The sequence below is a fragment of the Myceligenerans cantabricum genome, from assembly GCF_054777735.1.
The window spans coordinates 1-56,919 of sequence record NZ_BAAHAJ010000014.1 but is presented as its reverse complement, the minus strand read 5'-3'; the positions used below and the strand labels follow the sequence as shown (position 1 = coordinate 56,919).

Sequence of the window (56,919 nt, the reverse complement as noted above, 5' to 3'; positions counted from 1 at the left end):
TCAGATGGTCCACGAGCGGCGCGACGGCGGAGCGGTACCGGCCGTCGAGCGGGCCGAGGGCGATCGGGGGAGTCACCTCGGCAAGGCTGACCCGGGCCGGCACGGACGTGTTCACGGTGGTCTCTGGCACGTGCCCCAGTTTCCCACGGAGCGGCTCCCCGCGGCCCGCGGGTCCCACCCTGACGCCGTTCCGCGGCTGCGACGCCGACCACAGCCGTCCGTCCCGCGCAGTTGTCGACAGGGTCTCTCTCCCCGTCCGACGACGGCGGAGGCCGCGTGCCTAACGTCGAACCGGCGCGGAGACCCGCGAGAGGGACGACGGAAGGAGGCGCCATGGACGGAGCCGCTCCGGTGGTGGCGCTCGCGGCCGCCCGCCGGCTCGTGGAGTCGGCCGTGGACGAGGTGGGTGCGGCCCAGCATGTCGCCTGGGAGTCGACGGCGGCGGGCCTGTTCCGCGAGGAGACGGCACGGCTGACGCGCCGGCTGGTGGGGGAGCTGGACGTGCTGGACCAGGCGATGCGACAGGTCGGAGGACTGTCGTGAGCCCGCCTCCCGAGGGGTCGGCCCTGCTCGGGCCGTCCGCGCCGGCCGGCCGGTCCGTGCGGGTGCGGGAGCCAGGACCTGGACTGCGTGATCCGGCAGACACGATCGTCGTCATCGGCGGAACCGGCACGGCGGCGGTCGACGCCGCCGAGGTGCGGCTCGCGGCGGCGCGGATCGCGGGCGCCGCGGACGGTCTGCGGCGCGCGGCGGCGCTGTCCGGGGCGGCGTGGGCAGACGTCGCCACCGGTCCTGCGGTGCTGCGAGGCGTGGACATCGGTTCCGGGGCCGTCGGCCCGCCGGCTCCGGGAACCCTCGGGCCGGCGACCGCGCCCGCCGTACTCGGTGCGGAGGGGCCGGCCGCGCTCGGCGTCCGGACGGGTCCGGAGGCCGCCGCCCGGCGGTCTGCGTCCGGGGCGGTCGAGGGTGTGACGGCCGGCCTGCGCGCGAGTGCCGAGGTCGCCGACCTGCTCGGGTGGCGGCTGCTGCGGGCGGCGGGGCTCTACGACGAGGCGGAGGGCCTGACCGAGCGCTTGATCGGCGCGCTGCTCACGGCCGAGGGCTTTGCCGTCGGCGCGGCCCTCGGGATGCCACCGGTGCTCCAGCTCCTCGGCGGCGCCTACCGGGCCGGGGGAGGTACGGGGGCCGGGCGCCGGCTGGCCGAGGTCGTCGGTCTGGCCGAGCCGCGCGGCCCGGGAGCCGCGCGGGGCGGGGCCGGGGAGCCGGCTGGGGACCTGAGACGGCCACCCGGTGACGGCGACGGCCGGACCGCAGGGGGGTCCGGCGGTGTCGTCCGGGGCATCGCGCCGTGGACCGATGAGCTGGCATACGGCTTCGGGCACGGGATCGCCTGGTCCACGGGATCGGGTCGGGGCGTCCCCGGTGCCGCGGGGGAGCTCGTCGACGCGGTGCGCGCCGCGCCGGTGGGCGCCCTGGGGGAGCGCGCCGAGCTGGAGCGTCTGGGGCCGGGCGACTTCTCCGGTGGCCCACCCGCCTGGCGGGGCAGCGGGGCACGGACCCTCGACGAGGCGCTGCTGCGGGTCGACGACCTCTACCCACGGAACGGGGCACCGGAGGCCACGGTCGCGGTCCAACGGCTGTCGGGTCCCGGCGACGTGACCTCCTGGGTGGTCCTGGTGCCCGGGACCCAGGCGGCGCTGCCGGCCGGGCACCCGTGGGACGGGCTCACCGACCTGGAGCTCGTGGCGGAGCACCCGGACCAGGCGACCGAGGCGGTGGAGGAAGCGATGTCGGACGCCGGGATCGGCCCCGGCGAGCCGGTGGTCCTCGTGGGGCACAGTCTCGGCGGGATCGCGGTCACCGCCCTGGCGAGCCGGCCCGCCTTCGCGGAGCGGTACCGGGTCGGCGGAGTGGTGACGGCCGGGGCACCGGTCGCCACGTTCCGGACGCCGCCGGGCGTGCCGGCGCTGCACCTGGAGACGGCCGAGGAGGTCGTGTCCGCCATGGACGGCCGGTCGAGTGCGGAGAACCCGCGGTCGGCTGACCGGGTCACGGCCGGCCGCACCCTGGGTGCGTCGTCGGCTGCGGCGGACCGGGCGGCATCGGGCGAGGTCTCCGGTGCGCACTCGATCGGTACCCATGCCCGCACGCTCACGCTGGCGCGGGAAGCGGGTGACGTGCGGGTGGCCGCCGTCGTCGACCGGATCGAGCCGTACCTGCGCGGGGATCGTGCCGACACGACGTTCTACCGCGCGGCACGCGCCCCGCGCGCGGACCCGGCCCCCTCACCGGGTCCGTCGCCGTGAGGATGCCGCACCCGCCCGATGCGGCCGGGGCGCCGCACCGGCCTGATGCGGCCGGGGCGCCGCACCGGCCCGGGGCTGCCCGGACGTCGTGCGGCGCTCAGTCCCGCCGGCGTGCCGGGTCCGGCAGGATCGCCATGACGATCATCTGGGCCACCACGATGACGAGCGCCGCGATCACGTACCACCAGAACCCGCCGGTGACCTCGAGCCCGTAGTTGTCGAAGACGCCCGTGACGAGCGTGGTGAGCCACAGCATCAGGGCGTTGATGAGCAGGGAGATCAAACCGAGCGTGAGCAGGTACAGGGGGAGCGCCAGGAGGTTGACGAGCGGCTTGATGATCGCGTGGACCAGGCCGTAGATGACGGAGATGACGATGAGCGAGAGCAGGTACGGGCCGGTGCCGTCGGGCGAGACGACTTCGACGTGGTCGCCGAAGAGCACCGTCGTCAGCCAGATCGCGAACGCGGTGACCAGGATGCGTAGCAGAAGCCTCATGGGTCGAAACTACCCGCGATCGCCGGGAGTCGGCGGACATCGCACCGCCGGGTCGGCCCACCGGCGCCACGGTGCGTGGCATCCTGAATCGCGTGAACACCACCCCCGAGAACACCACGGTCCCGCTGCGCGCCGCTGTCGCCGCGCTGCCCGCGTACGTCCCGGGTGCCCGCGTGGCGCCCGGCTCCGGCGCGTGGAAGCTGTCCTCCAACGAGAACCCGTACCCGCCGCTGGAGTCCGTGCGCGAGGTGATCGCCCGCGCCGCGGCGGAGATCAACCGCTACCCGGACATGTTCGCCACCGAGCTGGTCGGGGCGATCGCCGAGCACGTCGGCCTGACACCGGCGAACGTCGTGGTCGGTACCGGGTCGGTCTCGGTGCTGGGGCACGTGCTGCAGTCCGTCGTCGAGCCGGGCGACGAGGTCGTGTACGCGTGGCGTTCCTTCGAGGCCTACCCGATCTACGCGGCGGTCGCCGGCGCGACGTCGGTCACCGTGTCCGTGGCGCCCGACGGCCGGTACGACCTGCCTGCCATGGCCGCCGCGATCACGCCCCGCACCAAGGCCGTGCTGGTGTGCACACCCAACAACCCGACGGGCCCGGCGGTCCATGCCGACGAGCTGTCCGCCTTCCTCGCAGCGGTGCCGCGCGAGGTGCTGGTCGTGATCGACGAGGCGTACGTCGAGTTCGTGCGCGACCCCGACGCTCCCGACGCCGTGGCGCTCCTCCGCGAGCACCCGAACGTCGCCGTGCTCCGCACGTTCTCCAAGGCCTACGGGCTCGCGGGCCTGCGGGTCGGCTACGCGCTGGCGCCGACCGCGCTGGCGACCGGCATCCGCTCGGCGTCGACCCCGTTCGGCGTGTCCGGGATCGCCCAGCAAGCCGCGCTGGCCTCTCTCGCCCCGAGCGCACAGGCCGAGCTCATGGAGCGGGTCGACGCGCTGGTAGGGGAGCGGACCCGCGTCGCGGCAGCGCTGCGCGACCAGGGTTGGGACCTTCCGGACACCCAGGCGAACTTCGTCTGGTTCGGGCTGGGCGACGCGACCCTGGACCGTGCCGGGGAGGCGACGGGGGCCGGCATCCTCGTGCGCCCGTTCGCCGGCGACGGCATCCGGGTCTCGATCGGCGAGCCGGAGGCCAACGACGCCTTCCTCAAGCTGGCCGCCACCTGGCGCTGAGACCGTTCCGCCACCTGGCACTGCCACCAGGAGTTCTTCCGACCGAGGCTCCTTCGCTTTCCTTTCTGCGCGCTCGGTGACAGGCTGAACGGGAAAGATGCCATCTCCCGGCGACACCGTCGTCGTAACCGGGGCGGAGTCGTTTGGGGGAACCCTCCAAACGTGCGACTCAAGCCTTGGCTGACGCGGCGGCTGCCGGACACGGTGGGCTCTAACCTACGCTTGCGTAGGCTACGTGAACGTAGGTTACGGCCCGCAGCGAAGGAGAGATCGTGAACAGCGACATTGGCGAGGACAAGGTCCCGCTCTTGCAGCTCCTCACACCCGAGGGCGCACGAGTCACCGGCCGCGGCAACTCCGCGTACCGGAAGCGGATCGCAGGCCTCAAGCCCGAGCAGCTGCGTGGGATGTACCGCGACATGGTGCTGACCCGCCGGTTCGACGACGAAGCGACGTCCCTGCAGCGGCAGGGCGAGCTGGGCCTCTACGCCCCCTCCCGGGGCCAGGAAGCCGCACAGGTCGGTAACGCGTACGCGCTGGCCCCGCAGGACTACGTGTTCCCGTCCTACAGGGAGCACGGAGTCCTGCAGGTCCGCGGGGTGGATCCCGTGGACCGGCTCGAGTTCTACCGGGGCACCGACCACGGCGGCTGGAACCCGCGCGAGTTCAACGCGCAGGTGTACACGGTCGTCATCGGCTCGCAGGCACTGCACGCCGCCGGCTACGCGATGGGCATCCAGCGCGACGGCCTCGTCGGCACCGGGGACCCGGCCAAGGACACCGCCGTCGTCACCTACTTCGGCGACGGCGCCACCTCGCAGGGGGACGTCAGCGAGGGCCTGGTCTTCGCGGCAGTGAACCAGGCGCCCGTGGTGTTCTACTGCCAGAACAACCAGTGGGCCATCTCCGAGCCCACCACCAAGCAGACGCGCACCCCGCTCTACAAGCGCGGCGAGGGCTTCGGCATCCCGAGCCTGCGCGTCGACGGAAACGACGTGCTCGCCTGCTACGCCGCCACCCAGGAAGCCCTCGAACGAGCCCGCTCCGGCGGCGGACCCACCTTCATCGAGGCGTTCACCTACCGCATGGGCGCGCACACCACGTCGGACGACCCCACCCGCTACCGCACCACGGAGCAGGAGGAGATCTGGCGCCGGCGCGACCCGATCGACCGTCTCCGCATCCTCCTGGAGAACGAGGACGCGATCGACGGCGCCTTCGAGGCCCAGGTCCAGGCCGAGGCCGAAGCCCTCGGCGAGCGGCTGCGGACGAGCGTCCGCCGGCTGGAGCCGTCCACCAAGACCCAGATGTTCGACACCGTCTACGCCACCGAGCACTCGATCGTCTCCGAGGACCGCGCATGGTTCGAGGCCTACGAGGCGGGCGAACCGTCCGACGCCACGTACGCGACCGCGCCGCAGGGAGGGACCCGATGACCGCCACGATGGAGCGCGCCATGACCGACAGCACGACGTCGGCCCAGGAGGCCAGTACCAAGACCCTGACCCTGGCCAAAGCCATCAACGAGGGCCTGCGCGCCGCGATGAAGGGCGACGAGAAGGTCGTGCTCATGGGGGAGGACATCGGCCCTCTCGGCGGCGTCTTCCGCGTGACCGACGGCCTGCAGCACGAGTTCGGCGAGGACCGGGTCGTCGACACCCCGCTCGCGGAGTCCGGCATCCTCGGCACCGCCGTCGGCATGTCGATGCGCGGCTACCGGCCCGTCTGCGAGATCCAGTTCGACGGATTCGTCTTCCCCGCCTACGACCAGATCACCACGCAGCTCGCCAAGATGCACAACCGCACCCGCGGCCAGGTCCAGACGCCTGTCGTCGTCCGGATCCCCTACGGCGGCGGCATCGGCGCGGTCGAGCACCACAGCGAGAGCCCCGAGGCGCTGTTCGCGCACACGGCCGGCCTCCGCGTGGCGACCCCGTCCACCCCGCAGGACGCCTACACGATGATCCAGGAGGCGATCGCCTGCCCGGACCCCGTGCTGTTCTTCGAGCCCAAGGGCCGCTACTGGTCCAAGGGCGAGGTCGACCTCACGGCGCCCGTCGGGACGGACACGCTCAACAAGGCGCGCATCGCACGGCCCGGCACCGACGTCACCCTCGTCGCCTACGGGCCCACCGTCGCCACGGCGCTGAAGTCCGCCGAGGCGCTCGCGGGCGAGGGCCGTTCCGCCGAGGTCGTCGACCTGCGCGCACTGTCGCCGCTCGACACCACGACGCTCGTGGAGAGCGTCCGCAGGACCGGCCGCTGCATCGTGATCCACGAGGCCCCGACCTTCTACGGCGTGGGTGCGGAGATCGCGGCGCGCGTCACCGAGGAGTGCTTCTACGCGCTCGAGGCGCCGGTGCTGCGCGTGGGCGGGTTCCACATGCAGTACCCGATCGCCAAGCTCGAGCACGACTACCTGCCGAGCGTGGACCGCATCCTCGATGCCGTCGACCGCGCCTTCGCGCACTGAACCGGAGGGAACGTGGCAAACCAGAGCTTCCCCCTGCCCGATGTCGGGGAGGGGCTGACCGAGGCCGAGATCGTCGAGTGGCGGGTCAAACCCGGCGATCCCGTGCAGGTGAATCAGACCATCGTGGAGATCGAGACGGCGAAGTCGCTGGTCGAGCTCCCTTCCCCGTGGAGCGGCACGGTCGCCGGCCTCCTCGTGGAGCCCGGCACCACGGTCGAGGTCGGCACGCCGATCATCGAGATCGCCGTCGGTGGCAGTGCCGCGTCCGACGGCGGTCCGGGGCAGGGCGTCGCGGCTGACGGAGCGTCGGCGGGTGGTGCCTCCGCGCCGGGCGGTACGACGCCGCCGGCGGCGTCTGCCACGGCCGACTCGGCCGACTCGGCCGACTCGGCAGACTCGGAGGCATCCGGGTCCGTGCTCGTCGGATATGGGACCAAGGAGGCGCAGGCGAGCGGTCGGCGCCGGCGTTACCAGGGTTCCGGGGCTCCGGCGGCCGCCCCGGGCGCCGCCACGCAGGCCCCGACGTCTGCGGCTCCGGCGCCTGCGGCTCCGGCGGCGCAGGCCCCGACGGCCACCGCGGTCCGGCAGGCTCCTCCGGCGCCTGCCCCGGTGGCGCCTGCCCCGGTTCCGGTCCCGGCAGCTCCCGCCCCGGCCCCCGTCGCCCCGCAGACCGGCGTGGTGAGCGTGCCGACGTCGGGCGCGCGGGCGCGGGTCCTGGCCAAGCCTCCCGTCCGGAAGCTGGCCAAGGACCTGGGCATCGATCTCGCGGGCGTGCAGGCCTCCGGGCCGGGCGGGATCGTCACCCGGGAGGACGTGCTCGCGCACCAGGCGGCGGCGCAGCCGAGGTCGCTCGCGACGTACGCGGGCGACACGGAGCCGTGGCTCGAGTCCGGCGCGGTGAGCGTGGACGGGCGCGAGACGCGGGTCCCCGTGAGGTCGGTGCGCAAGCGGACCGCCGAGGCGATGGTGGCGAGTGCGTTCACCGCGCCGCACGTGACCGTGTTCCACACGGTGGACGTCACCCGGACGATGGAGCTGGTCGAGAACCTCAAGAAGGACCGCGACTTCGCTGACGTCAAGGTGACACCCCTGCTCATCGCCGCGAAGGCGGTGCTGCTGGCGATCCGGCGGCACCCGCAGATCAACGCGAGCTGGGACGAGGGCGCGCAGGAGATCGTCTACAAGCACTACGCGAACCTGGGGATCGCCGCGGCGACGCCTCGGGGCCTCGTGGTGCCGAACATCAAGGACGCGCACCGGCTGGACCTGCTGGGGCTCGCCAAGGCGGTCGTGGACCTGACCAGCACGGCCCGCCAGGGTCGTACGCAGCCGTCGGACATGACGGGCGGGACGTTCACGATCACGAACGTGGGCGTGTTCGGCATCGACTCGGGGACACCGATACTGAACCCGGGTGAGGCGGGGATCCTCGCGTTCGGCGCGATCCGGCAGCAGCCGTGGGTGCACGACGGCGAGCTCGCCGTGCGCTGGGTGACGCAGCTCGCGCTGAGCATCGATCACCGGCTGGTCGACGGCGAGCTCGGGGCGAAGTACCTGGCCGACGTCGCCGCCGTGCTGGAGGACCCGTCCCGCGGCCTGGTCTGGGGTCGCTAGGAGACCGGCGGGAGACACGCCACCGGCCGGAGACACACCACTCTGCCGGGGCGGTAGGGCGCGACCGCGTCCTACCGCCCCGGCAGCGGTCTGTCCGGGTCGGTCAGGGCCGCCGGGGCAGTGTCTGGGCACCGACCCGGCGGCGGATCATGAGGACGTCAGGCCGCGAAGCTCTGCAGGCGCGGGCGGCCGCGACGGTTCTTGCGTCGGCGGATGATGCCGTCGACGACGATCTGTCCGCCCCAGACGCCCCAGGGCTCCCGGCGGGAGATGGCTCCTTCGAGGCACTGCTGAGCGAGCGGACACGTCAGGCACTGCCGCTTGGCGGACTCGAGCTCGGTGGGGTGCTCGGAGAACCACAGGTCGGGTTCGTCCGCGCACGGCACGTCAGTGCCGGCGAACTCCAGAACATCAGCGGCGCTGGGGGTGGTCGCGATCATGTTCACACTAGGTAGAACGTGCTTCGCTGAGAAAAGGATGGGGGTCTGCCGAGAAATTCTGAAAGAAGTCTCCGTCGGCAGCGTTCCCGCTGGTGGGAGTAGGCCGACCGACATGCCGGCGGAGGTGGTCACCTGCTGTACCGGCCGGAGGCGGTCAGCCGGCGCGAACGGCTCCCACGACACGCACGCGCACCGAGACGTCGCTGATCTCCTCGGGGATCTTGTCCACCACCGCCGGGTCGACCACGTTGACCTGGAGCACCCAGCCACCGTCCGAGCTGGGGAGGTCGTCGACCGCCACCTGCTGCGCGAGAACGTTGACGCGTCCCCGTCCCGGGGTCTGTACCCGCTGGAGCGAGACGCCGCCGGGGGCGGGACGCTCCGACTCGATCGGGCTGCTGAACTCTGGGGCGATGCCGATGCCGACCACGCCGCCGATCCCCGAGACCGCGGCGCGTAGCCCCTTCTTCGCCTCGCGTGCCTCATCCAGGGTTGTCATCGACGTCCACCTCCAGACCGGTCTTCCTGACCCACCATTGTGCGCCAGTTGCTCAGGCAAGGCCAGGGCACTTCGCCGCTTCGTCCAAGTGGCGAAGATCACATCCTGCCCGTGCCGGCGCCGGGCCGGGGCTACCTCTCGGTCGCGGCGAGCTCGACCTCCATCGCCTCGAGAACGACGTCGATGGGGTTCGCGTAGGTCAGCCCCTTGCCGGCCTGGCCGCCGCTCTCCGAGCCCGCGAAGAGCAGGCCGATCGCCGTGCCGTCCTCCCGGTACACGAGCGCTCCCGAGTCGCCTCCACGGGAGAACGGCCCCCCGCTCCCCTCGATCTCCACCTGGTCGTCGAAGCTCAGCGCGCCGAGGTCCTCATAGCCGACGATGACGTCGTCCAGCTCGATCGCGGTCACCCGGCCGCGGGTCACCGCCGTCGTCCGCCCGACCTTCTCGACCGTCTCGCCGCCGTACGGCCGTGCCGTCCGGGCCACCGGTCCCACCGGGTAGGCATGGTCCACCTCGGAGCTGTCGAGCCGCGCGATCGCCGCGTCGGTGGCGCACACCTCACCCGTGACGAGCCTGGCGACCTTCGTCAGCTCGCCGACGCGGTCGCCCGGGATGAGGCCGCCGTCTGCCGGGCCGGGCTGGAGCACCACGTCACCCGGGCGGGCCTGCGGGCTCCCGGCGAGGACGTGGTAGTTCGACAGCGCATAGAGCGCGCCCGGCTCGTCCGGCCGCCGGACGAAGGCGCCGAGGGTCCCCGCGGTGACGCCCACGTGCCCGATCGAGACCCCGGGCCGCAGCGGGCGGGTGTGGCTGGTCTCACCCTTGGCCTGCGACGTCGGAGCCAGCCGGCGCGGCCCCAGCTCGCTCAGCGGGCGGATGCGACCCGTGCGCCGCACGTCGGCGCCGGGGCCGGCCTCGTCGGCGATCCGGCGGACGACCGCCCGGGCCCGGGGGACGCCGAGCCGGTAGCGCACGGCGATTCCGTAGCCGCCGTCAGGCTGCGGGACGAGTCCCAGGGCGAGCGTGGGTGCGCGGACGGCGTCGTCGGCGGTCCGTGTCACCGGCTCCGGAACGGTGTCCGTGGACTCGGCGGCGCGCCCGCCGACACGCCGGCCGGGCGGCTCGGCGGTCTGTGGCCGTGGCCGTGCGCTCCCCCGCGGAAGCACCATCGGTCCATACCGTTCCCCCAGTTCACGTGCGAAGTCTGCAAGCTGCTCCTTCATCTTGCGGGCCGCGTAGCGCTCCATGGGGCGATCCTTACCGAACTGACCGACACTCCGGTGGACAAGGCGATGCGACACGCCGGATGGTGGGAAAAGTCATCCGAAAGATGGATAACAGCAACCAGGAGGTCGCGATATGGTCGTCTGCCCGAACAACCTGCTTATCAACGCATATCCCTAGGGACGACGTGCTACGAATCTGAACGACCGGGGCTCCCGATTCGTTCCTTTCAAGGCAGTCTGTATCGGCGGGTCCCGCCGCCGCACATCACATACACCTGAGCGAGCAACACCGTGATCGGAACCATGAGCGAGACGCGTAGCACGCGGTTCAGCCGCGCCGACGTGCTCGAGGCCCTGATGTGGGCGCTCGAGCACGACGTTGCTGCGTTCGACGAGCACCGCGCCGCCAGTCGCGCGGCGACCGACGACCTGGCGCGCGCCCGCGCGAACAAGCGCCTCGTGGAGCGCTACCGCACCGGCGTCTCGCACCGCTAGGAAGCCGCCCCGCGAGAAGCCCGCACCGCCAGGACGGCCCGCCGGCGTTCTCGGGTCAGACGTCTTTCTCGTCGAGGCCCAGGGACTCCACCAGGATGCTGAGGTCGACGTAGTCGATCTCGTCCACCCCGACCATCCGGCCGCCGGCGGCGACACCCGACTGAGCGCCGACATCCGCGACCGCCTCCGGTGGAAGACTCAGCAGAGCTTCCTGGACGGTTTCCGCGAATTCCTCGGAGACTTCTGGTGAGACCACGATCGGGTCGTCCGGGATCACCCCCGACTCCCAGATGCGGCGATGAGCCTCCCTGTCGAACGACCCGTCGGCGACGGCGGCCGTGAGCGTCCGGGAATCGATCTCGGCGGCGTCGACCGTCCCGTCCCGCAGCGCGGCCAGCGCGGCGGGATGCCCACCCGTGTACCTGATCCGCACCTCGCCCGCGTCGACGTTCGCGTCGGCGAGAGCCTTGCGGGGCAGGGTGTCGCCCGACGTCGAACCCTCGGCGCCGAGCGCGAGCGTGCGGCCCGCGAGCTGGCCGGCGCCCGTGATGCCGGAGTCGGCGGCCACCCAGATCCCGGCGGTGTAGGTCGACATGTTGCCGTTCGGCATCCCGAACGTCGCGACGGGCCGCACCTGCGTGCGGGGGACGGCGACGGCGTAGCCGATGGACGAGAAGCGGGCCAGCTCGAGCCCGCCGCTCTCCATCGCCTCGACCTCGGCGGCGTAGCTGTCGAAGACCTGGACGTCGACCGAGCAGTCGAGCTCCTGCGAGAGAGCGTCGGCGAGGGGTGCGTACGCGGTCTCGAGTGCGGCGGGATCCGAGGTGGGCTGCACCCCGAGCCGGATGCCGCTCTCGGGGCAGCCGCTGCCCGCCGCCTGGGAGACGAGCGTGCACCCACCGAGGGACGCTGCCGTGACGGCGCAGGCCATCAGCAGGCCGGCGATCCGGTGGACGGGCTTGCGGGGGACGCGGGTTGCCTTCATGGGTGTGCTCCTCGCCGAGGTGCTGGCCGGGCTCACCCCGGCCGGTGGCAGGGCCGGACGGCCCTGAGGGAGTCGTCGTGCGGGGTCATCTGGTCAGGCGACCTCCTCGACGACCTTGGCGGCCAGTCCGAAGGCACAGGTCATGCCGATCCCTGAAGTCACGGACACCGCTGTGACGCCCGGTATCGGCTCGGCGACGAGAAAGGGCTGCGGCGCGGACGCGTACGTGGCGTCCCAGCGCTCGGTCGCCCGCAGCGGCACACCGAGCAGGGCGGCGCCCTCCCCGAGCAGGAGGTCGTCGAGCGCCTCAGGGCGGAACGGGTCATGGGTGAAGCCGTAGGCGTGCGTCTCGCCGAGGGTGACGGAGCCGTCAGGTAGCTGGGTGACCATGAGATTGAGGCCGGCGTCGAGCAGCTCGGGCCGGGTCTCGGCGAGGCGCTCGCGGACGCTGTCCACCGACGGGCTCCAGGCGAACCCCTCGTAGCGGAGCATGGACGTCCCGGTGAGCAGGGCCGGGCCGATCTCGCCGATGCCGCGCCGGGCGGAGCGGGCCGGCTCGGCCCGGAGCATCTGCTGGCGGCAGTGCTGGATCCCGGCGTCGTGGGCGGCGGCGGGGAAGAGGCGTGCGACGTCGTGCCCGACGGCGCAGACCACGCGCCGCGCGACGACGTCGCCACGCGACGTCCGGACGAGGGTGACGCCGCTGCCCGGCTCCATCCCGACCACCGACGTCGACCACTCGACCCGGCACTCCCGCCGGGTGTTCAGCCACGCGGCGACGGCGGCCGCCGCCGTCCGCTGGTCGACGCGCAGGTCCAGGGGAAGGAAGGCACCACCGGTCACGCCGCGCGGCGAGACGGGTGCCCGTTCGAGCACGCCCTTCCTGGTGAGGATCTGGGCGTCGCCGTCGCGGCGGGCGACGAAGTCGTCGAGGACGGCGAGCTCGTCGTCGGCCCGGGCCACGACGAGGGTCCCTGTCTCCCGGACGGCGAACCCCGCCTCCTTGCCGAGCCGCAGCCAGCGCTCGCGCGCGGCGAGAGCGTACGAGAGGGCGATCCCGTCCTGCACCGTCACGCCGACGTGGCCGAAGTTGCGGACCGAGGACCCGACCGCGCGGGCGTCGCGCTCGACGACGAGCACGGACCAGCCGCGAGACACGGCCTCCACGGCGTGGGCAAGGCCGACGATCCCGGCACCCACGACCACGAGGTCGACGCGTGAGGGCAGCAGGGATCCACCGGGACGATCGGAACGACGGCGCACAACGAGAGATTGCAGGACGCGCATCGTACGGCTCAAGACCCCTGCTGTCCTGCGGAAACACTTTCGCGCACTATTCATCGCGAGTTCCGCGGACGCCACGTCGCGACCACCTGCCGTTCACCGGGAAGCCACCTCCGCTCGGCGTCCGGCGCCGGACGCCGTGCGCCGCCGGGTCTGCTCCTGCTCCGCTCCGGGCGCGTGCCCCGCTCCCCGGCGTCCACCCCGCGCTCGTCGTCGATCGCAGTTTCTCGCCTGACGATCACGGCCATAACCTTGGCGGGTGACCACCCGGCAGGACGCACGGACCAGCAGCCAGACCGCATCGCTTCTCGCGCGCCCGCGGTGGCTGCTCGCCGCCGTGGTGGCAGGCGCGGTCGCAGCGCTCGGTGCGCTCGTCGCGGCCGGTGAGTTCTCGGGCGCGTTCGCCGCCTTCCAGCAGTTCGCCGACCCGGGAGTGCTGCCCCGGTGGGGCACCCCGGTGGCCCGCACCGGCGCGAACCTGGCCGCCGCCGTCACCCTGGGGTCCCTGGTGCTGACCGCCTTCGTGCTGCCCGCCGGGCAGGACGGCAGGCGGGCGCTGGCCGTCGCCGGGCTGGCCGCCGTGGTGTGGACGGTCGCCGCCCTGACCGCATTGGTGCTCGGCACCGCCTGGTCCACGTTCCTCCCGTTGGACGACCCCGCGTTCGGCACGGCCCTGTGGTCGTACCTGACCGACAGCGAGGTGGGCCGGGCCCTGCTCGGGGCGGCCCTGCTCGCGGCCCTGACGTCGACGACGGCGCTCCTGGTGCGCGGCCCCAGCGGTGCCGCCGTCGCCATCGTGCTCGTGCTCGGCGCGCTCGGCCTCCAGGCCTCCACCGGGCACGCCTCGGGGGCAGCGAGTCACGACCTCGCGGTGTCCGCGATGTTCCTGCACCTCGTCGGGGCGGCGATCTGGGTGGGCGGGCTCGCCGGGATCGCGCTCCTCGGGCGCCGCGCCACGACCCGGGCCGCGACCGTGCGACGGTACTCCGCCATCGCGGGCTGGTGCTTCGTCGCGGTGGCCGTGAGCGGCGTCGTCAGCGCCTGGATCCGGCTCGGCTCGACGAGCGCGCTCGACACCGACTACGGCGCTCTCCTGGTCACCAAGACCCTGCTGCTCGCGGCCCTGGGGACGGCCGGCTGGCTGCACCGCAGCAACGTGGTGCGCCACCTGGAGGGCGTGCAGCGGCTCGACGGCGCGTCGCGGCGAGCCGCCGGTCTCTTCTGGCGGCTGGCCGCCGTGGAGCTCGTCGTGATGGGCGCCGTGTCCGGCGTCGCCGTCGCCCTCGGCTCGACGGCGCCGCCCGTGCCCGACGAGCCCATCACCGACCCCACCCCGGCCGAGCTCGTCACCGGGCACCCGCTGCCGCCCGAGCCGACCACCCTCCGCTGGATCACCGAGTTCCAGTGGGACCTGCTGCTCGCGTTCGGCTGCGCGGCCGGCCTCGTCGTCTACCTGACGTGGTTCCGGCGGCTGCGCAGGCGCGGCGACCGCTGGCCGGTGCTGCGCACGGTCTCGTGGTGCTGCGGCATGGTCGCGCTGTTCTGGGTGACGAGCGGGGGCGCGGCCGCTTACGGCCACGTGCTGTTCAGCGCCCACATGGTGCAGCACATGGTGCTCGCCATGGTGGTGCCGCTGTTCCTCGTGCTGTCCGCGCCGGTCACTCTGCTGCTGCGGGCCGTGCCCGCGCGCAAGGACGGGTCGCGCGGGCCGCGCGAGTGGGTGCTGTACCTGGTGCACTCGCGGTACGGCACGCTCCTCGCACACCCGATCGTGGCGGCCGTGCTGTTCGCGGGCGGGATGATCCTGTTCTACTTCACCCCGCTGTTCGAGTGGGCCCTGACCACGTACGTGGGACACGTGTGGATGTTCGTCCACTTCACGCTCGTGGGGTACCTCTTCGCCAACGCGCTGGTCGGGATCGACCCGGGCCCGAACCGCCCCTCCTACCCGATGCGCCTCGTGCTGCTGTTCGCGACGATGGCGTTCCACGCGTTCTTCGGCGTCGCCCTGACGACCGGCACGGCGCTGCTGGTGCCCGAGTGGTTCGGGCTGATGGGGCGCGAGTGGGGGCCGCCCGCGATCGAGGACCAGCAGCGTGGCGGCGCCGTGGCCTGGGGGGTCGGAGAGCTCCCCACGCTGTTGCTCGCGATCGGCGTGGCCGTGCAGTGGTCGCGGTCCGACGCCCGGGAGGCGCGCCGCAGCGACCGGGCCGCGGAGCGCGACGGTGACGCGGAGCTCGAGGCCTACAACGCGATGCTGGCACGCCGGGCAGAACGGTCGAAGGGGTCGAGCTGACTTCCGAGCCGGTCTCGCCCGGTCGACGGCGTCCGTACTGACCTCGGCGTTCCCGCTCACCCGCCCCGGTGTCGCACAATGACCGGGTGCCTGCTGCGACCCGCCTGCCCCGAGTCCGCGCCTCCGAACTGGTCGGGCGCTCCTGGTTGAACACGGGAGGTACCTCGCTCACCCTCGCCGACCTGCGCGGGAAGATCGTCGTCCTCGACTTCTGGACGTTCTGCTGCATCAACTGCCTGCACGTCCTCGACGAGCTGCGCGACCTCGAGGCCGCGCACCGCGACGAGCTCGTGATCGTGGGCGTGCACTCGCCCAAGTTCGAGCACGAGGCCGATCCGGACGCGCTCGCGGCCGCCGTCGAACGCTACGAGGTGCACCACCCCGTGCTCGACGACCCGGACCTCGTCACGTGGCGGGCCTACGCCGCGCGGGCCTGGCCGACGCTCGTCGTCGTCGACCCGGAGGGCTACGTCGTCGCGCAGATGGCGGGGGAGGGGCACGCGTCGGCGGTCGCCGCCCTGGTGGCCGAGCTCATCGAGGAGCACGGGGCCCGGGGCACCCTGCACCGCGGCGACGGGCCGTACGTCCCGCCGGAGCCGACGTCGGGCACGCTGCGCTTCCCCGCGACGGCGATCGCGCTGCCGTCGGGCAACCTCCTCGTGGCCGACGCCGGCCATCACTCCCTGGCCGAGCTCGCGCCCGACGGCGAGACGCTCGTGCGCCGCGTCGGCTCGGGCGAGCGCGGCCTCGCCGACGGCGCTCCGGACGAGGCGCGCTTCAGCGAGCCCAACGGGCTGGCCCTGGTGCCGGCGGGCATGCGCGAGACGCTCGGGTACGACGTCGTCGTGGCGGACACGGTCAACCACGCCCTGCGGGGCGTGCGGCTCGGCACCGGCGAGGTGCGCACCCTGGCCGGGACCGGCGAGCAGTTCATGGTGGGCGGGCTCGAGAACCTCGCGGGCCGGACGGGGGAGCTCGACCTTGCCACCGCGCACGACGCGCACTCGATCCGGCTCTCCTCGCCGTGGGACGTGGCGTGGTCCGGCGAGCTGGGCGCGTTCGTCGTCGCGATGGCCGGGAACCACACGCTGTGGGCGTTCGACCCGTCCGCCCACGACGGGGCGGGTGAGGTGCGCCTGCTCGCCGGGACGATGAACGAGGGTCTCGAGGACGGTCCGGGGAGGTCGGCGTGGTTCGCGCAGCCGTCCGGCATCGCGCCCACCGGGGACGACGACGGCGGCCTGTGGCTGGCCGACGCCGAGACGTCGGCCCTGCGCCGCGTCGTCCGGGCCGGCACCGACCCGTCGGCGCGCGAGGAGCCGTCGCGGCCCGGCGTCGCCGTGGTCACCGCCGTCGGGCAGGGACTGTTCGACTTCGGGCACCGGGACGGTACCGCCGGCGAGGCGTTGTTCCAGCACCCGCTGGGCGTGGCCGGCCTGCCGGACGGGTCCGCCGTCGTCGCCGACACCTACAACGGGGCGCTGCGGCGCTACGACCCCCGCACCGACACGGTGACCACGCTCGCGACCGGTCTCGCGGAGCCGTCCGGCGTCGTCGTCCCCACGGGCGGCGACACCGCGGGAGCGGACGACCGGTCCGGCGCCGGCGCACGGTTCGGGGAGGACGCGCGGTCCGGGCTGGACGCGCCGTCCGAGCTGGACGCGCGGCCCGGTGGCGACGCGCCGTACCTGATCGTGGTGGAGTCGGCAGCGCACCGGCTCACGCGGGTCGCCCTCCCGGCCGCCCTGGCCGGCGAGGTGCTGGACCGCGGGGCGCGACGTACGCAGCGCCCGGCGACCGACGTCGTCGCCGGGCCGTTGCGTCTCGAGGTCCCCTTCGAGCCCGCGCCCGGCCAGAAGCTCGACGACCGCTGGGGCCCGGCCACGGAGCTGCAGGTCAGCGCCACACCGCCCGAGCTGCTGCGTGCCGGGGCCGGGGGCGGTACCGACCTGTTCCGGGACCTGGAGATCGACCCGGGCGTGCCCGAGGGCGTGCTGCACGTGACCGCCAAGGCGGCCTCGTGCGACGTCGTCCCGGTGGGGCCGGACGGCACGCCCGACCCGGACGTCTTCCCCGCGTGCCACCTCGCGAGCCAGGACTGGGGAGTCCCGGTGCGGGTGCTGCCGACGGGCGACGCCGGAGCGGGATCGCTCACGCTCCCGCTACGCGGCTGACCGGCCGGGCGTCCATGCCCCCCAGCGTCGGCGTCGCACCGCCCGCCCGCTTCTCGCCCGCCCGGGAGGCGGCGTGGTGACGTGACTCTCGAATGGTTTCGATTCTGGCCGTCGGCGGGCTAGACTGTCGCCCGCAGGAATTCCCGCGTGCCGGTCCCGTCCGAGCGACCCGCGCATCATGGCGGCCGGAGCGCCGCACGGACCTGGAGGGGGTGGCGCTCATGACCCGCAGCGAGCCCCCCAGTAGTCCGAGCCGCGGCTGACGGCTCGGCCCTCAGGTCCCACCACACACCGCAACGCACCGACGCGTGGACCGCCTCGGTGTGCGTGCCGTTTTCCCGAGCCCACCAGCCGCGGCTGCTCCGTCGCCCCGTTCGCGTCGACCGGTCAACGACCTCGGAGTACTCCCATGGCTACCTTCCTGCCCGCACGCCCTGTCCGCTCGCGCCCCCTCCTGGAGGCGCTCCGCCCGCGACCCCGCCGTCGTCCCGCAGCGCCGTTCATCGCGCCGGACCCCGGCGCACTGCTGCCCAGCACCCCCCGCCGGTCGCCCGTCGTCGCCGCCGCGATCTACGACGACGGCGAGCGCACCGCGTCCTTCGCCAAGCTCTCCGACGCCTTCCGCGCGCTGCGCAGCCGGCCCGGAGGCATGGCGTGGATCGGCCTCGAACGGCCGGACGAGATCGAGATGGACACGCTCGCCAAGGAGTTCGACCTGCACCCGCTCGCGGTCGAGGACGCCATCCAGGCGCACCAGCGGCCCAAGATCGAGCGCTACGGCGACACCCTCTTCGTGGTGCTGCACGCCGCGCGGTACGACGACGCCGCCGAGCGGGTCGAGTTCGGTGAGCTGCACGTGTTCATCGGACCCGACTTCGTCGTCACGGTCCGGCACGGCGCCTCGCCGGACCTGAGCGCCGTGCGCGCCCGCCTCGAGGCGGACCGCGACATGCTCGCCCGCGGGCCGGAGGCCGTGCTGTACGCGATCCTGGACGACGTCGTGGACGGCTACGCGCCCGTCGTCGCGGGCCTGGAGAACGACATCGACGAGATCGAGTCCGAGGTGTTCGGCGGCGACCCCGAGGTCTCGCGGCGCACCTACGAGCTGTCCCGCGAGGTCGTGGACTTCCAGCGCGCGGTGCGGCCCGCGCAGAAGGTCTGCGCGTCGCTGGCCAAGGGCGCCGAGAAGTACGACGTCCACGAGGAGATGCAGGCCTACCTGCGCGACGTCGCCGACCACCTCACCGAGGCCGCCGACCGCATCGACTCCTACCGGGCGGCGCTGCGCGACATCCTCACCGTGAACTCCACCCTCGTCGCGCAGCGGCAGAACGAGGAGATGAAGCACCTGTCGGAGGTCAGCCTCCGGCAGGGCGAGGAGGTCAAGAAGATCTCCGGGTGGGCGGCGATCCTGTTCGCCCCCACGCTGGTGGGCACCGTCTACGGCATGAACTTCGACGTCATGCCGGAGCTCGACTGGGCCTGGGGCTACCCGGCGGCGCTGGTGGCGATGGCCGCGGTGAGCGTGGGGCTGTTCGGGGTGTTCCGCGGGAAGCGCTGGATCTGACCGCCGGCCGGCGTCACCGCGTGGTGACGCCGGCTCCGGCGCCCAGGTGGGTGCGCGCGTAGGCGAGGCCCTCGACGAGGTCCGCCTTCCGCTCGTCGGCGCTGCGGCCCCGCGTCGAGATCTCCAGGCAGACGTCGCCCTGCCAGCCACGCCGGCCCAGCTCGGCGAGGACCTTGTCGCACTGCATGATGCCCCGGCCCGGGACGAGATGTTCGTCGCGGGCGCTGCCGCTGCCGTCGGCGAGGTGCAGGTGCGCCAGGCGGCCCTCGAAGATCTCGAGCAGCTCCATGCCGTCCTGCTGGGCGACGCTCGCGTGCGAGAGGTCGAGCGTGACGGCGTCGTACCCGTGGTCCGCGGGGTCCCACCCGGGCAGGTAGGCCTGCATCTCGCGGCCTCCGCCGCGCCACGGGTACATGTTCTCGACGGCGATCGTCACCCCGGTCGTCTCCGTGAGCGCCGCTACCTGTTCCTCGAACTGCCGCGCGTACTTGAACTGCCAGCGGAACGGTGGGTGCACCACCACGGTGGCGGCGCCGAGCTCGAGCGCCATCTCCACGGTCCGGTCCAGCTTGGGGCCCGGCGCTCGGCCCCATACGCGCTGGCTGACCAGCAGCGTCGGTGCGTGGAGCGAGCGGACCGGTACGCCGGTCTCGGCGGCGTACCGCGCGAGCGAGAGCGGGTTGCGCGTCGTCTCCTCCGACCAGATCATCACCTCGATGCCGTCGTAGCCGGCCTCCGCAGCGGCCTCGAAGGCGTACGGGACCCGCCGCGGGAACACTGACGCGGTCGACAGCGTCACGTGCGCCCCCGAGGCTCCGGCATCGGGCTCGGTCCCGTCTGATCCGATCGGTTCCAGCATGTCTTCCACCTTACGAGGGGTTCGTAACGGAAACGTGACCTCAGGGTTCACAGGTCATGGCGAGCTGCACAGAGATCACGGACTGCTCTTCGCGGAGTCGCGGACGGCCTCGCGTGCCTCGCGTGCCGTCGGCCGGTCGAGGGCCGTCGCCGCCAGCTCGCGGCACTGTTCCAGCGTGACCTGGCGCAGCGCGCCGGACACACCGGCGAGTGCCCGCGGCGTCATCGACAGCGAGGCGACGCCGAGCCCGACCAGCACCGGCGCGAGCAGCGGGTCGGCGGCCGCCTCACCGCACACGCCCACCGGACGACCATGCACCGCCCCACCCTGGCACGCCACCCGGACGAGGTCGAGCACGGCGGGCTGCCACGGTGTGGACAGGGCAGCCACCCCGGCCAGGTCACGGTCGGCAGCCATCGTGTACTGCGTGAGGTCGTTCGTGCCGAGGCTCGCGAACGCGGCGTCCGCGAGCAGGTGGCGCGCCTGGATGGCGGCCGCCGGGGTCTCGATCATGATGCCGGCCGTGCTGAGGTCGTGCGCCGCGCAGGCCGCGACGAAGTCTCGCGTCTCGTCGGCCGTGGCCACCATCGGCGCCATGACCCAGACCTCGGCACTCTCCGCGCGCGTCGCCCGCGTGATCGCCTCGAGCTGCCGGTCAAGCACGTCCGGGTGGTCGACGGCGGTCCGGATGCCCCGGACCCCGAGCGCGGGGTTGTCCTCGTGGTCGGGCGTGAGGAAGCGCAGCGGCTTGTCCGCCCCGGCGTCGAGCGTGCGCACGACGACGCGCCGCCCGCCGAACCGCGCGAGCACCGCCCGGTACGCGGTGACCTGCTCGTCGACGGTCGGCTCCTCGCCCCGCCCCAGGAAGCAGAACTCCGTGCGGAACAGCCCCACGCCACGCGCACCCGCGGTCGCGGCGGCCACTGCCTCGTTCGGGTCGGCCACGTTGGCCACGAGGTCGACGGCGTGCCCGTCGCGCGTGGCGCCCGTCCCGTCGAAAGCGGTGTGCGCCGAGGGCCGACGGCGCACGACGCCCCCCGGCCCCGTCGGCTCTCCCGCCCCGACGGTCTCGGCCTCGAGGCCCGCCGCGGCCAGGTCGGCGGCCTCGGGGGCGACGACGACCTCGCCGTCCGTGCCGTCCACCAGCACGGTCTGGCCGGCGGTGAGGTCGGCGGCCTCGCCCAGCGCGACGACCGCGGGGATGCCCAGCGACCGCGCGATGATCGCGGTGTGCGAGGTGGGGCCGCCGCGCGAGGTGACCACGGCGAGGACCGTCACGGGATCCAGGGTCGCCGTGTCGGCGGGCGCCAGGTCGGTCGCCACCAGGACGAAGGGGTGGCCCGGGTCGGGGACGCCGGGGAGCGGGGCACCGGTCAGCACGGCCACGATGCGGTCCCGCACGTCCCGCACGTCGCGTGCCCGCTCCGCCATCGGGCTGCCGAGCGACTCCAGCTGCGACGCCACGGTGCCGGCCGCGTCCCACACGGCGCGCTCCGGGGTGAGGTGGTCGGTGCGGACCCGGTCCGCGGCGTCGGCCGCGAGGGTCGGGTCCGCGGCCATGGCGGCGGTGACCGACAGGATGTCCGCCGCGGTGCCCGCGGCGCGTCCCGCGCGCTCCGCGAGATCCTGCTCGACCTGGAGCGCCGCCTCCCGGACCGCCTCGGCCGCCGTGTCCACGGCGCCCGGCTCGATCCGGTTCGTAGCGGGTTCGGGCACGCGCGGCGGCATGTGCATCACCGGCCCGGCCGACCGGCCGGGACTCGCGGGGACGCCGGTTCGCTTCTCGCCGGGCATACCGCTCCCGTCTCTGCGTGAGATGGCTGTCTCGAGTGCGCGAGGCACGTTACAGGGTGACACGCCGGTTGCCGAAGCCTGGCGGTCGTAGATGCTCGCGCGGGCGCGCGGTGTCCCGCGGCGGCGCGGCCGGTGGATCTGCCAGGATGGCGTCATGACGCAGGCGTTCACCGTGCGGTCCCCCGTCGCCGGGACCGTCGTCGCGATGGCCGACGTCCCCGATCCGGTCTTCGCCGAGGGCATGGTCGGGCCGGGCGTCGCCGTCGACCCGGTCGCGGGGGCGCCGTCGGACGTCCTGGCACCGTGCGACGGGATCATCGTCAAGCTGCACCCGCACGCCTTCGTCCTCGCCGGCCCCGCGGGCCGTGGCATCCTCGTCCACCTCGGGATCGACACGGTCCAGCTCGCGGGGCAGGGCTTCACCCTGCACACGGCCGAGGGCGAGACCGTCATCGCCGGTCAGCGCCTCGTCTCGTGGTCGCCGTCCGACGTGGCGGCCGGTGGCCGCTCGCCCCTGGTCCTCGTGGTCGCCCTGGACCTCGTCGCGGACGGGCTCGAGGTGCTCGCCGCTCCGGGAACGCCGGTCACCCCCGCGAGCCCGATCTTCGTCGTCCCTTGACCTCCCCCGTGCGGCCCGGCCGCCGAGCACACGGCGCGGGTGGGGTCTTGTCCGGCCTGCGTCACCGGGCCCAGGCCCTCGCGGTGGGCGGGCCCTGGCGGGCGGGTACGTCAGGCAGGGACGCGTTCCAGGACGCGGGCGCCGACCGCGCGAAGGACGAACGTCTCCGTGGCACGGATCGTGCGCTCGCGGGCCGCGGGCTCGTCCGGGATCAGCCGGCCCGACAGGCAGGCGTTGACGAGGTGCACGGTGGGTTCGACGTCCTGTGGCGGGAAGGCCCCGGTGTCGATGCCGCGCGTGATGATGCGACGCAGGATCGACTCGACGATCTCCGCGTGCTCACGCAGCCGGGCCTGGGTCGCCCGGGACAGGACCGAGCGCAGGTCGGGTCCGGGAGCGAGGTGGAAGACGCGGGTGAGCTGAGCCTGCTGGCGGATGTACGTGCGGAGCTGTTCCACCGGGTGGTCGACACCGTCGAGCGCACGTTCCAGCGTGTGCGCGTACTGCTCGGTCTCGTGCGTGATGAAGCCGAGCAGCAGCGCTTCCTTGTCGTGGAAGTGGTTGTAGACGGCTGTCCGGCCGACGTGCGCCGCGGCGGCGATGTCCGCGAGGGTGATGGTGTCGAACCCGCGCTCCGCCATGAGGGTCGAGAGCGCGGTGAACAGCTTCTGCCTCGTCATCTGGCGGTGCTCGTGCAGGCTCTTGCCGATGATCTTGGGCATGCTGACAGCATAGGTGCAACACGTCAGGAACCGTGAACCGACCGGTCGTGCCGCGGTCGACCCGGGCAGGCACGACGAGGTCCGGCGCCGTTCGGCGGCACCGACGGAACGGCTGTCACACCGGGGCGCCAGGGCGCCAGATTTCGGTGTGTTCGTCACGAGCATGTTTCATGTCTGTAACATCCCTGATGCCGCTATCAATGCCCGCGGCAGTAGTGTTCCCGCATGACGCTTCTTGCTGGGACCATCCCCGCAGAACATGCGGCGGGGCACGTCCTCGTTCTGCCGTGTCCCGACGGACCCGTCGTCGTCAGCCCGATGGCGTCAGCATGGTTCTCCGACGTCGCCTGGTTGCGTGAACCCGCGCGCGCCTCGGGGGCTCGCAAGATGACCGGGGCGCGCTTCCGCGGGATCCAGCAGTCGGTGTCGGTCACCCCCGGCGTCCTGCGCCTCGGTGAGGAGCACATCGCCACGGGCCCGTTCGTCGTGGAGGGAGAGGCGCTGGCCGAGATCGCGATGACCGCCTCGAAGGCGGAGGCGTACGTGCTCTCGCGCAGCGACGGCCTGCGCGACGTGCGTGGCGCGGCGTCGACGTCGTACGACGACCGGGACGGTATCGCCCGGTCCTTCCCCCACGCGCTCCCGCAGGGCGAGGAGCTGCGCGTGCTCCAGTGGGCCGTCGCCGCGGCCCGCAAGACGGGCGGCGTGGTGCTGGGCGACGGGCTCCGGCCCATGATCCCGGACCCGTTCGGCTCGGTGAACGTCGGGCTCTACAGCGCGCACCCGCTCGCGGCAGGCGACGTGCTGCCGCTGCTGCGCGCGTTCATCGCCACGGCCGAGGTGAGCGGGGACCAGCTGACGCCGGACGGCTCGCCGCGCTACCAGCTCGTGGGGCCCACCGCCTACGACGGGACGATCGTGATCGACGTCGAACGGGTCGACCGGGTGCCGCGGGCGCTCGGCGAGCTCGACTGGCGCGCCTACGGGCCGTTCGCGTACCGGCTGAGCTGGGTCCCGGCCGACCCGTACGAGCTCGACCTGGAGCAGCCGTCGGGCCTGCACATCATCGCGCGCGCCCGGATGCGGTCGTCGATCGCGCGGCTCGCGGTGACGCTCCAGAGCCGCATCGCGGGCGTCGTCGTGGACGACGGCGGGTTCGTGGCCGACGCCGCGGAGCTGGAGGCGCGCAGCGATCCACAGGCCAACACGGGCAACGCGCGCGCCTGGGTCTGACATCCCGGAAGGCCGCACGCGTGGGTCGCCGGCACGACCCGTGACCGTTCCGGCATGCCGCTCGCGGCGGCACTCGTGCACGTATATGCACATTCATTATCCACAGATGTTTTCCACAGGGCTGTGCATATCCTGCGAACTCCCAGGTGGTCCTGTGGACAGACCTGTGGGTAACGGATCCGAGCAAATAACAACGTTGGACCGGTTGCCGCGAGGCCGAACCGGAACTAGAAACGTGGCTATCGGTTCGGTGAGTGACGGCCTGATCGGTGCGCTGCAGCAGCACCGAAAGGCCGGCCGCCGGACGCAGGTCGACCGGAGAACGACAGGACGCCCCGTGCCATGGTGCGGGCTGTGGGTGACGACACAGGTGCCTGAACGGAGCCGGAAGACCACCCGCGTCCGACATGCCCTGCACCAGTTCTGCCCGGCGCTCCGGGCCAGAAGGGCGTGAACCGGAGTCGTGACGTCGACGCGGCGCCTCTGGTCCCCAGGTAGGTCGACCGGAGGTACGCGGTATCGCCAGGGCTCCCGGCCTGCCCCGGGAGCTCTGGCCCGTCTCACGAGCGGTCCGGCGCCCGTCCGGCCGGCGTGCGCTCTGCCGACGCCTGTCCGGTGTCCGGCCGACGCCCGCCGTCGGCACCTGTTCGCCGGACCGCACCTCACCGGTCGAGCGTCGTCAGGTGGAGCGAGACGGGCAGGTCCCATCCCGCAGGCGGGAGCCAGCCGCTCCAGCACCGCCACGCGATGCCGCAGTCGCGCGAGGGGTGGTGCCCCGCGCGCTCCAGGAGCCGGAGCTGCGTGGCGAGGCGTTCGGCGGACGCCGTCCGGGCGACGAGCACGTCGACCGAGATCGTGCCGAGGAGGTCGTCGCCGAGATCGAGGTGGTCGACGCCCGCCCGCACCTCGAGCGGCTCCGCGCCGGCCACGTGCGCGACGAGCGCCGTGACGGCGACGAGGCCGGCCGGGCCGGATCCCGTGGCGGCGGGCCGGGTCATCGGGGCCAGACCCGGACGGTCCGCTGGCGGGGCCGCTCGTCGAGGTCGGCGTAGAGCGACACGTCGATGCCCTCCCACCGCCCTGTCCACAGCGTGAACCCGGGCGTGACGCCGGGAAAGTCCTGCCGCGTGACCAGCCCGAGGAGCTCGGCGAGCTCCCTTCCCTCGCTCCGCCTCGCCGGGTGGAGGGACAGGTGGCCCTGGTACATCTCCACGCAGCGCAGGCGGTAGTCGCCGATGCGGAGGAGGATCCCGGCCGCGGCCCCGGCGGATTCGGTCAAAGTTGCCATTCCAGTCCTTTCAGCGCTTCACCCGAGGAGGTCTCTCTAGGCACATAGTCCACAATGGGTACGATGACTAGAGGGCGCAACTCGAGGGCTGAAAAGTTGCGCATCCGCAACAGCAGATAGTTAGGTGGATCCCGTGTCTAGAGAGGGCCGAGTGACAGCTTCCAGCATTGCCAAGGACCTGCGCGCCGAGATTCGCGCCGGTACGTACAAGCCTGGCGACCGACTTCCGAGCGAAGCGGCGCTGATGGCGACCTACGGGGTCGCCCGCATGACAGCCCGCCACGGGCTGTCCATGCTCAAGGACGAGGGCCTCACGGTCACCCGCCACGGGTCGGGCGTCTTCGTACGGTCCTTCGACCCGATCGTCTTCGACAGCACCGGGTCGGCGTCCGACGACGGCACCATCACCCCGGTCATGGACGAGACCGACGCCGGGCTGACCGTCCGCACGCTCGCGGTGACTCCCGAGGAGGATCCGACCGAGGAGGCGCGCAGGGCGCTGGGGCTCGAGCCAGGTGTCCAGGTGACGACACGCGAGCGGTTGCACGTGCGGGGGCGCAAGCCGCTGCTGCACGGGGTGTCGTACGTGCCCGCGTCGATCGCCACCGGGACGCCCATCGCCGCGGACGAGATCGGCCAGGGCGGCACCTACGCGCGCCTCAAGGAGCTCGGCCACGAGCCGGTGAAGTTCCACGAGGACGTCGTGGCACGGATGCCCAGCATCGAGGAGATCGAGGCGCTGCGCATCGAGCCCGGCACCGCCGTGCTCCAGGTGATGCGCACCGCGCTCGATGCCGAAGGACTCGCGGTCGAGTACAGCCGCATCGTGCTCGACGGTGGCGAGTTCATGCTCCGCTACGACTTCGACGCCTGACGGGCCCGGCGCCCGGGCGACCGCCCCGGGGACGACGGGCCCCCGACGACTGGTCCCGGGACGGTCTGGCCAGGCGGAGCCTGCGGTCGGCGAGACCGATCCGTACGGCTTGGCCCCAGCCCGCCTCCAGCCGGTCGGCCTCCACGCCGTCGCCGAACACGACGAGCCGGTCGGACCGGACGGTGAGGGAGACCTCGTCGTCCGGCCCGAGGACCCCGTCGGTCAGCGACGCCCCCGTCACCGGGGACGGCCAGGCCTCACGGACGAACCACGCGAGCGCCGGAGCGTCCGGCACGGGGAGCCGGCGGCCCCCGCGATCGTGGGCCAGCGACGCGCACCAGCCCGTCGCCCCCGTCCCTGTGCCCACGACGAGGCCGGACGAGAGCTGGTCCTCACCGCGGCCCGCCACATCGAGCCGGTATCGGGCCGACTGGTGGCTCGCGTGCCCCACGAACACCTCGTTGAGGGCGTGCAGCTCCTGGCCGTCGTCGAGCCGCACGTGCGCCATCGCCAGCTCGTCGACCGGCAGGGCGGACGCTTCCCTCCGGCGGCCGGGAGCCGCCCCGCCGTCGTCGGACCAGGCGGTCAGCAGGGCCGCCACGTCCCGTGGACGGTGCCGGACCAGGACGCCGGCGTTGCGCCCCGGCTCGGGGTCCACGCCCACGACGGTCTGGCCGCCGAGATACTTCGCGGCATTCGCGACCAGCCCGTCCTGCCCGACCACCAGCACCAGATCTTCCGGAGCGAAGAGGAACCGGTCCAGGTCGGCCCGCTCGACGTCGGCCAGCGCCCAGTCGCCCGGCACCGACGCCGTCACCGTGCTCCGCGCGGCAGTCACGGCATCGTGCCGCTCCTGGACCTCGGCGAGCGAGCGACCGCGCGTGCGCAGGAAGAACTCTGCCTGGCCGCGCGTCGCGTGCCGGTCCAGGAGCTCGTCGAGCTCGGTCCGGCGATGGACGAGGACGGCTCGCCTGCGAAGGGTCATGCCTCGCCCCTCACGTGCCGGAAGGGGCGGGGGGCGTCGCGTCAGGACTCCCGGACGAGCCGCCACCGCGCCCCGCGAGCGAGCCCAGCAGGCCCGACAGCAGGTCCGGCGTCACCGTCAGGTTGTCCACCCTGGGCAGCGTCGCGGCCGCGTCACGCGCCGCGAGAGCGAGCAAGACGTCGCGCCCCACCTGCGCATACACCTGCATCAGCGCGGCCTCCCGGTCCGCCTCCGCCGCGCCGAGGACCCGGGTCTCGGCCGCGCGAGCACCGGAGCTGATCTCGCGCCGCTCGGCGTCCGACCTCGTGCGGATCAGCGCGGCCGCTCCCGCCTCCTCCGCCTCGCGCCTCTTGTTGGCGCCCTCCTGCGTCACCAGCTGCTCCCGGCGGGTCGCCAGCTCGATCTGGCTGGACAGCTCGTTCTCCGAGATCGTGCGCTCGCGCTCCACCGCGAGAGCACGCCGCTCGTAGGTGGCCCGGTCCGCCTCGGTCTGGAGGCGCTCGCGGACGGGTGTGCGCAGCGCCTTCTCGACGTCGGCCTCCGGCCTGAGGGCGAGCACGCGCACGCCGAGCACCTCGATGCCGGTGGCGGTCAGCCGGGCGTCGTCGCCGAGCCCGGAGAGGGCGTCCCGGACGCTCGCGACACCGGTCGCGAGCGCCTCGGCGAGATCGAGCAGGGCGATGTGGTCGACGGCGGCCGACTGGGCGAGCTGTCCGACGACGGCGCCCACCTGCTGCCTGCCGGTCGCGGTGTCGCCGTCCCGGGGCGGGAAGATCCCGAAGTCCAGCCTTCGCGAGGCGAGGACCGGGTCGCCGAACCGGTACGTGACCGTGGCCTGCACGGTCACGTCCTGCTGGTCGCGCGTGATCGCGTGGAACAGGACGGGCAGCTCCTGGTCGGTGGCGGGGACCTCACTGAGCACCGAGACGTCAGGGCGGAACCAGAACGCCTGGCCGACGCCGTCGTGCACCACCTTTCCGCGACGCAGGTGCACGACGTGCTCGGCTGCTGAGCCGAGGAATCGCCGCAGGTAGGGGAATTTCTTGATCGTCGCCACTGGGGGCCCTCCGGGGTCGGGTCGGTCGGAGAGACGATATCCAGTCCGGGGCGGACCGCCGGCACTTCTGGACAGGGCTCGGTGGGTGGGGCGGGTCCAGGTCAGCCCGGCGGTCGGGTTCCGGCCGGTCGGGTGCGGGGCTTGAGGCGGGCGTCGGGCAGCACGGGCGCGCGCAGCGGGCCGGACGCGTAGCCGTCGACCTGACCGAAGCGCCGCGTGCGGGCGCCGTCGGCGTAGGCGGTGGCGCCGTCGGGCAGGTCGGCCACCTGGGCCGTCCAGTCGGCGCGGGCGCGGGCGACGTCGTCATGGGTGCGTCCCACGAAGTTCCACCACATGACGATGTCCTCGGCGAACGGTGCGCCGCCGATCAGCACCGCGCGCAGCGGGCGGTCGGCACCGGCCGCCACCACGAGCCGTCGTCGTCCCGGACCGGTGTAGCCCAGGGCGGACCTCGCCACGTGCGTCCCCGCCAGCCGGGCGTCCCCGGAGTCCACGACGAGCCCGTGCTCGAAGCCGGGGTCGACGTCGAGGTGCAGCTCGGCGCCGGCCTCCAGGTCGAGCTGGGCGCCCACGAGGGGGGAGTAGGTGGTCGCGGGCGACACGAGGCCCTGTCCGGCGACGCGCAGGCTGCCCACGAACACCTGGACGCGGGCGCCGTCGGACTCTGCGACCGGGAGGTCGCCGTGGTGCTCGAAGTGCGGGTCGATGCCGAGGGCGCTGCCCGGGAGCGCCGTCCACAGCTGGACCCCGTGCAGGAGGGCCGGCCGCCCGGCGGCGGGGGACTCCTCGGAGTGCGAGATGCCCGTGCCTGCCGTCATGAGGTTGAGCTCCCCGGGCCGGACCGTCTCCAGCGAACCCACCGAGTCGCGGTGCAGGATCTCGCCCTCGAACAGCCAGGAGACGGTCTGCAGCCCGGTGTGCGGGTGCGGTGGGACCTGCATGCCGGCGGAGGCGGAGACGTCGTCGGGCCCGTAGTGGTCGCTGAAGCACCACGCGCCGACGAGCGAACGGGCCCGCTGCGGGATCGTGCGCCGCACCGTCATGGCTCGAGGCCCGCCGAGCGGCACCTCACGAGGTCCGAGGATCTCGACCCCGTCGCCCCCCGCCCCCGCGGAGCACACCTGCTCGTCCGGCCGTGTCTCCAGGTTGCTCATGCCCCGAGCGTAGAACGTCAGCCCCGCAAGGCGGCAACGCACGCGGGCCCGAGAAGCAGGCTCGGCACTGAGGACCAGGCTCACCCAGAAGGGGCCCGGGGGCGTGTCCCCCGGGGCGGGGAGCGGGGGCTCCGCCCCCACGAGAAATGACGAGACGACGCGGCCCTTTCCTGGGCACACGCCGCCTGTCGTCGAGAGCGGGTGACGGGAATCGAACCCGCGCTATCAGCTTGGGAAGCTGAAGTTCTACCATTGAACTACACCCGCATCGTCCTGGTTCAGTCCGGTTTAGCCACCCTACGATGGCTACCGGCGGGGGTCCAGGGGATCTCCACCGGCACCTGCTGAACTGGTGCGTTGCGATCATAACCGACGTCGCCGGAAAGACGAACCTGGCGGCCACTTCCCGTGACTGGAGACGCCGTGAACAGGCACCACCCGAATGACGAGCCCACCGAGGCGATCGACTACGACCAGACCGTACAGGTCCCGGGCGGGCGGCCGCTCGACGCGACCATGCCGCTGCCGGGCGGCAAGCGTGTCGAGTCGGGCTACACCCGCCCCCTGAATTTCCCGGGCAGCACTCCGCAGCCCCCGAAGCGCCCCGACTCGAAGGTGAAGGGCAAGTCGCGCGTGGTCGCGGGCCTGCTCGGCATCTTCCTGGGCGCGCTCGGCGCGCACCGCTTCTATCTGGGCTACCGGGCGCTGGGCCTCGTCATGCTGGCCATCACCGTGATCGGTGCGATCGCCGGTTTCGGTTTCATCTCGGCGATCTGGGGCGGGATCGAGGGCATCCTGTACCTCGCGCTCCGCAAGGGCTACTGGGCGGTGGACGCCAAGCAGCGCCCGCTCCGCGACTGATCCCGGGCAAGGATCAAGGATCCCTGGACAGGATGCCGCCGAAGCTCACCGGCCGTGCCTCACGCTCCGACCGGCAACTCCATGAGTGATCGGCAGAAGAATCTGCCGATCACTCATCCGAGGACCGATCGAGCCGCCACCGGACGAGCCGCCACCGGACGCCCGGCCGCACCACGACCGCCGTCGTGGCACCGCTGCCGACCGGGGCCGCGCCGAGTACCGTGTCCGGGTGCTGCTCTCCGACCGTGACATCCGTGCCGAGCTGGACGCCGGGCGCGTCGCCCTGGACCCGTACGACGCGGAGATGATCCAGCCGTCGAGCATCGACGTCCGGCTCGACAGGTTCTTCCGGCTCTTCGACAACCACAAGTACCCCTTCATCGACCCGCGCCAGGAGCAGCCGGAGCTGACCCGGCTGGTCGAGGTCGAGCAGGGCGAGCCGATGGTGCTCCACCCGGGCGAGTTCGTGCTCGGTTCCACCTACGAGGCGGTCACGCTGCCCGACGACGTCGCCGCCCGCCTGGAGGGCAAGTCGTCCCTCGGACGTCTCGGACTGCTCACGCACAGCACCGCCGGCTTCATCGACCCGGGGTTCAGCGGCCACGTCACGCTGGAGCTCAGCAACGTCGCCACACTGCCGATCACGCTCTGGCCGGGCATGAAGATCGGCCAGCTCTGCTTCTTCCGGCTGTCCTCGCCCGCCGAGCACCCCTACGGCTCGCAGCGGTACGGCTCCCGCTACCAGGGCCAGCGCGGCCCGACGGCGTCGCGCTCGTGGAAGTCCTTCCACCACACCGAGGTCTGAGTGCGGGAACGCGAACGTCCTGGTCAGGTGACAGGACTACGCTCACGCTCCATGACGTACCCGTCACTGCCGCCCAGCGCGGCCCAGGCCCACCAGGCGCGACACCTGCTCGCCGTCCCCGAAGACGTGACGGTGGACGAGATCGAGGTGCTGGCCATGTCCCGGTTCACCGCGACGCGCTGGGACGTCACTCCCGCCGGGATCCTCCCCGGCGACGTGACGAGCGCCCCCCAGGGGCCGCGTGCCAAGGGCGGCGCGCCCGGCGTCCTGCGCGTCTCCCGGCACGCGACCCTGACCGGGCCGTACGCGCCGCAGGCCGACGGGTTCGACCTCGGCCTGCCGCCCGGCAGCGCGATGGTGTTCGACGTCGTCTGCCACCGTGAGCGCGGCGAGCCGCCGTTCAGCGTCGGCGACCGGGACGGCGTCGGGCGCGCCTTCGCGCAAGGGCTGCCCGAACGTGAGGAAGGACGGCTCGTGGCCTGGCTCGTCGCCGTCGCGCGGCGGCTCGGGGGAACGCTCCGGGTCGACGTGGGGGGCCTGTGGGGTGGCGGGACGACGGGGTCCGGCGCGTCCGTGTCCCGTCCCGGCACCGGCGTCGTGCTCGCTCCCGACGCCGACGCAGCGATCGACATGTCCGTGTTCGCGAGCGTCTGGCTCGAACCCGAGGCGGCACTCGCGACCGTGCGCCCCCTGCACCAGCACACCCGGCTGGCGACCGGGGGCAAGGAGTGGGGCGGTCCGCCGGACGGCATCGCCGACCGCCCCTTGTACCCCGGCGAGAAGATGGATCCGGCACGCCGCAAGAAGATCCATGCCGCCGCGGAGGAGTTCGACATCGCGGCCCTCAAGGGTCCTCAGCTCCTGCACGGCTACGGGCTGCTGATCGACCTCGGTGTCGACGGCATCGTCGTCGTCGAGGTCGCCGGCGAGGAGCACCTCCCGCCGGTGCTGCGCGGACTCCCGTGGACCGCTGACGGCGCCGTCTGCTACCGCGTGCACTGGGAACCGCCGGACCAGATCGAGGCCAACCGGGAACAGCCGGGTATGGAGCACCGCATCGCGCGCAAGCGGGCCGCGGAGCTCGTCGCGCGGATCGCCGGACGTCTCCAGGACGCGGTCGGCGGCGAGATCGCCGACGAGGACGGCTTCCTCGTCGACCCGGCGGACCTGTAGAGAGTTCACCCGCCGTGCGAGTTAGGCTCCGGCAGTGTCCGCCAACCCGCTCGAGCGCGTCCCCGCACCGGCCGTCTTCGTCGTCTCGGGGCTGACGCAGTACGTCGGGGCAGCGGTCGCCGTCGGGCTCTTCGTGCGGCTCGGGGCACCGGAGGTCGGCTGGTGGCGCATCGCGCTGGCCGCGCTGGTGCTCGTCGTATGGCGGCGGCCGTGGCGTCGCTCCTGGTCGCGGCATGATCTCGGCTGGTCGGTCGCCTTCGGCGTCGTGCTCGCCGCGATGAACCTCGCCTTCTACGTCGCCATCGGGCACCTGCCCCTGGGCAGCGTGGTCGCGATCGAGTTCTGCGGCCCCGTCGTGGTGGCGGCCCTGACGGGGCGCGGCTGGCGCTCGCGGGCGGCGATCGCCGCGGCGGCCGTCGGCGTGGTGCTGCTCGCGGGCGTGGTGCTCGACTCCGGCCTGCCCCGCGCCGAGGCGGCCCTCGGGCTCGGCGCCGCGCTCGCCGCGGCAGTCTGCTGGGGCCTCTACATCTTGCTGGGGCGGCGGGTCGCGCGCGTCGGGGCGGGGGTGGACGGCCTCGCCGTCGGCATGGCGGTGGGTTCGCTCTGCTTCGCGCCGCTCTTCGTGCACAGCGTGCCGGACGTGCTGTCCGACGGCGGTCTCCTCGTCCTGCTCACGGTCGTCGCCGTCTGCTCGTCGGTGGTTCCGTACGGACTGGAGCAGGTGGTGCTGCGGCGCGTGCCGCCGGCCACGTTCGCCGTCCTGCTCGCGCTGCTGCCGGCGACGGCGGCGGTGGTGGGCGCGGTCATGCTGCAACAGCTGCCCGGGGTGGCGCAGGTGGCGGGCCTGCTGTGCGTGTCGGCGGCGATCGCCGTGTCGCCACCCCGGGCGGACTGAGCCCTCAGAGGTACTGGCCGGGGCCCCGCTCCGTGTGCTGTCCGTCCTGGGGCTCGCCGTGGCGGGGCGGGAACGGGCTCGCCTGGGCGCCGGGCGGCAGGGCGCGCCGCATGCCGGTGAGCTGGGCCTGCGCCGCCATCTGCTGGGCGACGAGCGCGGTCTGGATGCCGTGGAAGAGACCTTCCAGCCAGCCCACGAGCTGGGCGTGCGCCACCCGGAGCTCGGCGTCGGACGGCGCTGCCTGCTCGCTGAACGGCAGGGTGATGCGGTGCAGCTCGTCGACGAGGTCGGGGGAGAGCCCGTCCTCCAGCTCCTTGATCGAGCGCTCGTGGACCTCGGCGAGGCGGGTGCGTGCGGCCTCGTCCAGCGGTGCGTCGCGGACCTCGTCGAGGAGGCGCTTGATCATGCCGCCGATGCGCATCACCTTGGCCGGCTCCTCGACCTGGCCGACCACGTCCTCGGCGGCGGTGTCCTCCGTGCTCTCCGGTGGTTCTTGGTCGTGCCCGGCCGGGACGGTGCGGCCGTCGGGCGTCACGACGTGCGGGCGGGCCTCGCGGGCGGCGGCCGTGCTGTCGTCGTCCCTCCCGGTCGGTGGGGTCGGTTCGTCGGCGTGGGTCATGGCACCAGTCTTCCGTGCGGGGGGCGGCGGCCGGCGGGCCGAAGCGTGTATCACGATACGGATACGGCGGGATCTTTTTGTTATTGCTCAGGGCACCCCTGCTGCGCCCCGGGGCTTGGTCAGGGCACCAGCAGCACTTTGCCGAAAGCCTCGCCCGACTCGAGGAGGTCGTGCGCCCGCTGGGCGTCCGCGAACGGGAGCACGGCGTGCACGACCGGCCGCACCCGCTCGTCGTCGACCATCGGCCACACGTGCTCCCGGACGGCGGAGACGACGGCGGCCTTCTCCTCGGCGGGACGCGACCTGAGCGTGGTCCCGGTGACCGTGGCGCGCTTGGCCATGAGTGCCCCGAGGTCCAGCTCGCCGCGCCGTCCCTTCTGCAGCCCGATGACGACGAGGCGCCCGCCCCGGGCGAGCGCCCGCACGTTGTCGGCGAGGTTCGCGGCGCCGACGACGTCGAGGACGACGTCGGCCCCGGCGCCCTCCGACGCCTCGCGGACGAGGGTGGCGAAGTCCTGTTCGCGGTGGTCGACAGCGAGGTCCGCGCCCAGGTCAGCGCAGCGCTCGACCCTCTCCAGGCCGCCGGCGGTCGTCGCCACGCGGGCACCGAGGGCCTTGGCGATCTGGATGGCGGCGGTGCCCACGCCGCCCGACCCGCCGTGCACGAGGGCCCACTCGCCGGCGCGCAGCCCGCCGACCGTGACGAGGTTGTCCCACGCGGTGCACACAGCCTCCGGAAGCGCGGCGGCACGGATCAGGTCTACGCTGCGTGGAGCCGGAAGAACTTGTGTCGCACGCACGGTGACCTGCTCCGCGTAGCCGCCGCCGTCCAGGAGCGCTACCACCCGATCTCCGGCGTGCCACGACGACACGCCGGGGCCGACACGCGTGATCTCGCCTGAGATCTCCAGGCCCGGCCAGTCCGGCGCACCCGCCGGCGGCGGATAGTGTCCGGCTCGTTGCAGCAGGTCAGCACGGTTCACGCCTGCGGCAGCAACGTTGACCAGTACTTCGCCTTCTACGGGAACCGGGTCAGATACGCTCGAAAGGGAGAGTTTCCCTGAGCGCCCGGTTGCGGATATCGTGACGGCTCGCACACCGATGGAGCCTAGCTGGACGTCGGTCACTTGTACGCACTCCGCGAGAGTGTCGAGGCTCGCGAGAGCGAGTTCACGATGTTTCGCGGACAGTGATGGAGAGAGGTACGCATGTTCCGCAGGTTGGGAGTTCGCGGGAAAGTTCTTGCGACCCTTGTCGTGCCTGCCCTCGTCATGATCATCGCGGCGGCGTACATCACCTGGACGTCCATCGAGTCGGCGCTTCGTGCGCAACAGACCGCCGAACTGGTTGCGGCACTCGAGGAGCAGGACGACGCGGGTACGGCGTTCGCACAGGAGCGTGCGCTCACCATCGCGGCGTCTGCTCCATGTCTCCCCAACCAGGACCCTTGCACCGCCGACGAGGCGAAGGAAGTCCTCCTGAAGGGGTTGCCCGAGCAGAAGGAGGGCAAGGTCGTCAAGAAGGACGGCGAGACCGTCTATGCGCTCCCGTCGGCACAGGAGCAGACGAACCAGGCCCTTGACGAGCGCGACGAGAAGTTCAAGACGCTCGACACGAGCTTCCTCGACCCGCGCGTCCGGACCGCCATCGAGCAGACCATGTACGACCGCAGCGAGGTCTACGAGGTCCAGCGCAAGGTCCAGGACGAAGTGATCGCCGAGCAGCAGGTCACCAGGGCGTACAACATCTTCATCGAAGACTCCGTCGACGTGATGACGCAGCTCGCGGACACCACCGAGAACCGCGACCTCGGTGAGCGGATCCGGGCGCACCAGCTGATGGACCAGCTGATGCTGACCAACACCTACGAGCGGCCGCTGATCGGCAATCTCCTCACGAGCGCGGCGATCGCGCAGGCTACCGGCGACGAGGTGGACCGCTCGACCGTCCTGCGTGCTCTTGAGCAGGTCACCTTGGGTGACATCCAGGAAGAAGAGACGAACACCGCGCTCGAGAAGATCCCGGGCGAGCGGCAGGTCCCCCCGATGGACGGCTCCCTCGGAACCGTCCGCACGCTCCTCCTGCAGGGCGAGGAGGAGGGCCTGATCCAGAACCAGGCACTCGCCGCGACGTTCGGCGAGGAGTCCGCGAAGTGGGTCGAGGAGACCCGCGTCGTCCGCGACGAGGTCCGCGAGGACGCGCTGAGCGTCGCCGAGTCGCAGGCCCGCGAAGCTTTCAACACGGCGCTGATCACCGGTGGTATCGCCATCGGCTCACTGGCGTTCTCCATCATCACGGCGCTCGTCATCGCCCGCCGCCTGGTCTCGCCGCTGCGCCGCCTGACCCAGGCGGCCGGTGTCGTCCGTGACCGCCTGCCCACCCTGGTGGAGCAGGTGTCCGTCCCCGGGCAGGGCCCGACGATGGACCTCGACCCGATCAGCATCGAGTCCGCGGACGAGATCGGCCAGCTGGCCGCGGCGTTCAACGACGTGAACCGCACCACGATCGAGGTCGCCCAGGAACAGGCGGCCCTGCGTGGCTCCATCGCCGAGATGTTCGTCAACGTGGCGCGTCGTGACCAGGTGCTGCTGAACCGTCAGCTCGCCTTCCTGGACGACCTGGAGCGTTCCGAGGAAGACCCGACCACGCTGTCGAACCTCTTCCGTCTCGACCACCTCGCGACCCGGATGCGCCGCAACGCGGAGTCCCTGCTGGTTCTCGCCGGCATCGACTCCGGTCGCCGGGTGCGCCAGCCGATGCCGGTCTCCGACGTCATCCGTACGGCGTCCTCCGAGATCGAGCTGTACGACCGGGTGCGCCTGAACCTCGTGGTCGACCCGATGATGCTGGGCCACAACGCGCTGAACGCCGCGCACCTGCTGGCCGAGCTCCTCGAGAACGCGACGAACTTCTCCGAGCCGCACACCCCGGTGGAGGTCGCGACCGAGCGGACCGAGGACCACGTCCTGGTGTCCGTCCGCGACCACGGCCTCGGCATGACCCCCGAGGAGATCGCGGAGGCCAACTCCAAGGTCGCCAGCCACGCCGCGTCCGACGCGGTCGGCGCCCAGCGTCTCGGCCTCTTCGTGGTCGGCCGCCTCGCCGACCGGCTCGGTGCGACCGTGGAGTTCGGGACCGGGTCGGAGGGCACCGGCACGATGGTCGCGGTGCGCTTCCCCGCCATGCTCTTCCTGCCGGACAGCTCGATGCCGCTGCCGCAGCCCACCGATCCGCTGGAGGCCTCCACGCAGGCTGCCGCCGCGCGGGTGGGCACGATCCCGGAGGGCTCGGCCCCGATGCCGCCCGCCGCCCCGGGCACGACGTCGTTCCCCCTGGCGGGAGCGGCCGAGCCCGCACAGGCCGCGCCGCGTCAGCAGCCGCAGCTCGGCGCTCCGACGGGTGCCATGGCCATGCCCCCGGCGAGCCGGCTCCAGCAGCCGGAGCCGCCGCTCGCGACGCCGGTCGACATCGATGCGCTCACCGACGGCACGACCGCCCTGGGCATGCCGCGTCGTCGGCAGGCGTTGCCGGGGAACGGCCCGTCGACCGGCATGCGCACGACGCCGACCGGATCCATCGTGCTGCCGGAGCTCCAGACGCCGACCATGCCGGAGATGGCACCGGGCGAGGGCCCTGCCTGGACACCTCCGCAAGAGGTGACGAGGGGCAACTCGCTGCCGAGCCGCGCGTCGGCCCGCAAGCAGCAGGAGGAGGCCGACGCCGCGGCGGCCGCGGCCGACCCGGTGTTCGAGGAGACCTCCCCGGCCCCGGTGAACGTGGACCAGCGCAGCGCCCTCTTCTCCAGCTTCCGGTCGATGAACACCATCGACGGGGCGGAGTCGCAGTCGCTGCAGCTCGACCCGATCACGTCGGACCCGGCCTCGCTGCCCGGCGGCCCGGACACGGACATCATGCGGTTCCCGGCGGCGGCGGGCAGCACGCGCCCCCCGACCAACGGTGTACCGCAGCAGCGCCCGATGACGGCGCAGCAGCCGCAGGTCCGACCCGGCCACGTGCCGTCGTCGGCAGGCTTCGGGGCCGAGGCCCCGGACGACGACGGCCGCTACGAGGCACTGCCGGCGTTCGAGGAGCTCATGCAGGACCTCCCGAGCCGTCGTTCGGTGCGGGACCCGAAGCCTGCCGGCAACAAGCGCGGGCTGTTCGGGCGCAGGCCCGGCCAGCCGGCCACCGGTGAGCTTCGTGCCTACCAGCCGGACGTCCAGCCCGGCGCGCAGCCGATGTCTGCTCCGCAGCCTCACGTCTCCGCGGCGCCGCAGGGCTCCTACCCCGCGCCTCCGCAGCAGGCGTCGCCCGCGCCGAGCCCTCAGCAGGCTCCGCCGCCGCCTCCGGCCGGCTACGGCGCCCCGGCGCCGGCACCGGTGCCGGAGGAGACCTACCAGCGCGGCTACCAGGAGGGCTACCTGCGGGCGATCGAGGAGACCCGAGCGCACGCGGTGGTGGACGCGAACACATCGGCTGTCCCGCGCGCCTCGGTCCCCGCCCCGGCGCCCGCGACCAGCCCGGTGGACCCGCGCGTCTCGCAGGCGGCCATGCCGCTGAGGGGCGGGCCGGCCACTGAGGCCGTGCCCCTGCCCCCGGCCGACGCGACCCGCCCGCCGACAGGCACCGGCGCGCACGCGGCAGTCCGGGCGCCCGAGGCGCCGGCGTCGCCCACGCTGCCGCCCCGAGGATTCTCCGAGCTCCGTGAGCCGCAGCAGACCGGTGCGGTGTACGAGCCTGCCTCGTACGGCGAACCGGCTCCGCTCGCGGAGCGGTCCCTGGGCTCGGACCGCGACGGCCAGGACCCGCTCGACCCGGAGTACGTCCGCGACTCGGTGGAAGCCCGGTCGGAGTGGATGGCCTCGGCCACCCTGTACGAGGAAATGACCAGCCTCCTGAACCGGGGGGCGTACCAGGAAGACGATGTGAAGACCGAGACCGCGAACTCCTACCGGCCCGAGACGGTCTCCGCCTCGGACCCCCACGCCGGACTCACGCGCCGTACCCGCGGCGCGTCCGGGACGGGGGCGGACCCGGCCGCGGAGAACCACTCGGCTCGCATCGAACGCGACCCCGAGCAGCTCCGCTCACGCTTGTCGGCCTTCCAGTCGGCCACCGTCCGCGGCCGGGAGGAAGCCGTGGACCAGAGCGGGACAGAGCACGATCCCGGTAACTACGACGAGGGGGGCTCGACGTGGGCACCCTCGACGATGAATGATGTCCCTGACTCAGCGCCGCAGCCGCGGTGACAAGCGCGTCTGTGGATTCTGACTAGGAGGAACCAGAAGTGACCCTCAGCACCGAAGCAACCAATTTCGGGTGGCTGCTCGACAACTTCGTGCGAACCGTTCCCGGTAGCCGCCACACGCTCGTGGTGTCCGCCGACGGTCTGCTCATGGCGATGTCCGACCAGCTCGACCGCACCAGCGGCGACCAGCTGGCAGCCATCGTCTCCGGAATGTCGAGCCTTACTCGCGGCGCCGCCCGCCAGCTCAACGGCGGGAATGTGCGCCAGGCGATCATCGAGATGGACAACGGGTTCCTCTTTCTGATGAACGTGTCCAACGGTTCCGTCCTGGGCGTCGTCGCGGAAGCGACCTGCGACATCGGTCTGATCGGCTACGAGATGGCTCTCCTGGTGTCCCGCACCGAGGCCACCCTCACGCCGCAGCTGATCTCGGAGATGCGTGGCAGCCTCCCGGTGGACGGCCAGACCCGAGCCGCAAACGTGGGATGAGGCAGAGACGATGACGTACGCACCTTTCGGTTCCCAGGGGTCCGCCGATGTCCATGAGACATCGACGGTCCGCCCCTACGCGGTCACCGGAGGCCGTGTGCGGTCGGCCATGTCCGACCTGCCGCTCGAGGCCCTCGTCGAGGTGATGCCCGGCGCGGTGAGCGGCCAGGGCCTTCCTCCGGAGAAGCGCGCGATCCTCCAGCACGCCGCGCACACGTACGTGTCCATCGCCGAGCTCTCCGCCCTCCTTCGGCTGCCTCTCGGCGTCGTCCGCATCCTTGTGGCGGACATGCAGGAGGAAGGGCACGTCACGGTGCACACCTCGACCCCCGTCAACGTCCACACAGGCCATGGAAGCTCGAACTCGGGCCTGTCGCTCAGTGTCTTGGAGAGTGTTCTGAATGGCATTTCCGCCCTCTAGCAACGGGACCGGCGCCGGCCCGAACTGGGCGCCGGTGTCCGATTCCGCGACGGGTACGCCGGCCCGGCAGAGCGTCCTCGGCGGTGGTGGCGGGTCAGCGTCCGCGGCTCCGTCCGCGGAGCCGCGTCCGGCCCAGGCCGCGCAGCCCGCCCCGCCGGTCGTCCAGCAGCCGCCGTCCGGTCAGCCGGGGGCCGGCGCGCAGCCTGCCTCCGACCGCACCGCACCGACCGTGGTGAAGATCGTCGTCGCCGGTGGCTTCGCCGTCGGCAAGACGACGTTCATCGGCTCGATCTCCGACGTCGAGCCGCTCAACACCGAGGCCGCGATGACGGAGCACTCGGTGGGTGTGGACGACGCCGGTGGTGTGACCGACCGCAAGACGACCACCACGGTGGCGATGGACTTCGGCCGTGTGGAGCTGCCGGGCAACCTGTGGCTCTACCTGTTCGGTACGCCGGGCCAGGACCGCTTCCTGTTCATGTGGGACGACCTGGTGCGCGGCGCGATCGGTGCGGTCGTGCTCGTCGACACGGACCGCCTGGAGCAGTGCTTCCCGGCGATCGACTACTTCGAGTCGCGCAACATCCCGTTCGTGGTCGGTGTGAACTGCTTCGACGGTGTGGCGAAGCATCGCCTGGAGGATGTCCGCGAGGCGCTCCAGATCCCTGAGCACGTGCCGATGCTCTACACGGACGCCCGCTCGCGCGCGGCGACCAAGCAGACGCTCATCGCCCTCGTGCAGCTCGCGATGCGCCAGCTACGGGCCGGCAAGCAAGCCTGATACTGCTTTCCGGCGCCGCCGCCGGGCTCAGCCGTCCCCGGCCGTGCACCCTGGCCCGTGGGCGGCTTCGCCACCGGGCCGGCGGCCCGGGGCCGGCTGCCTGACCCGCTGGAGGTCGCGGCGGGCTGCTCACCAGGGCAGTCCGCCGTTTAGACTGTGCGGCACCGGGAGGGCTGACAGAGCGGCCTAATGTGACGGTCTTGAAAACCGTTGTGCGGCAACGCACCGGGGGTTCGAATCCCTCGCCCTCCGCGCAGGTGAAGGCCCCGGGACCCATGGTCCCGGGGCCTTCGTCATGCCGGATCGGCCGGCCCCGCAGGAACCAGCCGAACACGTCATCCCGCGGGCTGGTCGCGTTTCCACCCCGCAGGATGACGTGGTCGATGGCTGATGGTCGGAGCCGGGGAGCGTGGGACTCAGGTGATGTCGACGATCGGCAGCCGGAGCGCGGCCGGCGCGGAGTCGCGGACGGCGGGACGGGCCGGGCTGATGGGACGGACGCGCCGGTAGGGGGCGCCCAGGGCGGGGCGGCCGTCGTCGTCCCCCTTGTTGGGCCACAGGGCGCAGGCGCGCTCCGCCTGGGCCGTGATCGTGAGGGACGGGTTCACGCCGAGGTTCGCCGAGATCGTGGTGCCGTCCATGACGTGCAGGCCCTCGTGGCCGTACATGCGCAGGTACGGGTCGACGACGCCGCGTTCCGGCGACGAGCCGATGGTGCAGCCGCCCAGGATGTGGGCGGTCATCGGGGCGCCGAGCGGCTCCGTCACGATGCTCCCCGCGACGCCCCCCATCCGCTCGGCCATCCGCCGGGCGGTCGCGTGGCCCTCCGGGGTCCACTCGGGGTTCGGCTTCTCCGCGGGCTGCCGCGTCGCGAGCCTCCGGCCGAACGGCCCGCGGCGCAGGTAGGCGTCCAGCGAGTTGTCGTGGCTCTGCATGACGAGGGCGATGACGGCGCGCTCGGACCAGCGCCGGTAGTCCACCAGGACCTGGAGCCACGTGAGGTGCCGGAGCAGCACGCCGACCCAGCGCAGCGCGCGCAAGGGCCTGTCGCCGGGGACGAGCGGGGTGACGAGGGCGCCCATCAGGTTGGACCCCTTGCCGTACCGGGTGGGCTCCACGTGCGTGTGCTCGTCGGGGAAGATCGAGGAGGTGATGGCGACACCTCGTGAGTAGTCGACGTCGGAGACCTTCTTGGTGACCGCGCCGACCAGGGACTCGGAGTTGGTCCGCGTCAGGTGGCCCAGGTGGTCCGAGATGCGGGGGAGCACGCCGTCGGCCTTCATGCGGTGCAGCAGGTCCTGGGTGCCCAGCGTGCCCGCGGCGAAGACCACCTGGCGGGCGGTGAGCTGCCGGCGGTCCTTGCGCGGTCGGCCGGTGCGATGGGTGAGGATCGCGTAGCCGCCGTCGTGCCGCGGGCGGACGGCGTGCACCGTGGTGAGCGGACGGATCTCGGCCCCGGCCCGCTCGGCGAGGTACAGGTAGTTCTTGACGAGCGTGTTCTTGGCGCCGTGCCGGCATCCCGTCATGCACTCGCCGCACTCCCGGCAGCCGGTGCGCCGGGGCCCCGCGCCCCCGAAGAACGGGTCGTCGAACGTCTCGTCGGGGCTGGGCCGGGAGGCGCCACCGGGACCGAAGTAGACGGCGACGTCGGTGGGCCGGAACGTGTCGGCGACCCCCATGTCGCCGGCGACGTCGCGGATCAGGCGGTCCGCGGGCGAGTCGCCGTGATACGTGGTCACTCCGAGCATCCTGGCCGCCTGGTCGTAGTAGGGGTCCAGCTCGGACTTCCAGTCGGTGATGTCGGCCCAGGCCGGGTCGCGGAAGAAGGCGTCGTTGCCGGGCCGGTAGGACACGTTCGCGTACACGAGCGATCCGCCGCCGACGCCGTTGCCCGTCAGGCACAGCACGTTGCGCAGGAGGGTGATGCGCTGGATCCCGTAGCAGCCGAGCCTCGGCGCCCAGACGTAGTCCTTCAGGTGCCAGTTGTTCTTGGCGAACTCGTGGTCCGCGAAACGGCGGCCCGCCTCGATCACGCCGACCGAATAGCCCTTCTCGGTGAGCCTCAGCGCGGCGACGCTGCCGCCGAAGCCCGACCCGATGATCAAGACGTCGTAGTCCATGGAGTGACGGTACTGGAGTATTGACGGCGTCCCCAATAGCTGGGGTGTGATGCACGGCGTGGCCTGCGGCCCAGGATCCACTTTGCCGGACGGTGGTTGTGGCAGGTACTGTGGGCTGCGCGCTCGCCGCCCCAGGGTGGCTGTCGCGAGGAGACGTCGCATAGTCAGGCCTAGTGCGCCACCCTGCTAAGGTGGTAACGGTGCAAGCCGTTCGCGGGTTCAAATCCCGCCGTCTCCGCTGCGGCGATGGGTGGGGTGTGCCTACGTTGTAGGGCTCCTCACCCCGCCAGTTCTTGTGGGGGTGCAGCCCCCACACCCCGGTCCGAGGCTTCGCACCAGCCCCTTACTCGGATGCTGTCGCGACCTGCGGTGGTGGACGGCTGGTGGGTTACGCGCCCATCCTTGCGGTGAAGGTGCGTGCTGCACGGGTTGGCGGGGTGGATGGGTGTTGTCCCTCACTCGCCGGGATTTCGGTTTGGGAACCTGGTGGTGAGACGGTAGTGTTCTCGTCGTTCGGCCGTGTGAGCGGCTGGAGCGGTGAATGGCATCGGTAGGCGCCCGTAGCTCAACGGATAGAGCATCTGACTACGGATCAGAAGGTTGGGGGTTCGAATCCCTCCGGGCGCACTTTCGGCCCCGTACCAAGTAGACGCTTGGTACGGGGCCTTTCGCGTGCCAGGGGCCGCGAAGGGCTTGCCCACCAGGTCGCCCGTCACCCGGCCGCTCCCGACGCCAGAACGGTTGACGGCACGACTCCGCCCTCGATACGTTCTCTGTGAGCACACTCGTTCGGTGTGCGATCGCAGCGGTCGCGGCCGCGAGTGGTACCGAGCATGTTCAAGGGAGAACAACCGTGAGTCGCATCGTCTCGTCCGTGGCCGCCGGAGCGGCCGTCGCACTGACCCTGGCCGCGTGCAGCGGCGGGGAGGACCAGCCCGAGCCCGCCGGCGGCGGAGGCGGGCTCACCGAGGTCACCGTCGGGGTCATCCCGATCGTCGACGTCGCACCGATCTACCTGGGTCAGGAACAGGGCTTCTTCGAGGACCAGGGGCTCGATCTCAACCTCGAGCTCGCCCAGGGCGGCGCGGCGATCGTGCCGGCCGTCGTCTCCGGGGAGTACGAGTTCGGCTTCAGCAACGTCACCTCCCTCCTCGTCGGGGTGAGTCAGGGCGTTCCGCTCAAGGTGGTCGGGCCGGGCAACTTCACCACCGGCGAGTCCGGCAACGACTTCGGCGGCGTCGTCGTCGGCGCGGACTCGGACATCAAGGACGCCGCCGGGCTCGAAGGAGCGACGGTGGCGGTCAACACCCTGAACAACATCGGCGACTCGACGATCCGCGACGTCGTCGCGGAGGCCGGTGGCGACCCCAGCAAGATCGACTTCGTCGAGATGGGCTTCCCCGACATGCCCGCCGCCGTCGCGAACGGGGACGTGGACGCCGCGTGGATCCTGGAGCCGTTCCTGACCATCGCCCAAGACCAGGGCGCCGAACTGGTGTCGTCGAACTACGCCGAGACCGATCCCGAGCTGATGATCGCCGCCTACTTCACGAGCGAGCAGCTCGTCGCCGAGGACCCCGAGACGCTCGAGGCGTTCCAGGCCGGACTGACCGAGTCGCTGACCTACGCCCAGGAGCACCCGGACGAGACCCGGGAGATCCTCGACGGCTACACGGAGATCGACCCCGAGGTGAAGGAGTCGATGGTGATGCCCCGGTTCGACACCGAGATGTCGGCCGACTCCTTCCGGACCCTCGCCGACCTCGCCCTCGAGTACGGCCTGGTCGAAGAAGAGCTCGACACCTCAGCGCTGCTGCCGTGACCTCTCGCGCCATGCCCCGTTCCGGCGCCCGGGTCCCGGCCTGGGCGCTGGGCGCGGCCGGGATCGTGACGTTCCTGGCCGTGCTCGAGCTCGTACCGCGCACCGGCCTCGTGGACGCGCGCTTTCTCCCGCCCGCCTCGCGGATCGGCCAGGCGCTCGGGCAGCGGCTCGCGACGCCGGAGTTCTGGGTCGCCCTCGGCCAGACGCTCACCACCTGGATCACCGGCCTGGCCATCTCGCTGGCCGCAGGCGTCCTTCTCGGTGTCGTCATCGGCATGGTTCCCGTGCTCCGCAAGCTCACCTCCTCGACGATCGAGTTCCTGCGACCGGTCCCGTCCGTCGCGCTGATCCCGGCGGTGGTGCTGATCGTCGGGCCGGGCCGGATGGAGTCGACGCTCGTCCTGGTGGTCTACGCCAGCTTCTGGCAGGTGCTCGTCCAGGTCCTGGCAGGCGTGCAGGACATCGACCCGGTGGCGTCCGACACCGCCCGCTCCTACCGCTTCTCCCTCTGGGCGCGGGTGCGCACCCTCATCTGGCCCACGGCGCTCCCGTACGCCATGACGGGCCTGCGCCTCGGCGCGTCGGTGGCCCTCATCCTCACCGTGACGGGCGAGATGCTGCTCGGCACGCCGGGGATCGGGAAACTCCTGGGGGTCGCGCGCGACTCGGGTGCCTATCCGTCCATGTACGCGCTGGTCGTGGTGGCTGGCCTGCTCGGGCTGGTCCTCAATCTGCTGGCGCGGTCCGTCGAGGCCCGTGCTCTGTTCTGGCACCCGTCCGTCCGAGGGGAGGCCGCGGCATGAGCGCGCCCGCGACGCGTCGTCGTCCGTCCGCCGGGACCCGGCGGCGTCCCGCCGTCCGCCTGCTGGCGGACGTCGGCTGGACCCTGTTCCTGCCGCTGGTGATCCTGGTCGTCTGGTGGTTCACGACCGCGAACAGCACCTCCTACTTCAACCCTCCGCTCGCCGACGTCCTCGACACGTTCGCCCCCACCTGGCTGGGCACCGGCGGCGAGGGCGTGGCCGACTCCCGCCTGGTCCACGACGTCCTGCCGAGCATCGGCCGGCTGCTCGCCGGGCTGGTGGTGGCGGGCGTCGTCGGGATCCTGGCCGGTGTGGCGATCGGCTCGTCCCGCGCCCTGCGCGCGTTCGCGGAGCCGGTGCTCGAGTTCTTCCGGGCGCTACCGCCGCCGATCATGGTCCCGGTGCTGGTGCTCTTCTTCGGCATCGACACCACGATGAAGGTGGTCGTCATCGCGTTCGGCACGGTCTGGCCCATCCTGCTGAACACGGTCGAGGGCGTCCGGGGTCTCGACCCCGTGCTGCGGGACACCGCCCGGGCCTACCGTCTGGGCCGGCTCGCGCTCCTGACGAAGCTGATCCTGCCCGGCGCCGCGCCGCAGATCGTCACGGGCGCCCGGCAGGGCCTGTCGATCGGGATCATCCTCATGGTGATCAGCGAGATGTTCGCCGCCAAGGACGGGCTCGGCTTCTCGATCGTCCAGTTCCAGCGCAGCTTCGCCGTCCCCGAGATGTGGTCCGGAGTGATCCTGCTCGGGCTCCTCGGCCTGCTGCTCGCCCAGATCTTCCGGCTCGTCACCGACCGGACTCTCGCCTGGTACCACGGGTACCTGCAGTCCCAGCGCGGAGGTGCCTGAGATGTCAGAAGGAACCATGCTCGCCGTCGACCACCTGAACAAGGTCTACGCGGGCTCCGGCGGCGAGGTCGAGGCGATCGCCGACCTGTCGTTCGAGATCGCGACGGGGGAGCTGGTCTGCGTCGTCGGCCCGTCCGGTGCGGGCAAGACCACGCTCCTGCGTTGCCTGGCCGGACTGCTGCCCGTCACCGCGGGGGAGGTGCGGCTCGCTGGCGACCTCGTGAGCGCGCCGCCCGCCGGGATGGCCGTCGTGCTGCAGGAGTACGGCCGTTCGCTGTTCCCGTGGCTCACGGTGGCGCAGAACGTGGAGCTGCCGTTGCAGGAGAAGCGGCTGGGCAAGGCCCGGCGACGGGAACTGGTCGCCACGACGCTCGACGCCGTCGGCCTGGGCGACGTGCCGGACTCGTACCCGTGGCAGCTCTCGGGCGGCATGCAGCAGCGCGTCGCGATCGCCCGGGCGGCGGCGTACGAGCCGCAGGTGCTGCTCATGGACGAGCCGTTCGCGGCCGTCGACGCGCAGACCCGGTTCGACCTGGAGGATCTCGTCCGCGCTCTGTGGAAGCGCCTCGGCGTCACCGTGGTGTTCGTGACCCACGACATCGATGAGGCGATCTACCTGGCCGAACGTGTGCTCGTGCTGTCCGCGCGGCCTACCGTGATGCTGGAGGACGTCCGGGTCGGCCTGGGCGCGGAGCGCAGTCAGCTCGAGACCCGGTCGGAGCCCGAGTTCGCCCGGCTGCGCACCCACGTCTACGAGTTGATCCAGGCGGCGAAGCAGGGAGTGCGGTCCGTGGCCGACGCCCACCTGACCCACTGACCGACCACCGGCGCGGCGACGCGTCATCCGAGCAGGGAGAGGCGAGTGACCGTGAGCGCACCAGGAACCGAGGGCGGCGGGAGCCGGCAGGGCGAGTTCGTCCAGTCGCTCGAACGGGGCCTGGCCGTGATCCGTGCCTTCGGCGCGGCGCACCCGGCCATGACCCTCAGCGAGGTCGCCCGGGAGACGGGCCTGAGCCGCGCGTCGGCGCGCCGGTTCCTGCACACCCTGGTCGAGCTGGGCTACGTCGCCACGGACGGGCGGAGCTTCACGCTGCGTCCGCGCGCCCTGGAGCTCGGCTACGCCTACCTGTCGGGGCTGACGCTGCCGGAAGTGGCTCAGCCCCACCTGGAGGCGCTGAGCGAGCAGGTCGGTGAGTCCACCTCGATCGCCGTGCTGGACGGTACGGACGTCGTCTACGTGGCCCGGGTGGCGACCCACCGGATCATGAGCGCGGCGATCCGCGTGGGGACGCGCTTTCCCGCCTACGCGACGTCCATGGGCCGCGCGGTCCTGGCGGGTTCGCCCGACGCCGTCCGCGACGACTTCCTCGCACGGGCCGAGCTGTCGCCACTGACCTCGCGGACGCTCACCACCCCCGAGGGCCTCCGCGCCGAGCTGGAGCGGGTCCGGGAGCAGGGCTACGCGTTCGTGGACCAGGAGCTGGAGGAAGGGCTGCGCTCGCTGGCCGTCGGGCTGCGCGGGGCCGACGGCGCGACCGTCGCGGCCGTCAACGTCTCGGCCCCGGTCCGGCGCGGCGACGTGGACACGATCATCGCGGAGATCCTGGCGCCGCTGCGCAAGACGGCGGCCGAGATCGAGGCGGACCTGCGACGAGTTCCGTAGCCCCCGGGACCGGGTGATAATCTCGGTGTGCGCGTAAAGAACAAAAGTTCGTTGAGCGAACAGGATGGTGCGATGAGGCAGGCATTCGTGTACGACGCGGTCCGGACCCCGTTCGGCCGGTACGGCGGGGCGCTCGCGGGCGCACGCCCGGACGACCTCGCCGCGTTCGTGCTGGACCAGCAGGTCCGTCGTGCCGGAGCGCTCGACCCCGCCCGGATCGACGACGTGATGCTCGGCAACGCCAACGGTGCGGGCGAGGACAACCGCGACGTCGCGCGCATGGCCGTCCTGCTCGCCGGCCTGCCGGTCACCGTGCCCGCCGTGTCCGTCAACCGCCTGTGCGGATCGGCCCTCGACGCGGCGATCCAGGGCGCCCGGGCCATCGAGTCCGGCGACGCCGACGTCGTGCTCGCGGGCGGCGTCGAGTCCATGAGCCGTGCCCCCTGGGTGGTCCCCAAGCCGGAGCGGGCCTTCCCCGCCGGGAACCTCGAGCTGGTCTCCACCACGCTGGGCTGGAGGCTCGTCAACGACCGCATGGAACCCGACTGGACCGTCTCCATGGGGGAGGGCACCGAACGCCTGCGGGAACGCTTCGGGATCTCCCGCGAGCGCCAGGACGAGTTCGCGCTGCGGTCGCACCGTCTCGCGCACGAGGCGTGGGAGGCCGGCCGCTACGACGATCTCGTGGCGGCCTACACCGGTCCGGGTGCCGGCAGGGAGCCGCTGGTGCGCGACGAGCCGATCCGCCCGGGCAGCACGCCGGAGAAGCTTGCCGCCCTCGCGCCGAGCTTTCGTCCCGACGGCACCGTGACGGCGGGGAACGCCTCCCCGCTGACCGACGGCGCGAGCGTCGTGCTGCTCGGTTCGCAGGGCGCGGAGGAGCTGACGGGCCTGCGGCCGCTGGCGCGCGTGGCGGGCCGGGCGGCGGTGGCCTGCGAGCCGCAGTACTTCGGTTACGCGCCGGTCGAGGCCGCGGACCGGGCGCTGGAGCGCTCCGGTGTGAGCTGGGGCGACATCGGTGCCGTGGAGCTCAACGAAGCGTTCGCCGCGCAGGCGCTGGCGTGCGTCGACGCGTGGAGGATCGACCCGGCGATCGTCAACGCCTGGGGCGGCGCGATCGCCGTCGGGCATCCCCTCGGTGCCTCCGGGACGCGCGTGCTCGGCACGCTGGCCAGGCGGCTGCGGGCGGAGCACGCCCGGTGGGGTGTCGCGGCCATCTGCATCGGTGTCGGTCAGGGCCTGGCCGTGGTGCTGGAGAACACCGAGGCCTCGGGATGACGCGCGTCGTGGACACGGCACGTGCCGCGCTCGGCGAGGTGGCCGACGGGTCCACCGTGATGATCGGTGGATTCGGGCCGGCGGGCCAGCCGGTGGAGCTCGTCGAGGCGTTGCTGGAGAGCGCGGCGACCGACCTCGTCGTCGTCTCCAACAACGCCGGCAACGGCGAGGACGCCCTGGCCCGCCTCATCGCGCGACGCCGGGTGCGCCGGATCGTCTGCTCCTTCCCGCGACAGGTCGATTCCTGGCACTTCGACGCCGCCTACCGGGCGGGGGAGATCGAGCTCGAACTGGTCCCGCAGGGCAACCTCGCCGAACGCATCCGTGCCGCGGGTGCCGGCCTCGGTGGGTTCTTCACGCCGACCGGCTACGGCACTCCCCTCGCCGAGGGCAAGGAGACCCGTGAGGTCGGCGGTGTCCCGATGGTCTTCGAGTCGCCCCTCGCCGCCGACGTGGCTCTCGTCAAGGCGGATCGCGCCGACGGCGCCGGCAATCTCACGTACCGCAGGACGGCTCGGAACTTCGGCCCGGTGATGGCGACCGCGGCCTCGCGGACCGTGGTCCAGGTCCGCGAGGTGGTGCCGACGGGCGGCATGGATCCGGAGACCGTGGTGACACCGGGGATCTACGTGGACACCGTGGTGCGGCTGGACGGACCGACGGGCGTCGCGGGTGCCGGCGCGGCGCGGGCGGGGGAGGAGGTGTCGTGAGCGGCACGACGACGGGGCGGGCGACGCGCAGTGCCCCGCTGACGAGGGCGGAGATGGGCGCGCGGGTCGCCGCCGACATCGCGCCGGGCTCCTACGTGAACCTCGGGATCGGCCTGCCCACCCTGGTGGCCGACCACCTGCCGGAGGGCACGGGCATCACACTGCACACCGAGAACGGCCTGCTCGGCATGGGGCCGGCCCCGGCCCCGGGAGACGCCGACCCCGAGCTGATCAACGCGGGCAAGGCGCCCGTCACCGCACTGCCAGGAGCCTCGTACTTCCACCAGGCGGACTCGTTCGCCATGATGCGGGGCGGCCACATCGACGTGTGCGTGCTGGGAGCCTTCCAGGTGTCGGTCGCGGGCGACCTGGCGAACTGGTCCACCGGTACGCCCGGGGCCGTCCCCGCGGTGGGCGGTGCGATGGACCTCGCCGTCGGTGCCCGGCGCAGCGTGGTCATGATGACGCTGCTGACCAAGGACGGCCGGCCCAAGCTCGTGCAGGAGTGCACCTTGCCGCTGACCGGCGTGGGCTGCGTGTCCCGGATCTACGGCGACCTCGCGGTGATCGACGTCGGCCCCGGGGGCGCCGTCGTCGTGGAGACCTTCGGCCTCACGCACGCCGAGCTGGCCGAGCTGCTCGCGCTCCCGCTACGGCCGGCCGGGGCGCCGGCGCCGGAGGTCACGTCATGACGACCGAGCGCACCCGGGTGGCGATCGTCGGCGGCGGGCCCGCCGGGCTGCTCCTGTCCGCCCTGCTCGCGCGCGACGGCGTCGACCACGTCGTGCTCGAGTCACGCACGCGCGACGAGATCGCGAACACCCACCGCGCCGGCATCCTGGAGGCCGCCTCGGTGCGGACCCTGGTGGACATCGGGCTGGACCGAGTGCTCCGCGAGGGCGACCGGCACGAAGGCATCGACCTGCGGTTCGACGGCGAGATGCACCGGATCGACTTCGCCGGCCTCGTCGGCGACGCCGTCTGGCTCTACCCGCAGACGGAGGTCTTCAAGGACCTCGCCGCCCGGCGGGCCGCCGACGGCGGCGACGTCCGCTACGGCGCCGCCGTCATCGACGTCGCCGGCCTCGGCACGACCACGCCCGGCGTCGTCTACGAGGCGGGCGGCACCCGCCACGAGCTGCGGGCCGACATCCTCGTCGGAGCCGACGGCTCCCGCTCGGTGTGCCGGCACGTGCTGCCGGAGGCCGTGCGCCGCTCCTCCACGTACGAGTACCCGTACGCGTGGTTCGGCGTCATCGTCGAGGCGCCGCGCAGCGCACCCGAGCTCGTCTACACGGCGTCGGACCGCGGCTTCGCCCTGATCTCCCAGCGGACTCCGACCCACCAGCGGCTGTACTTCCAGTGCGACCCGGACGAGGACCCCACGGCCTGGGACGACGAGCGGATCTGGGCCGAGCTCCAGGCGCGTGTCGCCGGACCGGACGGGTTCGCGCTGCGGGAGGGCCCCGTCGAGGAGCGCACCGTGCTGCGGTTCCGCTCGTCCGTCGTCGAACCGGTGCGGCACGGCCGCATGCTGCTCGCGGGCGACGCCGCCCACACCGTCCCGCCCACCGGCGCCAAGGGGCTGAACCTGGCGCTCGCGGACGTCGTCGTGCTGCACGAGGTCCTGTCGGAGTGGCGGCGCACGGGCGACGACGACGTGCTGGACGAGTACGGGCGGCGTGCGGGCCGCCGGGTCTGGCGGGCGCAGAACTTCTCGGCCTGGATGAGCCGGATGCTGCACTCCCATCCCGGCGAGTCGGGCTTCGAGGCTCGGCGACGGGTGGCCGAGCTGCGCACGCTGGCGGAGTCGGAGGCCGGGCGGAAGTTCCTGGCCGAGGGCTACACCGGCTGGGGAGCGATCTGAGATGGAGGGCGCAACGTGAGTACGACGCGACAGAGACCGCCAGACGGCGTGGGCGAGCACGGTACGGGCACGGCGGCCGGGTCCGGGACCGGCGCGCCTGCCGGCGACGAGGCCACCCGGGACGGGGCCGGGGAGCAGGCCACCCGGCCCGACACCCGGCTCGACACGGCGGCCGGGCCGCAGTCCGAGATCACCGCGGAGATCCGGCGGACCGAGGGCGAGTACCGCGCCGGCCTCGCCGCCGGCGCGCCCGAGGAGCTGAGCTCCCGCCTGGACTACCCGCCGTACCGCAGCACCCTGCTGCGCCACCCGACCAAGTCGCTGCACCTGGCCGACCCCGAGACGATCGAGCTGTTCGCGCCGGTGTTCGGCGAGCGCGACGTGGCGCCGCTGGAGGCGGACCTGACCGTCCAGCGCGACGGCGAGCCGATCGGCGAGCGCATCGTCGTGACCGGACGGGTCGTGGACGGTGACGGTCGCCCGGTGCGCCGCCAGCTCGTCGAGATCTGGCAGGCCAACGCCGCCGGGCGCTACCTGCACAAGCGCGACCAGCACCCCGCGCCGCTCGACCCGGGTTTCACGGGCGTCGGCCGCACTCTGACCGACGACGACGGCTGGTACCGGTTCCAGACCATCAAGCCCGGCCCGTACCCGTGGAAGAACAACTTCAACGCGTGGCGGCCCGCGCACATCCACTTCTCCCTGTTCGGGACGGACTTCACGCAGCGCATCGTGACCCAGATGTACTTCCCGGGCGACCCGCTGTTCCCCCTCGACCCGATCTTCCAGACCATCCCCGACGCGAAGGCCCGCGACCGGCTGATCGCGGTCTACGACCACGACGTCACCAGCCACGAGTGGGCGACCGGCTACCGCTGGGACATCGTCCTGACCGGCGGCGAGCGCACCGTGACCGAGCAGGACCGCCCGGAGGAGGACGACGATGAGTGAGCCGCGCGTGAGGCGGGGCCTCGCCGGCTTCTCGGCCGGCGACGACGGCCCGGGCCGTCTCCGGCCCACCGCCGGTCAGACCGTGGGGCCGTTCTTCGACTTCGCGCTCTCGTACGACAGGAGCAACGAGATCGTCGAGCCCGGCACGCGCGGCGCGGTCCGCCTGCACGGCACCGTCACCGACGGCGCCGGCGCACCCGTCCCCGACGCCCTGATCGAGATCTGGGGAGCCACTCCCGCGGGCGAGCCCGTCCGCACCGGAGGCCACGTCGCCCGCGACGGCCGGTTCACCGGCTGGGGCCGTGCCGGCACCGACCGTGAGGGCGGCTACTGGTTCCGCACGCTCGAACCCGGCCCGCTCCCGTCCGGCGACGGCGTCGTCGCGCCCCCGCCCTTCTTCGCCGTCACGATCTTCGCCCGCGGCCTGCCCGACCGGCTCTTCACCCGCGCCTACCTCCCGCAGCATGAGCCCGAGGGCACGTTTCTGGACGGGCTCGACCCCGACCGCCGTCGTACCGTGAGGTGCGAGCGCGAGCCCGACGGCTCGCTGCGTTTCGACATCCGCCTGCAGGGTGCCGACGAGACGGTGTTCCTGGACTTCGGAGGCTTCGATCCCCGTGACTGACCCGGTGGTTCCCGACGACGACGGCGGACGAGCACCGTGACCGACACCGGCCTGCTCACCCCCGGCCTGCACGGGCCCGCGCAGGAACTGACCGACGACGTCGCCGTGCTCCGCGGGATGCTCCAGGCGGAGACCGCATGGGTGGAGGCACAGGCCGGCCTCGGACTCGTCCCTGCCACGGTCCACGACGCGACGGTGCACGCCGCGGAGACCCTGCTCGGCGGCGCAGGACACCTGCACGGTCCCGCCACCGACGAGGCGCGCCGGCTCGCGGCCGCGCTCGCGGAGGAGTCCTCCGAGACCGGCAACCCCGTGATGCCCCTCGTGCGACGGCTGCGCCAAGCGCTGCCTGCCGAGGCCCCGCACGGCTCCGCCGAGGCCCTGCACACCGGCCTCACCAGCCAGGACGTCGTCGACACGGCCCTGATGCTCGTCGTCACCGACGCCGTCGGCCACGTCCGCGACGACCTGCGACGGGCCCGCACCGCGCTCGCGGCCCTCGCCCGCGAGCACCGCTCCACCCCCGTCCTCGCGCGCACCCTGGCCCAACCCGCCGTCCCGACGACGTTCGGCGCGCGCGCCGCGACCTGGCTCCAGGCCACGGCCGAGGCGGACGCCTCCCTGACCTGGCTCGACCAGCCCGTCGCCTGGGGCGGAGCGGCCGGAACGCTGGACAAGATGGCCGGACCCGCCCAGGTGCGGTTCGACGTCGTCGACGCCTGGGCCCTCTGCCTCGGGCTCTCGGTCTCGGCCGCACCCTGGCACGTCACCCGGTTTCCCGTGCTGCAGACGGGCGCGGCCCTCGCCGAGGTGTGCGCCGCGCTCGGCAAGCTCGCCTCCGACGTCCTCACCGGCGTCCGCGCCGGAGAGCTGCACGAACCGTCCGCTCCCGGGCGCGGCGCGTCGTCGACCATGGCCCACAAGCAGAACCCGGTGCTCTCGCTCCTGCTGCGCCGCTCCGCGCTCGCCGCGCCGGGTGCGCTCCAGACCCTCCACACCGCGGCCGGGCTCGCCGTCGACGAGCGCCCCGACGGCGCCTGGCACGCCGAGTGGCCCGCGCTGCGCGACCTGGCCCGGCACGCCGTGGGCGCCGCGGCGCTCGCGGCCGAGCTGCTGGACGGGCTGTCCGTGGACCCCGCGGTGGCGTCCGCCAACCTGACTGCCGGGCTGGGTGCGGCGGAGGGCGGGGACACCGGCGTTCCCGAGGCACTCGTGGACCGTGTGCTGGCGCGCTACCCGGCGGTGTCGGACACGCCGAGCGGCGGGCGTTCACCTGGCAGGTCCGCCACGACGTCGACGGGTGACCGCACGAGTCCGCGACAGAGCTAGGAGCACGATGACCACCTCGCCCCCCACTCTCGGTGCCGTCCGGTTCGTGCTGCGGGACGCCTCGCGGCCCTTGCTCGTGCTCGGGCCGTCGCTGGGCACGTCGGCCGCGGCGCTCTGGCAGGACGTCGCGGTGCTGCTGTCCCCGCACGCCGACGTCGTCGGCTGGGACCTGCCCGGGCACGGGACGTCGCCGATGCTCGACGGTCCGGCCGCATGTGCCGGGCTCACCATGGCCGACCTGGCCTCCGGCGTGCTCGACGTCGCCGTCGAGGCGCAGCGGGAGCGCGGGGACGCGGGCGCACCGTTCTGGTATGCCGGGGACTCGGTGGGCGGGGCCGTCGGGCTGCAGCTCCTGCTGGACGCCCCGCAGCGCGTCGCCGGAGCCACGCTGATCAGCACGGGGGCGCGGATCGGGACGCCCGAGGCGTGGCAGGAGCGGGCCGACCTCGTCGCGGTGGCCGGAACACCGACACAGGTGAGCGGATCCGCCGAGCGGTGGTTCGCACCGGGCTTCATCGCGAGACGCCCCGACGTGACGACACGGTTGCTCGCGTCGTTGCAGGTCGCCGATCGGTTCGGCTACGCGGCCGTCTGCCGTGCGCTGGCCGGGTTCGACGTCCGGGACCGGCTGCGGGAGATCGAGGTGCCCGTGGCCGCCGTCGCCGGGCGGCACGACCGGCCGACTCCCGTGGCGAGCCTCGAGGAGATCTCCGCCGGCGTCCCGCGGGGCACGCTGCGGGTGCTGGACGACGCCGCGCACCTCCCCCCGGCCGAGAAGCCCGCGGAGGTGGCCCGGGTGATCGCGGAGCTGATGGGGCTGCCGGGACCGCAGGGGGAGGAGATCCGGGAGGTGAGCGGTGACGCGAGCGGGGCGGGCGACGTGGACGGGGACGGTCGCGTGGTGGTGAGCGGCCCGGAAGCCGGTGGCGAGGGTGCCGGCCACGGTGCGGACCGGGTGCACGGCGAGGGCATGCGCGTGCGGCGCGAGGTGCTCTCGGACGAGCACGTGGACCGCGCGATCGCGCGCACGACGGGCTTCACCCAGGACTTCCAGGACCTCATCACGCGGTACGCGTGGGGCGAGATCTGGACGCGGCCGGGGCTGGACCGGCGGACGCGCTCGGCCGTGACGCTCACGGCGCTGGTGGCCGGAGGGCACTGGGACGAGCTGGAGATGCACGTCCGGGCCGCCCGGCGGAACGGCCTGACGGCGGACGAGATCGGCGAGGTGCTGCTCCAGACGGCGATCTACTGCTCGGTGCCGAGCGCCAACCACGCGTTCGCGGTGGCCGACCGCGTCCTGGGCGAAGATGGCGAAATCTGAACGAAAAATTACCAAGCGGCCGTCTCGGCGGCGGTTCCTTGGTGAACGATCGACGGAGAGGCCGTCCCGGCCGGCCCGGAGGGGGTCAGGGCATGGCGTGCGAGCAGGTCGGAGTGGTCGTCACTTGGCCTTTGGGAGGGTGAACGCACTGGTGTGGCCGTCGTCACCGTCTCCTGGCTTTGACTCCGAGGACCCCCTCCCGTAATGTTCTGGTCGTTCGCCCGAAAGGGAGGTACGGACAGGAACCGCGGAAGACGCGGGCTGGCCGGTCCCGAGGCGGAAACTCACTTCAGATCTACCGGGTGCTTCGTGCGCTCCCGATCTGGTGGGGATATCGGAATCGTAGCTGCGGCTCAGATCACTTTCGAGGGATTTGGGAAACAGAATTCGGTCTGATACGTTTGACGAGTCGCCCTGAGCGGGCCGCCGGGATTTCGGTTGGTTCGGATGTGTGCGTCGGTTGTTTGAGAACTCAACAGTGTGCTTGATAGTCAATGCCAAATGTTTTGTGCCTTTGGTGGGGTGGACTGGTTGGCCCGTTGTGGGTTGGTTGGTTTGTTCTGCTGGGGGTTGTTTTTGGACGGACTGAAGTTGGATGTTTTGGTCTGGCCGGTATCATTATTGCTCTGTGAAGAGTTTGTTCTTTTACGGAGAGTTTGATCC

General features: G+C 72.6%; 52 protein-coding genes and 4 tRNA genes (1 of these 56 only partly in view). 37 read left to right on the top strand and 19 right to left on the bottom strand.

The genetic code is table 11. The features are described from left to right. Positions 1–139, bottom strand: partial view of an adenylosuccinate lyase gene (purB, locus tag ACYU96_RS19105; protein WP_460757667.1) — the start only. It extends 1,346 nt beyond the left edge of the window; only the first 139 of its 1,485 coding nucleotides appear in the window; its start codon is at positions 137–139; its stop codon lies off the left edge, out of view. Between the two features lie 194 nt (positions 140–333). Between purB and ACYU96_RS19100 the strand changes: the two genes are divergently transcribed. Further along, positions 334–543 carry a hypothetical protein gene (locus tag ACYU96_RS19100; protein ID WP_460757213.1) on the top strand — a complete coding sequence of 70 codons (210 nt, stop codon included), beginning with the start codon at positions 334–336 and terminating at the stop codon, positions 541–543. Continuing rightward, entirely contained in the window at positions 540–2,306 is a 1,767-nt protein-coding gene (locus tag ACYU96_RS19095; protein WP_460757210.1) for an RBBP9/YdeN family alpha/beta hydrolase, read from the top strand. Before ACYU96_RS19100 ends, ACYU96_RS19095 begins: the two co-directional genes overlap by 4 nt. Positions 2,307–2,403: 97 nt before the next feature. Here the strand turns inward: ACYU96_RS19095 and ACYU96_RS19090 are convergent, their stop codons facing one another. After that, a complete protein-coding gene (locus ACYU96_RS19090) occupies positions 2,404–2,802 on the bottom strand; it encodes a phage holin family protein (protein ID WP_460757208.1) in 399 nt (132 codons plus the stop codon). A 92-nt stretch (positions 2,803–2,894) separates the two neighbouring features. Between ACYU96_RS19090 and hisC the strand changes: the two genes are divergently transcribed. The 4 genes from hisC (at position 2,895) to ACYU96_RS19070 (ending at position 8,067) form a co-directional block, all read left to right on the top strand. Next, a complete protein-coding gene (hisC, locus tag ACYU96_RS19085) occupies positions 2,895–3,980 on the top strand; it encodes a histidinol-phosphate transaminase (protein ID WP_460757205.1) in 1,086 nt (361 codons plus the stop codon). Between the two features lie 272 nt (positions 3,981–4,252). Next, positions 4,253–5,416 carry a pyruvate dehydrogenase (acetyl-transferring) E1 component subunit alpha gene (gene pdhA / locus ACYU96_RS19080; protein WP_460757202.1) on the top strand — a complete coding sequence of 388 codons (1,164 nt, stop codon included), beginning with the start codon at positions 4,253–4,255 and terminating at the stop codon, positions 5,414–5,416. Continuing rightward, complete coding sequence (locus tag ACYU96_RS19075; RefSeq protein ID WP_460757200.1) at positions 5,413–6,453, top strand: alpha-ketoacid dehydrogenase subunit beta; 1,041 nt, start codon at positions 5,413–5,415, stop codon at positions 6,451–6,453. Before pdhA ends, ACYU96_RS19075 begins: the two co-directional genes overlap by 4 nt. A gap of 12 nt (positions 6,454–6,465) precedes the next feature. Further along, entirely contained in the window at positions 6,466–8,067 is a 1,602-nt protein-coding gene (locus tag ACYU96_RS19070) for a dihydrolipoamide acetyltransferase family protein (protein ID WP_460757197.1), read from the top strand. A gap of 158 nt (positions 8,068–8,225) precedes the next feature. On the opposite strand, the gene ACYU96_RS19065 is transcribed toward ACYU96_RS19070, so the two are convergent. The 3 genes from ACYU96_RS19065 to ACYU96_RS19055 form a co-directional block, all read right to left on the bottom strand. Next, complete coding sequence (locus ACYU96_RS19065; protein WP_460757193.1) at positions 8,226–8,507, bottom strand: WhiB family transcriptional regulator; 282 nt, start codon at positions 8,505–8,507, stop codon at positions 8,226–8,228. A gap of 154 nt (positions 8,508–8,661) precedes the next feature. Continuing rightward, positions 8,662–9,006: a hypothetical protein gene (locus tag ACYU96_RS19060; RefSeq protein ID WP_460757190.1), complete on the bottom strand. Its 345-nt coding sequence runs from the start codon at positions 9,004–9,006 to the stop codon at positions 8,662–8,664. Between the two features lie 131 nt (positions 9,007–9,137). Further along, positions 9,138–10,253 (bottom strand): chymotrypsin family serine protease, encoded by a 1,116-nt coding sequence (locus ACYU96_RS19055; protein WP_460757187.1) that lies wholly within the window; start codon positions 10,251–10,253, stop codon positions 9,138–9,140. A 282-nt stretch (positions 10,254–10,535) separates the two neighbouring features. Between ACYU96_RS19055 and ACYU96_RS19050 the strand changes: the two genes are divergently transcribed. Beyond that, positions 10,536–10,727, top strand: a complete 192-nt coding sequence (locus tag ACYU96_RS19050) for a hypothetical protein (protein WP_460757184.1) — start codon at positions 10,536–10,538, stop codon at positions 10,725–10,727. A gap of 55 nt (positions 10,728–10,782) precedes the next feature. On the opposite strand, the gene phnD is transcribed toward ACYU96_RS19050, so the two are convergent. Both phnD and ACYU96_RS19040 read right to left on the bottom strand, forming a co-directional pair. After that, the gene (gene phnD / locus ACYU96_RS19045; protein ID WP_460757181.1) at positions 10,783–11,712 is read right to left on the bottom strand and encodes a phosphate/phosphite/phosphonate ABC transporter substrate-binding protein; all 930 of its coding nucleotides are present in this window, start codon (positions 11,710–11,712) and stop codon (positions 10,783–10,785) included. Positions 11,713–11,805: 93 nt separating this feature from the next. Then, positions 11,806–12,975 (bottom strand): TIGR03364 family FAD-dependent oxidoreductase, encoded by a 1,170-nt coding sequence (locus ACYU96_RS19040; RefSeq protein WP_460757177.1) that lies wholly within the window; start codon positions 12,973–12,975, stop codon positions 11,806–11,808. A gap of 280 nt (positions 12,976–13,255) precedes the next feature. On the opposite strand from ACYU96_RS19040, the gene ACYU96_RS19035 reads away from it, so the two are divergent. The 3 genes from ACYU96_RS19035 (at position 13,256) to corA (ending at position 19,033) form a co-directional block, all read left to right on the top strand. Further along, entirely contained in the window at positions 13,256–15,292 is a 2,037-nt protein-coding gene (locus ACYU96_RS19035; RefSeq protein WP_460757173.1) for a cytochrome c oxidase assembly protein, read from the top strand. A gap of 86 nt (positions 15,293–15,378) precedes the next feature. Continuing rightward, positions 15,379–17,466, top strand: a complete 2,088-nt coding sequence (locus ACYU96_RS19030; RefSeq protein ID WP_460757170.1) for an NHL domain-containing thioredoxin family protein — start codon at positions 15,379–15,381, stop codon at positions 17,464–17,466. A 409-nt stretch (positions 17,467–17,875) separates the two neighbouring features. Beyond that, positions 17,876–19,033: a magnesium/cobalt transporter CorA gene (gene corA / locus ACYU96_RS19025; RefSeq protein ID WP_460757167.1), complete on the top strand. Its 1,158-nt coding sequence runs from the start codon at positions 17,876–17,878 to the stop codon at positions 19,031–19,033. A gap of 13 nt (positions 19,034–19,046) precedes the next feature. On the opposite strand, the gene ACYU96_RS19020 is transcribed toward corA, so the two are convergent. Beyond that, positions 19,047–19,892 carry a sugar phosphate isomerase/epimerase family protein gene (locus tag ACYU96_RS19020; protein WP_460757165.1) on the bottom strand — a complete coding sequence of 282 codons (846 nt, stop codon included), beginning with the start codon at positions 19,890–19,892 and terminating at the stop codon, positions 19,047–19,049. A 75-nt stretch (positions 19,893–19,967) separates the two neighbouring features. Next, positions 19,968–21,686 carry a phosphoenolpyruvate--protein phosphotransferase gene (gene ptsP / locus ACYU96_RS19015; protein ID WP_460757162.1) on the bottom strand — a complete coding sequence of 573 codons (1,719 nt, stop codon included), beginning with the start codon at positions 21,684–21,686 and terminating at the stop codon, positions 19,968–19,970. A gap of 154 nt (positions 21,687–21,840) precedes the next feature. Between ptsP and ACYU96_RS19010 the strand changes: the two genes are divergently transcribed. Next, a complete protein-coding gene (locus ACYU96_RS19010; protein ID WP_460757159.1) occupies positions 21,841–22,305 on the top strand; it encodes a PTS sugar transporter subunit IIA in 465 nt (154 codons plus the stop codon). 110 nt (positions 22,306–22,415) lie between these two features. Here the strand turns inward: ACYU96_RS19010 and ACYU96_RS19005 are convergent, their stop codons facing one another. Next, positions 22,416–23,027: a TetR/AcrR family transcriptional regulator gene (locus ACYU96_RS19005; protein ID WP_460757157.1), complete on the bottom strand. Its 612-nt coding sequence runs from the start codon at positions 23,025–23,027 to the stop codon at positions 22,416–22,418. A 225-nt stretch (positions 23,028–23,252) separates the two neighbouring features. Here ACYU96_RS19005 and ACYU96_RS19000 point away from each other — a divergent pair, with 225 nt between their 5' ends. Then, entirely contained in the window at positions 23,253–24,260 is a 1,008-nt protein-coding gene (locus ACYU96_RS19000; RefSeq protein WP_460757154.1) for a hypothetical protein, read from the top strand. Between the two features lie 662 nt (positions 24,261–24,922). Here ACYU96_RS19000 and ACYU96_RS18995 read toward each other — a convergent pair. Then, positions 24,923–25,258: a hypothetical protein gene (locus ACYU96_RS18995; protein ID WP_460757151.1), complete on the bottom strand. Its 336-nt coding sequence runs from the start codon at positions 25,256–25,258 to the stop codon at positions 24,923–24,925. Beyond that, on the bottom strand, positions 25,255–25,548 hold the full coding sequence (locus tag ACYU96_RS18990; protein ID WP_460757149.1) for a hypothetical protein: 294 nt from the start codon (positions 25,546–25,548) through the stop codon (positions 25,255–25,257). Before ACYU96_RS18990 ends, ACYU96_RS18995 begins: the two co-directional genes overlap by 4 nt. A gap of 151 nt (positions 25,549–25,699) precedes the next feature. Between ACYU96_RS18990 and ACYU96_RS18985 the strand changes: the two genes are divergently transcribed. After that, positions 25,700–26,422 carry a GntR family transcriptional regulator gene (locus ACYU96_RS18985; RefSeq protein WP_460757146.1) on the top strand — a complete coding sequence of 241 codons (723 nt, stop codon included), beginning with the start codon at positions 25,700–25,702 and terminating at the stop codon, positions 26,420–26,422. Here ACYU96_RS18985 and ACYU96_RS18980 read toward each other — a convergent pair. The 4 genes from ACYU96_RS18980 to ACYU96_RS18965 all read right to left on the bottom strand — a co-directional run bounded on the left by ACYU96_RS18980 (position 26,394) and on the right by ACYU96_RS18965 (position 29,885). After that, positions 26,394–27,407, bottom strand: a complete 1,014-nt coding sequence (locus tag ACYU96_RS18980; RefSeq protein ID WP_460757144.1) for a hypothetical protein — start codon at positions 27,405–27,407, stop codon at positions 26,394–26,396. The two genes, ACYU96_RS18985 and ACYU96_RS18980, sit on opposite strands and share 29 nt — an antisense overlap. Before the next feature lie 10 nt (positions 27,408–27,417). Continuing rightward, positions 27,418–28,464, bottom strand: coding sequence for an SPFH domain-containing protein (locus ACYU96_RS18975; RefSeq protein ID WP_460757141.1), 1,047 nt, complete (start codon positions 28,462–28,464; stop codon positions 27,418–27,420). A gap of 101 nt (positions 28,465–28,565) precedes the next feature. After that, positions 28,566–29,618, bottom strand: coding sequence for a pirin family protein (locus tag ACYU96_RS18970; RefSeq protein ID WP_460757139.1), 1,053 nt, complete (start codon positions 29,616–29,618; stop codon positions 28,566–28,568). Between the two features lie 196 nt (positions 29,619–29,814). Then, a tRNA-Gly gene (locus ACYU96_RS18965) sits at positions 29,815–29,885 on the bottom strand. A 156-nt stretch (positions 29,886–30,041) separates the two neighbouring features. On the opposite strand from ACYU96_RS18965, the gene ACYU96_RS18960 reads away from it, so the two are divergent. The 4 genes from ACYU96_RS18960 (at position 30,042) to ACYU96_RS18945 (ending at position 33,352) form a co-directional block, all read left to right on the top strand. Further along, entirely contained in the window at positions 30,042–30,479 is a 438-nt protein-coding gene (locus ACYU96_RS18960; protein ID WP_460757136.1) for a TM2 domain-containing protein, read from the top strand. 229 nt (positions 30,480–30,708) lie between these two features. Continuing rightward, positions 30,709–31,284: a dCTP deaminase gene (gene dcd, locus ACYU96_RS18955; protein WP_460757133.1), complete on the top strand. Its 576-nt coding sequence runs from the start codon at positions 30,709–30,711 to the stop codon at positions 31,282–31,284. Positions 31,285–31,335: 51 nt separating this feature from the next. Further along, a complete protein-coding gene (locus ACYU96_RS18950) occupies positions 31,336–32,457 on the top strand; it encodes a hypothetical protein (RefSeq protein ID WP_460757131.1) in 1,122 nt (373 codons plus the stop codon). Positions 32,458–32,491: 34 nt separating this feature from the next. Further along, a complete protein-coding gene (locus ACYU96_RS18945) occupies positions 32,492–33,352 on the top strand; it encodes an EamA family transporter (protein ID WP_460757128.1) in 861 nt (286 codons plus the stop codon). Between the two features lie 4 nt (positions 33,353–33,356). Here ACYU96_RS18945 and ACYU96_RS18940 read toward each other — a convergent pair whose 3' ends face one another. Both ACYU96_RS18940 and ACYU96_RS18935 read right to left on the bottom strand, forming a co-directional pair. Further along, positions 33,357–33,971 (bottom strand): bacterial proteasome activator family protein, encoded by a 615-nt coding sequence (locus ACYU96_RS18940; protein WP_460757125.1) that lies wholly within the window; start codon positions 33,969–33,971, stop codon positions 33,357–33,359. Between the two features lie 119 nt (positions 33,972–34,090). Further along, a complete protein-coding gene (locus ACYU96_RS18935) occupies positions 34,091–35,068 on the bottom strand; it encodes an NAD(P)H-quinone oxidoreductase (RefSeq protein ID WP_460757121.1) in 978 nt (325 codons plus the stop codon). Between the two features lie 159 nt (positions 35,069–35,227). On the opposite strand from ACYU96_RS18935, the gene ACYU96_RS18930 reads away from it, so the two are divergent. The 5 genes from ACYU96_RS18930 (at position 35,228) to ACYU96_RS18910 (ending at position 41,162) form a co-directional block, all read left to right on the top strand. Further along, on the top strand, positions 35,228–39,220 hold the full coding sequence (locus ACYU96_RS18930) for a HAMP domain-containing sensor histidine kinase (RefSeq protein ID WP_460757118.1): 3,993 nt from the start codon (positions 35,228–35,230) through the stop codon (positions 39,218–39,220). Between the two features lie 38 nt (positions 39,221–39,258). Then, positions 39,259–39,708, top strand: coding sequence for a roadblock/LC7 domain-containing protein (locus tag ACYU96_RS18925; RefSeq protein ID WP_460757115.1), 450 nt, complete (start codon positions 39,259–39,261; stop codon positions 39,706–39,708). A 10-nt stretch (positions 39,709–39,718) separates the two neighbouring features. After that, a complete protein-coding gene (locus ACYU96_RS18920) occupies positions 39,719–40,129 on the top strand; it encodes a DUF742 domain-containing protein (RefSeq protein WP_460757112.1) in 411 nt (136 codons plus the stop codon). Positions 40,130–40,358: 229 nt separating this feature from the next. Then, positions 40,359–40,910, top strand: a complete 552-nt coding sequence (locus ACYU96_RS18915) for a GTP-binding protein (RefSeq protein ID WP_460757665.1) — start codon at positions 40,359–40,361, stop codon at positions 40,908–40,910. 167 nt (positions 40,911–41,077) lie between these two features. Continuing rightward, positions 41,078–41,162: transfer RNA gene (locus ACYU96_RS18910), tRNA-Ser, on the top strand. A gap of 164 nt (positions 41,163–41,326) precedes the next feature. On the opposite strand, the gene ACYU96_RS18905 is transcribed toward ACYU96_RS18910, so the two are convergent. Further along, positions 41,327–43,030, bottom strand: coding sequence for a GMC family oxidoreductase N-terminal domain-containing protein (locus tag ACYU96_RS18905; protein WP_460757110.1), 1,704 nt, complete (start codon positions 43,028–43,030; stop codon positions 41,327–41,329). Between the two features lie 149 nt (positions 43,031–43,179). Between ACYU96_RS18905 and ACYU96_RS18900 the strand changes: the two genes are divergently transcribed. The 15 genes from ACYU96_RS18900 to pcaDC all read left to right on the top strand — a co-directional run bounded on the left by ACYU96_RS18900 (position 43,180) and on the right by pcaDC (position 56,256). Further along, a tRNA-Ser gene (locus tag ACYU96_RS18900) sits at positions 43,180–43,268 on the top strand. Positions 43,269–43,584: 316 nt separating this feature from the next. Then, positions 43,585–43,657: transfer RNA gene (locus ACYU96_RS18895), tRNA-Arg, on the top strand. Positions 43,658–43,883: 226 nt separating this feature from the next. Then, on the top strand, positions 43,884–44,852 hold the full coding sequence (locus ACYU96_RS18890) for an ABC transporter substrate-binding protein (protein ID WP_460757107.1): 969 nt from the start codon (positions 43,884–43,886) through the stop codon (positions 44,850–44,852). 11 nt (positions 44,853–44,863) lie between these two features. Continuing rightward, positions 44,864–45,655, top strand: coding sequence for an ABC transporter permease (locus tag ACYU96_RS18885; RefSeq protein WP_460757104.1), 792 nt, complete (start codon positions 44,864–44,866; stop codon positions 45,653–45,655). After that, positions 45,652–46,509: an ABC transporter permease gene (locus ACYU96_RS18880; RefSeq protein ID WP_460757102.1), complete on the top strand. Its 858-nt coding sequence runs from the start codon at positions 45,652–45,654 to the stop codon at positions 46,507–46,509. Before ACYU96_RS18885 ends, ACYU96_RS18880 begins: the two co-directional genes overlap by 4 nt. 1 nt (position 46,510) lies before the next feature. Further along, positions 46,511–47,326: an ABC transporter ATP-binding protein gene (locus ACYU96_RS18875; protein WP_460757099.1), complete on the top strand. Its 816-nt coding sequence runs from the start codon at positions 46,511–46,513 to the stop codon at positions 47,324–47,326. Between the two features lie 51 nt (positions 47,327–47,377). Continuing rightward, positions 47,378–48,172 (top strand): IclR family transcriptional regulator domain-containing protein, encoded by a 795-nt coding sequence (locus tag ACYU96_RS18870; protein WP_460757096.1) that lies wholly within the window; start codon positions 47,378–47,380, stop codon positions 48,170–48,172. 72 nt (positions 48,173–48,244) lie between these two features. Then, positions 48,245–49,450: a thiolase family protein gene (locus ACYU96_RS18865; RefSeq protein ID WP_460757094.1), complete on the top strand. Its 1,206-nt coding sequence runs from the start codon at positions 48,245–48,247 to the stop codon at positions 49,448–49,450. Beyond that, on the top strand, positions 49,447–50,160 hold the full coding sequence (locus ACYU96_RS18860; protein WP_460757090.1) for a 3-oxoacid CoA-transferase subunit A: 714 nt from the start codon (positions 49,447–49,449) through the stop codon (positions 50,158–50,160). Before ACYU96_RS18865 ends, ACYU96_RS18860 begins: the two co-directional genes overlap by 4 nt. Then, the gene (locus ACYU96_RS18855; protein WP_460757088.1) at positions 50,157–50,852 is read left to right on the top strand and encodes a 3-oxoacid CoA-transferase subunit B; all 696 of its coding nucleotides are present in this window, start codon (positions 50,157–50,159) and stop codon (positions 50,850–50,852) included. The genes ACYU96_RS18860 and ACYU96_RS18855 overlap by 4 nt, the downstream gene beginning before the upstream one ends. After that, positions 50,849–52,027 (top strand): 4-hydroxybenzoate 3-monooxygenase, encoded by a 1,179-nt coding sequence (locus ACYU96_RS18850; RefSeq protein WP_460757085.1) that lies wholly within the window; start codon positions 50,849–50,851, stop codon positions 52,025–52,027. The genes ACYU96_RS18855 and ACYU96_RS18850 overlap by 4 nt, the downstream gene beginning before the upstream one ends. 189 nt (positions 52,028–52,216) lie before the next feature. Continuing rightward, positions 52,217–52,978: a protocatechuate 3,4-dioxygenase subunit beta gene (gene pcaH / locus ACYU96_RS18845; RefSeq protein WP_460757661.1), complete on the top strand. Its 762-nt coding sequence runs from the start codon at positions 52,217–52,219 to the stop codon at positions 52,976–52,978. Beyond that, positions 52,971–53,603, top strand: a complete 633-nt coding sequence (gene pcaG, locus ACYU96_RS18840) for a protocatechuate 3,4-dioxygenase subunit alpha (RefSeq protein ID WP_460757083.1) — start codon at positions 52,971–52,973, stop codon at positions 53,601–53,603. Before pcaH ends, pcaG begins: the two co-directional genes overlap by 8 nt. 36 nt (positions 53,604–53,639) lie before the next feature. Beyond that, the gene (locus ACYU96_RS18835; RefSeq protein ID WP_460757081.1) at positions 53,640–54,932 is read left to right on the top strand and encodes a lyase family protein; all 1,293 of its coding nucleotides are present in this window, start codon (positions 53,640–53,642) and stop codon (positions 54,930–54,932) included. Between the two features lie 7 nt (positions 54,933–54,939). Next, positions 54,940–56,256, top strand: a complete 1,317-nt coding sequence (gene pcaDC / locus ACYU96_RS18830; protein ID WP_460757080.1) for a bifunctional 3-oxoadipate enol-lactonase/4-carboxymuconolactone decarboxylase PcaDC — start codon at positions 54,940–54,942, stop codon at positions 56,254–56,256. Positions 56,257–56,919: the final 663 nt, after the last annotated feature.

Coding starts and splice junctions, on each gene's coding strand:
- ACYU96_RS19100 (WP_460757213.1), top strand. CDS start 334: ATGGACGGAGCCGCTCCGGTGGTGGCGCTCGCGGCCGCCCGCCGGCTC.
- ACYU96_RS19090 (WP_460757208.1), bottom strand. CDS start 2,802: ATGAGGCTTCTGCTACGCATCCTGGTCACCGCGTTCGCGATCTGGCTG.
- ACYU96_RS19075 (WP_460757200.1), top strand. CDS start 5,413: ATGACCGCCACGATGGAGCGCGCCATGACCGACAGCACGACGTCGGCC.
- ACYU96_RS19065 (WP_460757193.1), bottom strand. CDS start 8,507: ATGATCGCGACCACCCCCAGCGCCGCTGATGTTCTGGAGTTCGCCGGC.
- ACYU96_RS19060 (WP_460757190.1), bottom strand. CDS start 9,006: ATGACAACCCTGGATGAGGCACGCGAGGCGAAGAAGGGGCTACGCGCC.
- ACYU96_RS19055 (WP_460757187.1), bottom strand. CDS start 10,253: ATGGAGCGCTACGCGGCCCGCAAGATGAAGGAGCAGCTTGCAGACTTC.
- ACYU96_RS19050 (WP_460757184.1), top strand. CDS start 10,536: ATGAGCGAGACGCGTAGCACGCGGTTCAGCCGCGCCGACGTGCTCGAG.
- phnD (WP_460757181.1), bottom strand. CDS start 11,712: ATGAAGGCAACCCGCGTCCCCCGCAAGCCCGTCCACCGGATCGCCGGC.
- corA (WP_460757167.1), top strand. CDS start 17,876: ATGGCTACCTTCCTGCCCGCACGCCCTGTCCGCTCGCGCCCCCTCCTG.
- ACYU96_RS19020 (WP_460757165.1), bottom strand. CDS start 19,892: ATGCTGGAACCGATCGGATCAGACGGGACCGAGCCCGATGCCGGAGCC.
- ptsP (WP_460757162.1), bottom strand. CDS start 21,686: ATGCCCGGCGAGAAGCGAACCGGCGTCCCCGCGAGTCCCGGCCGGTCG.
- ACYU96_RS19010 (WP_460757159.1), top strand. CDS start 21,841: ATGACGCAGGCGTTCACCGTGCGGTCCCCCGTCGCCGGGACCGTCGTC.
- ACYU96_RS19005 (WP_460757157.1), bottom strand. CDS start 23,027: ATGCCCAAGATCATCGGCAAGAGCCTGCACGAGCACCGCCAGATGACG.
- ACYU96_RS19000 (WP_460757154.1), top strand. CDS start 23,253: ATGACGCTTCTTGCTGGGACCATCCCCGCAGAACATGCGGCGGGGCAC.
- ACYU96_RS18995 (WP_460757151.1), bottom strand. CDS start 25,258: ATGACCCGGCCCGCCGCCACGGGATCCGGCCCGGCCGGCCTCGTCGCC.
- ACYU96_RS18990 (WP_460757149.1), bottom strand. CDS start 25,548: ATGGCAACTTTGACCGAATCCGCCGGGGCCGCGGCCGGGATCCTCCTC.
- ACYU96_RS18980 (WP_460757144.1), bottom strand. CDS start 27,407: ATGACCCTTCGCAGGCGAGCCGTCCTCGTCCATCGCCGGACCGAGCTC.
- ACYU96_RS18970 (WP_460757139.1), bottom strand. CDS start 29,618: ATGAGCAACCTGGAGACACGGCCGGACGAGCAGGTGTGCTCCGCGGGG.
- ACYU96_RS18950 (WP_460757131.1), top strand. CDS start 31,336: ATGACGTACCCGTCACTGCCGCCCAGCGCGGCCCAGGCCCACCAGGCG.
- ACYU96_RS18940 (WP_460757125.1), bottom strand. CDS start 33,971: ATGACCCACGCCGACGAACCGACCCCACCGACCGGGAGGGACGACGAC.
- ACYU96_RS18920 (WP_460757112.1), top strand. CDS start 39,719: ATGACGTACGCACCTTTCGGTTCCCAGGGGTCCGCCGATGTCCATGAG.
- ACYU96_RS18905 (WP_460757110.1), bottom strand. CDS start 43,030: ATGGACTACGACGTCTTGATCATCGGGTCGGGCTTCGGCGGCAGCGTC.
- ACYU96_RS18885 (WP_460757104.1), top strand. CDS start 44,864: ATGCCCCGTTCCGGCGCCCGGGTCCCGGCCTGGGCGCTGGGCGCGGCC.
- ACYU96_RS18880 (WP_460757102.1), top strand. CDS start 45,652: ATGAGCGCGCCCGCGACGCGTCGTCGTCCGTCCGCCGGGACCCGGCGG.
- ACYU96_RS18875 (WP_460757099.1), top strand. CDS start 46,511: ATGTCAGAAGGAACCATGCTCGCCGTCGACCACCTGAACAAGGTCTAC.
- ACYU96_RS18865 (WP_460757094.1), top strand. CDS start 48,245: ATGAGGCAGGCATTCGTGTACGACGCGGTCCGGACCCCGTTCGGCCGG.
- ACYU96_RS18860 (WP_460757090.1), top strand. CDS start 49,447: ATGACGCGCGTCGTGGACACGGCACGTGCCGCGCTCGGCGAGGTGGCC.
- ACYU96_RS18850 (WP_460757085.1), top strand. CDS start 50,849: ATGACGACCGAGCGCACCCGGGTGGCGATCGTCGGCGGCGGGCCCGCC.
- pcaG (WP_460757083.1), top strand. CDS start 52,971: ATGAGTGAGCCGCGCGTGAGGCGGGGCCTCGCCGGCTTCTCGGCCGGC.
- pcaDC (WP_460757080.1), top strand. CDS start 54,940: ATGACCACCTCGCCCCCCACTCTCGGTGCCGTCCGGTTCGTGCTGCGG.